Origin of the sequence: Streptomyces sp. NPDC059010 (genome assembly GCF_042740355.1) — a bacterium.
GTDB lineage: Bacteria > Actinomycetota > Actinomycetes > Streptomycetales > Streptomycetaceae > Streptomyces.
In genome coordinates, this window is the sequence record NZ_JBHYJA010000020.1 from 72,034 (window position 1) to 128,493 (window position 56,460).

The 56,460-nt window shown below is 71.7% G+C and carries 49 protein-coding genes and 1 pseudogene (1 of these 50 only partly in view); 33 read left to right on the forward strand and 17 right to left on the reverse strand.

Features of this window, described 5'->3' with window-relative positions:
• Positions 1-204: 204 nt before the first annotated feature.
• Entirely contained in the window at positions 205-882 is a 678-nt protein-coding gene (locus tag ACFWYS_RS22770) for a ScbR family autoregulator-binding transcription factor (protein ID WP_384771828.1), read from the reverse strand.
• A gap of 202 nt (positions 883-1,084) precedes the next feature.
• Here ACFWYS_RS22770 and ACFWYS_RS22775 point away from each other — a divergent pair, with 202 nt between their 5' ends.
• The 3 genes from ACFWYS_RS22775 to ACFWYS_RS22785 all read left to right on the forward strand — a co-directional run bounded on the left by ACFWYS_RS22775 (position 1,085) and on the right by ACFWYS_RS22785 (position 3,965).
• Positions 1,085-2,020 (forward strand): ScbA/BarX family gamma-butyrolactone biosynthesis protein, encoded by a 936-nt coding sequence (locus tag ACFWYS_RS22775; RefSeq protein ID WP_384771831.1) that lies wholly within the window; start codon positions 1,085-1,087, stop codon positions 2,018-2,020.
• Between the two features lie 72 nt (positions 2,021-2,092).
• Positions 2,093-2,740, forward strand: coding sequence for a ScbR family autoregulator-binding transcription factor (locus ACFWYS_RS22780; RefSeq protein ID WP_384771834.1), 648 nt, complete (start codon positions 2,093-2,095; stop codon positions 2,738-2,740).
• A 22-nt stretch (positions 2,741-2,762) separates the two neighbouring features.
• Positions 2,763-3,965, forward strand: coding sequence for a damage-control phosphatase ARMT1 family protein (locus ACFWYS_RS22785; RefSeq protein WP_384771837.1), 1,203 nt, complete (start codon positions 2,763-2,765; stop codon positions 3,963-3,965).
• A gap of 9 nt (positions 3,966-3,974) precedes the next feature.
• Here ACFWYS_RS22785 and ACFWYS_RS22790 read toward each other — a convergent pair whose 3' ends face one another.
• A complete protein-coding gene (locus tag ACFWYS_RS22790; protein ID WP_384771840.1) occupies positions 3,975-5,237 on the reverse strand; it encodes a cytochrome P450 in 1,263 nt (420 codons plus the stop codon).
• Entirely contained in the window at positions 5,234-6,025 is a 792-nt protein-coding gene (locus tag ACFWYS_RS22795; protein WP_384771844.1) for an alpha/beta fold hydrolase, read from the reverse strand. The genes ACFWYS_RS22790 and ACFWYS_RS22795 overlap by 4 nt, the downstream gene beginning before the upstream one ends.
• Before the next feature lie 184 nt (positions 6,026-6,209).
• Here ACFWYS_RS22795 and ACFWYS_RS22800 point away from each other — a divergent pair, with 184 nt between their 5' ends.
• From ACFWYS_RS22800 to ACFWYS_RS22815, 4 genes are all read left to right on the forward strand, one after another.
• On the forward strand, positions 6,210-7,136 hold the full coding sequence (locus tag ACFWYS_RS22800) for an ABC transporter substrate-binding protein (RefSeq protein ID WP_384771846.1): 927 nt from the start codon (positions 6,210-6,212) through the stop codon (positions 7,134-7,136).
• A gap of 6 nt (positions 7,137-7,142) precedes the next feature.
• Positions 7,143-7,922 (forward strand): ABC transporter permease, encoded by a 780-nt coding sequence (locus ACFWYS_RS22805; protein WP_384771849.1) that lies wholly within the window; start codon positions 7,143-7,145, stop codon positions 7,920-7,922.
• Between the two features lie 210 nt (positions 7,923-8,132).
• Positions 8,133-8,966, forward strand: a complete 834-nt coding sequence (locus ACFWYS_RS22810; protein ID WP_384771852.1) for an ABC transporter permease — start codon at positions 8,133-8,135, stop codon at positions 8,964-8,966.
• Between the two features lie 37 nt (positions 8,967-9,003).
• Complete coding sequence (locus ACFWYS_RS22815) at positions 9,004-9,753, forward strand: ABC transporter ATP-binding protein (protein ID WP_384771855.1); 750 nt, start codon at positions 9,004-9,006, stop codon at positions 9,751-9,753.
• Positions 9,754-9,801: 48 nt separating this feature from the next.
• On the opposite strand, the gene ACFWYS_RS22820 is transcribed toward ACFWYS_RS22815, so the two are convergent.
• Positions 9,802-11,058 carry an endonuclease/exonuclease/phosphatase family protein gene (locus tag ACFWYS_RS22820; RefSeq protein ID WP_384771859.1) on the reverse strand — a complete coding sequence of 419 codons (1,257 nt, stop codon included), beginning with the start codon at positions 11,056-11,058 and terminating at the stop codon, positions 9,802-9,804.
• A gap of 169 nt (positions 11,059-11,227) precedes the next feature.
• Here ACFWYS_RS22820 and cyc2 point away from each other — a divergent pair, with 169 nt between their 5' ends.
• Both cyc2 and phsA read left to right on the forward strand, forming a co-directional pair.
• The gene (gene cyc2, locus ACFWYS_RS22825) at positions 11,228-13,387 is read left to right on the forward strand and encodes a germacradienol/geosmin synthase Cyc2 (RefSeq protein ID WP_384771861.1); all 2,160 of its coding nucleotides are present in this window, start codon (positions 11,228-11,230) and stop codon (positions 13,385-13,387) included.
• Between the two features lie 170 nt (positions 13,388-13,557).
• Positions 13,558-15,468, forward strand: coding sequence for an O-aminophenol oxidase PhsA (phsA, locus tag ACFWYS_RS22830; protein ID WP_384771864.1), 1,911 nt, complete (start codon positions 13,558-13,560; stop codon positions 15,466-15,468).
• A gap of 42 nt (positions 15,469-15,510) precedes the next feature.
• Here the strand turns inward: phsA and ACFWYS_RS22835 are convergent, their stop codons facing one another.
• Positions 15,511-16,317, reverse strand: coding sequence for a hypothetical protein (locus tag ACFWYS_RS22835; protein ID WP_384771867.1), 807 nt, complete (start codon positions 16,315-16,317; stop codon positions 15,511-15,513).
• A gap of 95 nt (positions 16,318-16,412) precedes the next feature.
• On the opposite strand from ACFWYS_RS22835, the gene ACFWYS_RS22840 reads away from it, so the two are divergent.
• From ACFWYS_RS22840 to ACFWYS_RS22860, 5 genes are all read left to right on the forward strand, one after another.
• Positions 16,413-17,279, forward strand: a complete 867-nt coding sequence (locus ACFWYS_RS22840; RefSeq protein ID WP_384771870.1) for a LysR family transcriptional regulator — start codon at positions 16,413-16,415, stop codon at positions 17,277-17,279.
• 163 nt (positions 17,280-17,442) lie between these two features.
• Entirely contained in the window at positions 17,443-18,042 is a 600-nt protein-coding gene (locus ACFWYS_RS22845) for a PDZ domain-containing protein (protein WP_384771873.1), read from the forward strand.
• Positions 18,043-18,112: 70 nt separating this feature from the next.
• The gene (locus tag ACFWYS_RS22850) at positions 18,113-18,733 is read left to right on the forward strand and encodes a LysE family translocator (protein WP_384771876.1); all 621 of its coding nucleotides are present in this window, start codon (positions 18,113-18,115) and stop codon (positions 18,731-18,733) included.
• Positions 18,734-18,923: 190 nt separating this feature from the next.
• Complete coding sequence (locus ACFWYS_RS22855; protein WP_384771879.1) at positions 18,924-20,048, forward strand: aminopeptidase P family protein; 1,125 nt, start codon at positions 18,924-18,926, stop codon at positions 20,046-20,048.
• A 61-nt stretch (positions 20,049-20,109) separates the two neighbouring features.
• A complete protein-coding gene (locus ACFWYS_RS22860; protein ID WP_384771882.1) occupies positions 20,110-21,051 on the forward strand; it encodes an aminoglycoside phosphotransferase family protein in 942 nt (313 codons plus the stop codon).
• 111 nt (positions 21,052-21,162) lie between these two features.
• Here ACFWYS_RS22860 and treZ read toward each other — a convergent pair whose 3' ends face one another.
• Entirely contained in the window at positions 21,163-22,908 is a 1,746-nt protein-coding gene (gene treZ, locus ACFWYS_RS22865; protein WP_384771885.1) for a malto-oligosyltrehalose trehalohydrolase, read from the reverse strand.
• A gap of 185 nt (positions 22,909-23,093) precedes the next feature.
• On the opposite strand from treZ, the gene ACFWYS_RS22870 reads away from it, so the two are divergent.
• From ACFWYS_RS22870 to ACFWYS_RS22880, 3 genes are all read left to right on the forward strand, one after another.
• Positions 23,094-23,645 carry an FHA domain-containing protein gene (locus ACFWYS_RS22870; RefSeq protein WP_384771888.1) on the forward strand — a complete coding sequence of 184 codons (552 nt, stop codon included), beginning with the start codon at positions 23,094-23,096 and terminating at the stop codon, positions 23,643-23,645.
• Positions 23,646-23,752: 107 nt separating this feature from the next.
• On the forward strand, positions 23,753-25,123 hold the full coding sequence (locus ACFWYS_RS22875) for a M14 family zinc carboxypeptidase (protein ID WP_384771891.1): 1,371 nt from the start codon (positions 23,753-23,755) through the stop codon (positions 25,121-25,123).
• Positions 25,120-25,638, forward strand: a complete 519-nt coding sequence (locus ACFWYS_RS22880; RefSeq protein ID WP_384771893.1) for an SSI family serine proteinase inhibitor — start codon at positions 25,120-25,122, stop codon at positions 25,636-25,638. The genes ACFWYS_RS22875 and ACFWYS_RS22880 overlap by 4 nt, the downstream gene beginning before the upstream one ends.
• 110 nt (positions 25,639-25,748) lie before the next feature.
• Here the strand turns inward: ACFWYS_RS22880 and ACFWYS_RS22885 are convergent, their stop codons facing one another.
• Together ACFWYS_RS22885 and treY are read right to left on the reverse strand one after the other, a co-directional pair.
• Entirely contained in the window at positions 25,749-26,999 is a 1,251-nt protein-coding gene (locus ACFWYS_RS22885; RefSeq protein ID WP_384772084.1) for a M14 family zinc carboxypeptidase, read from the reverse strand.
• A 407-nt stretch (positions 27,000-27,406) separates the two neighbouring features.
• Positions 27,407-29,767 carry a malto-oligosyltrehalose synthase gene (gene treY, locus ACFWYS_RS22890; protein ID WP_384771896.1) on the reverse strand — a complete coding sequence of 787 codons (2,361 nt, stop codon included), beginning with the start codon at positions 29,765-29,767 and terminating at the stop codon, positions 27,407-27,409.
• Positions 29,768-29,848: 81 nt separating this feature from the next.
• On the opposite strand from treY, the gene ACFWYS_RS22895 reads away from it, so the two are divergent.
• The gene (locus tag ACFWYS_RS22895) at positions 29,849-31,195 is read left to right on the forward strand and encodes an MFS transporter (protein ID WP_384771899.1); all 1,347 of its coding nucleotides are present in this window, start codon (positions 29,849-29,851) and stop codon (positions 31,193-31,195) included.
• Here the strand turns inward: ACFWYS_RS22895 and glgX are convergent.
• Entirely contained in the window at positions 31,192-33,366 is a 2,175-nt protein-coding gene (gene glgX / locus ACFWYS_RS22900) for a glycogen debranching protein GlgX (protein WP_384771901.1), read from the reverse strand. The genes ACFWYS_RS22895 and glgX overlap by 4 nt on opposite strands.
• 183 nt (positions 33,367-33,549) lie before the next feature.
• Here glgX and ACFWYS_RS22905 point away from each other — a divergent pair, with 183 nt between their 5' ends.
• From ACFWYS_RS22905 to ACFWYS_RS22920, 4 genes are all read left to right on the forward strand, one after another.
• Entirely contained in the window at positions 33,550-34,359 is an 810-nt protein-coding gene (locus ACFWYS_RS22905; protein ID WP_384771904.1) for a Tat pathway signal sequence domain protein, read from the forward strand.
• 64 nt (positions 34,360-34,423) lie between these two features.
• Positions 34,424-35,752, forward strand: coding sequence for a copper amine oxidase (locus tag ACFWYS_RS22910; RefSeq protein ID WP_384771907.1), 1,329 nt, complete (start codon positions 34,424-34,426; stop codon positions 35,750-35,752).
• Between the two features lie 103 nt (positions 35,753-35,855).
• The gene (locus ACFWYS_RS22915; protein ID WP_384772087.1) at positions 35,856-37,094 is read left to right on the forward strand and encodes an SAV2148 family HEPN domain-containing protein; all 1,239 of its coding nucleotides are present in this window, start codon (positions 35,856-35,858) and stop codon (positions 37,092-37,094) included.
• A gap of 101 nt (positions 37,095-37,195) precedes the next feature.
• Positions 37,196-37,933 carry a 3'-5' exonuclease gene (locus ACFWYS_RS22920; protein WP_384771910.1) on the forward strand — a complete coding sequence of 246 codons (738 nt, stop codon included), beginning with the start codon at positions 37,196-37,198 and terminating at the stop codon, positions 37,931-37,933.
• A gap of 205 nt (positions 37,934-38,138) precedes the next feature.
• Here the strand turns inward: ACFWYS_RS22920 and ACFWYS_RS22925 are convergent, their stop codons facing one another.
• Positions 38,139-38,651 (reverse strand): YbaK/EbsC family protein, encoded by a 513-nt coding sequence (locus tag ACFWYS_RS22925; protein WP_384772089.1) that lies wholly within the window; start codon positions 38,649-38,651, stop codon positions 38,139-38,141.
• 77 nt (positions 38,652-38,728) lie between these two features.
• Positions 38,729-39,614: pseudogene (locus ACFWYS_RS22930) on the reverse strand (DMT family transporter); the annotation flags it as partial.
• Between the two features lie 94 nt (positions 39,615-39,708).
• Between ACFWYS_RS22930 and ACFWYS_RS22935 the strand changes: the two are divergent.
• The gene (locus tag ACFWYS_RS22935) at positions 39,709-40,647 is read left to right on the forward strand and encodes a LysR family transcriptional regulator (RefSeq protein WP_384771913.1); all 939 of its coding nucleotides are present in this window, start codon (positions 39,709-39,711) and stop codon (positions 40,645-40,647) included.
• A complete protein-coding gene (locus ACFWYS_RS22940; RefSeq protein ID WP_384771916.1) occupies positions 40,631-40,765 on the forward strand; it encodes a hypothetical protein in 135 nt (44 codons plus the stop codon). Before ACFWYS_RS22935 ends, ACFWYS_RS22940 begins: the two co-directional genes overlap by 17 nt.
• A 25-nt stretch (positions 40,766-40,790) precedes the next feature.
• Here ACFWYS_RS22940 and ACFWYS_RS22945 read toward each other — a convergent pair whose 3' ends face one another.
• On the reverse strand, positions 40,791-41,657 hold the full coding sequence (locus ACFWYS_RS22945; RefSeq protein WP_384771919.1) for a phosphotransferase enzyme family protein: 867 nt from the start codon (positions 41,655-41,657) through the stop codon (positions 40,791-40,793).
• Between the two features lie 111 nt (positions 41,658-41,768).
• On the opposite strand from ACFWYS_RS22945, the gene ACFWYS_RS22950 reads away from it, so the two are divergent.
• The 4 genes from ACFWYS_RS22950 to mgt all read left to right on the forward strand — a co-directional run bounded on the left by ACFWYS_RS22950 (position 41,769) and on the right by mgt (position 46,143).
• Complete coding sequence (locus tag ACFWYS_RS22950) at positions 41,769-42,695, forward strand: carbohydrate ABC transporter permease (protein ID WP_384772092.1); 927 nt, start codon at positions 41,769-41,771, stop codon at positions 42,693-42,695.
• A 32-nt stretch (positions 42,696-42,727) separates the two neighbouring features.
• Complete coding sequence (locus ACFWYS_RS22955) at positions 42,728-43,561, forward strand: carbohydrate ABC transporter permease (RefSeq protein ID WP_384771922.1); 834 nt, start codon at positions 42,728-42,730, stop codon at positions 43,559-43,561.
• Positions 43,561-44,847 (forward strand): ABC transporter substrate-binding protein, encoded by a 1,287-nt coding sequence (locus tag ACFWYS_RS22960; protein ID WP_384771925.1) that lies wholly within the window; start codon positions 43,561-43,563, stop codon positions 44,845-44,847. The genes ACFWYS_RS22955 and ACFWYS_RS22960 overlap by 1 nt, the downstream gene beginning before the upstream one ends.
• 72 nt (positions 44,848-44,919) lie before the next feature.
• Positions 44,920-46,143, forward strand: a complete 1,224-nt coding sequence (gene mgt, locus ACFWYS_RS22965; protein WP_384771928.1) for a macrolide-inactivating glycosyltransferase — start codon at positions 44,920-44,922, stop codon at positions 46,141-46,143.
• Positions 46,144-46,215: 72 nt separating this feature from the next.
• Here mgt and ACFWYS_RS22970 read toward each other — a convergent pair whose 3' ends face one another.
• Positions 46,216-48,483, reverse strand: a complete 2,268-nt coding sequence (locus tag ACFWYS_RS22970; protein ID WP_384771930.1) for an MMPL family transporter — start codon at positions 48,481-48,483, stop codon at positions 46,216-46,218.
• Positions 48,484-48,789: 306 nt separating this feature from the next.
• Between ACFWYS_RS22970 and ACFWYS_RS22975 the strand changes: the two genes are divergently transcribed.
• From ACFWYS_RS22975 to ACFWYS_RS22995, 5 genes are all read left to right on the forward strand, one after another.
• Positions 48,790-49,338, forward strand: a complete 549-nt coding sequence (locus ACFWYS_RS22975; protein WP_384771933.1) for a DUF1697 domain-containing protein — start codon at positions 48,790-48,792, stop codon at positions 49,336-49,338.
• A complete protein-coding gene (locus ACFWYS_RS22980) occupies positions 49,331-49,705 on the forward strand; it encodes a DUF4440 domain-containing protein (protein ID WP_384771936.1) in 375 nt (124 codons plus the stop codon). The genes ACFWYS_RS22975 and ACFWYS_RS22980 overlap by 8 nt, the downstream gene beginning before the upstream one ends.
• Positions 49,706-49,707: 2 nt before the next feature.
• Positions 49,708-50,724, forward strand: a complete 1,017-nt coding sequence (locus tag ACFWYS_RS22985; protein ID WP_384771939.1) for a ketopantoate reductase family protein — start codon at positions 49,708-49,710, stop codon at positions 50,722-50,724.
• Positions 50,725-50,820: 96 nt separating this feature from the next.
• Complete coding sequence (locus ACFWYS_RS22990) at positions 50,821-52,317, forward strand: hypothetical protein (protein WP_384771941.1); 1,497 nt, start codon at positions 50,821-50,823, stop codon at positions 52,315-52,317.
• Positions 52,318-52,343: 26 nt separating this feature from the next.
• Positions 52,344-52,664 (forward strand): hypothetical protein, encoded by a 321-nt coding sequence (locus ACFWYS_RS22995; protein WP_384771944.1) that lies wholly within the window; start codon positions 52,344-52,346, stop codon positions 52,662-52,664.
• A gap of 55 nt (positions 52,665-52,719) precedes the next feature.
• Here the strand turns inward: ACFWYS_RS22995 and ACFWYS_RS23000 are convergent, their stop codons facing one another.
• From ACFWYS_RS23000 to ACFWYS_RS23015, 4 genes are all read right to left on the reverse strand, one after another.
• Positions 52,720-54,057, reverse strand: coding sequence for a protein kinase (locus ACFWYS_RS23000; RefSeq protein ID WP_384771947.1), 1,338 nt, complete (start codon positions 54,055-54,057; stop codon positions 52,720-52,722).
• A gap of 3 nt (positions 54,058-54,060) precedes the next feature.
• The gene (locus ACFWYS_RS23005; protein ID WP_384771950.1) at positions 54,061-54,969 is read right to left on the reverse strand and encodes a protein phosphatase 2C domain-containing protein; all 909 of its coding nucleotides are present in this window, start codon (positions 54,967-54,969) and stop codon (positions 54,061-54,063) included.
• Complete coding sequence (locus ACFWYS_RS23010) at positions 54,963-55,622, reverse strand: tellurium resistance protein (protein ID WP_272122731.1); 660 nt, start codon at positions 55,620-55,622, stop codon at positions 54,963-54,965. Before ACFWYS_RS23010 ends, ACFWYS_RS23005 begins: the two co-directional genes overlap by 7 nt.
• Positions 55,623-55,832: 210 nt before the next feature.
• Positions 55,833-56,460 carry the 3' portion of a hypothetical protein gene (locus ACFWYS_RS23015; protein WP_384771953.1) on the reverse strand. It continues 1,022 nt past the right edge of the window, so 628 of the gene's 1,650 nt are visible here — the last part of the coding sequence; its start codon lies off the right edge, out of view; its stop codon occupies positions 55,833-55,835.

Consider the following 56,460-nt stretch of genomic DNA (forward strand, 5'->3'; position numbering starts at 1 on the left):
CTGTGACTGTGCGACTGTCTGGGAGTGGGGCCGCGCGCGCCTCCGAGGCCGCGCGGGGGGGGGGGCGGGGGTGGGGGGGGGGGCCCCCCCCCCCCCCCCGTCACTCCCACCGATCCACCGATCCACCGACCGGCCGGCCGACGGAAACCGTCGCTCCGGTCGGTCTTCGGCTACTCAAGGTGATGATCCTCGGCGTACGGACCCTCAGTGCGCGGACAGGTCCATGGCGACGTGTTCGTCGTCCGCCTCGTCGAGTTCGGCCAGCACACGGACTCCGCGGTCGGGTTCCCAGTCGAGGCCGGGCAGCAGGCCGGGCACCGCGATGCTGGGCAGAAGGTGCTCCCACAGCACCGAGATGCGCTCCGCGAGATCCTCCCGGTCGGTCAGCGCCCGGGACATCAACTGGATGCCGGCGAACGCCCCGACCAGCAGCTCCACCGTCTTCCTGGGCTGCACGGTGGGCAGCAACTCGCCCTGGGTGCGGGCCTGTTCCAGCACCACCACCAGATGTTCCACCCACTGCCGGAACGGCCCGGAGTGGTCGACACCGGGCGGCGCGCTCTGGTCGACCGCCAGTCGCACGCTGCCCTTGAGCAGGGAGTTGCGGAGCAGCCGCCGCCCGAACACGAAGGTCATGTCGATCAGTTCCTGCAGCTTGCAGGGCTGCGGCGGCACCGCGCCGAGCGACACCTGCTCGTCAAGCACGGCCTGGGCGAGGGATTCCTTGGACGGGAAGTGGAAGTACAGGGCGCCCTTGGTCACCTCTGCCCGCTCCAGGACCATCGAGATGGTGGTCGCGGAGTAGCCGTGCTCGTCGAAGACCGCGCCGGCGGCCTCCAGGATCAGCCTCCGTGTTCTGACGGCGCGCTCCTGCCTCGCCATAACCGCCCCTCCGTATGTCTCAGTATCCTCCGGAGCGCACCGAGTTGACGTGCGCGCCCGGCGTGCGCCGGAGCGGATTCGGGCACGGCGGGCGACCCGAGGCCGCATTGAAAACAAACCGGTCGCCTCGTACTCTAACGCTCGCGGCACGGGCACCTCGCCGTCTGTCATCGCACAAACGGGGGGACCCATTGGAGGGGACATGCCTCATTCGCGGCAGCTCACCACGAACCCGCTCGCCGAGATGTCGGCGGTGCCGGAAGGCCTGACCGCCACCGTACCCCGCCAGCTCGTCCACCGTGCCGCGGTGGCCGAAACGCTGATCACCGGTGGCGCCGGCACCGACGCCGACCGGTTCACCGTCTTCGCCCAGTGGCCGCGCGCCCATCAGTTACACGTGTCGTCGGACCGAACGGCGTACGAGCCGTTGCTCGCCGCGGAAACCGTTCGCCAGGCCGGCACACTCGTCGCCCACACCGCCTACGAGGTCCCGCTGGGCCATCACTTCGTGCTCAAGGAACTGCGGATCACCACACGCCCCGAGCATCTCGCGGTCGGCGCCGTACCCGCCGAACCCGTTCTCCACATGGTCGTCTCCGACGTCGACCTGCGCGGCGGCCGCCCGGCCGGATTCCGCTTCGACACGGAGATACGGCTCGGCGGTGAACGCGTCGCGACCGGGCATGTGGCCGCCACCTGGACCAGCGAGGCCGTCTACCGCCGGCTGCGCGGCGGCCGTACCGCGTCGGGCGTGTCCGCGCTGCCCCTTCCGCCCGGACTGCCGCCCGCCGAGGTGGACCGCGTACTGCCCGCGGACGTGGTCCTCGCCCCGTCCGGCAACCCCGACCGCTGGCAGCTGCGAGTCGATACCGCCCATGCTGTTTTCTTCGACCATCCCCTCGACCATGTGCCCGGAATGCTGCTGCTGGAGGCCGTACGCCAGGCAGTCCGGACCCGCAACGGCCGCAAGGCGCCCGTCTCGTTCCATACCGTCTTCCACCAGTACGCCGAACTCGACCGGCCCACCTGGATAGAGATCCTGGACAAACAGGGCGCACACGACACGGACGTCCAAGTCGTGGGACAGCAGGGGGACTCGACGGTCTTCGAGTGCGCGGTCGCAACGGAGAAAGGGTGAGTTATCTTGTACAGGGAGTAAGAAACAAACGGCATGTCCCGTTCTTTTCAGTGCCAGGAGAGAGTCCAGCCGATGGTGAGGCAGTTACGCGCCGAACAGACCCGCACCACGATCCTCACAGCCGCCGCCGAGCTGTTCGACCGTCACGGTTATGAATCGACCAGCCTCAGCGACATCGTGGAGCACGCCCAGGTCACCAAGGGCGCCCTGTACTTCCACTTCGCGGCGAAGGAGGATCTCGCACAGGCCATCATGGAGCTCCAGTCCAGGGCCTCCCGCCAGGTCGCGAACGAGATGGACGCCCGGGGCCAGTCCTCGCTGGAGGCGCTGATCCGTACGACGTTCGGCATCACACGACTGACCGTCGAGGGCCCGATCCCGCGCGCGGGCCTGCGCCTGGCCACCGGGGGAGTGGTGATACGGCCGCCGCTGCGGCATCCCTTCACCGAGCTGCTGGACATCGCCACCCGCAAACTCCACGCCGCCGCCAAGGAGTCCGACATCCATCCGGACGTCGACGTGGAGGCCGCGGCCCACTCCCTGGTCTGTTTCTTCGTGGGCACCCGGGTGGTCGGCCGCTCCCTCGAACCCGTCGCACGCCAGCCCCGCAGGGTGGCCGAGATGTGGCACCTGATGATCCGGGGCCTGGTCCCGGTACCGCGCAGGGCGCCCTATCTCACGCTCGCGACTCAGTTGGAGCGGGAGATCAGAGTCCTGTGACGCCCGCGATACGGTGAGCCGCATGCCCGACAGGTCCGACACCCCGCTCACGCCCGTGCTGCTCGGGAACGAACCCGGCTCGTTCCCGCACAGCGTGCTCGCCGAGCGGCATCCCGCGATCATCCGGCAGGTACGGGAGTCCTTCCCGTACGGCCCCGAGCAGCACCGCGCGCTGGACGCGCTCCTCGCGAGCTGCACCGAGGGAGTGATCGAACCGCTCCCCGCCGACGCGCACGACCGGGACCGCTGGACGGCCTGGGGCGCCGACGCGTTCGTCGGCCGGTCCTGGTTCGATGTGCCGTGGCTGTGGTCGGAGAGCTACTTCTACCGCCAACTCCTCGAAGCCGTGGGCCACTTCACTCCCGGCCCCTGGCAGGGCATCGATCCCTTCCGCCCCTCCAAGCTGGCCGAACTCGACGCCCCGGAGACGGACGAGGAACTGGCCGCCCTCGACGTACTCGCGGACCTGCCCGCCGACGAACAGGACCGGGCGCTGCTGCACGGCTCCCTGTGGGGCAACCGCGCCGACCTCGGCTTCCGGCTGTCCGCCGCGCACGGCGAGGGCTCCTCGGACACCCCGCCCCTGGTGTCCGACGACAGCGCCACCCTCTGGTCCCTGCTGCCGCCCACGGGGACGGACGGCGCGGGCCCCGCCACGCTGTGCCTGATCGCCGACAACGCGGGCCGCGAACTCGTCCCCGACCTGCTCCTGATCGCCCACCTCCTCGATCAGGGCCGGGTCGGACGGGCCGTCCTCCACGTCAAGCCGTACCCCTACTACGTCTCCGATGCCACCCACACCGACGTACTCGACGCCCTGCGCCGGCTGACGGCGGCACCGGGTGCGGCCGCGACGTACGGACACACCCTCTGGTCGGCCATGACGGACGGCCGCCTCACCGTCCGCGCCCATCCCTTCGCCGCCGCCCCGCTGCCGTTCGCGGAGCTGCCCGGCGATCTGCGCGAGGAGCTGGCCCCGGCCGCCCTCACCGTCGTCAAGGGCGACCTCAACTACCGCCGCCTGGTCGGCGACCGGCTCTGGCCCCCGACCACGCCCTTCACCGACGTCACCGCCCACTTCCCCGGCCCGGTCGCCGCCCTGCGCACCCTGAAGTCCGACGTGATCACCGGCCTGGACGCCCGCACCGAGGCGGCGCTGGTGGCGGCGGAGGGGCAGAAGTGGCGGACCGGTGGCACGCATGCGCTGATCCAGGTGCGGACCTGACCACCCGGTTCAAGTGATGTGCAGGGGAAGCGACTTGAGTCCGTTGATGAAGTTCGACACCAGACGCTCGGGCGGGCCCGCCGTCCGCAGTTCGGGCAGCACCCGTACGACTTCCCGGTAGAGCACGCGCAGCTGGAGCCGGGCGAAGTGCGCGCCCAGGCAGACGTGCGGGCCGTCGCCGAAGGACACGTGCGGGTTCGGGGTGCGGGACAGATCCAGGCGGTCCGGGTCGGTGAAGGCCCGTTCGTCGCGGTTGGCGGAGGCGTGGAAGACGACCACCTTGTCGCCCGCGCGGATGCGACGTCCGGCCAGTTCGGTGTCCTCGGCGGCGGTGCGGCGGAAGGTGAGGACGGGCGGGTGCCAGCGCAGCAACTCATCTACAGCTGAGGGGAGTTCGGCGCTTCCGTCGCGCAGGCGCTCGTACTCCTCAGGGTGCTCGGCGAGGGCGAGCAGTCCGCCGGGTGCCGCGCTGCGGACGGTGTCGTTGCCGGCGACGGTGAGCAGGAAGAAGAACATCTCCAGCTCGGGGCCGGAGAGTTCGGGGTCATGGGCGAGCGTGGTCATCACGTCGTCGTCGGGGTACCGCCGCTTGTGCGCGGCCAGCTGCTGGGCGTACCCGAACATGTCCCGCAGCATGGCGGGCGACCTCGGATTGACCGGCCGGCCCTTCTCGTCCAGTACGGCGGGACCCGCCTCGTCGGGGTCCTGGTAGCCGATCACCCGCTGCGTCCAGTGCAGCAGCAGCCTGCGGTCGGCCTCCGGCACGCCGAGCAGGTCGGCGAGGTTGAGCAGCGCGTAGTCGTCGGTGACGGCGCCGACCAGGTCGGCGGTGCCGTCCGAGGAGCGGGCCTCCGCCAGGGCGCGCGCGAGGAGCGTCCGCGCCCGGTCCTGCGCGACCCTGGTGAAGCGGTCGATACGCCCCGGGGTGAACGCCCGGCTGACCAGCCGCCTCAACCTGCCGTGCCCCGGCGGGTCCTGGTTGAGCATCATGCGCCGGATGAACGGCAGATCGTCCGGATCCGGGTCGCGGATCTGGGTCGCGCCGATGTAGGAGGAGTACGTCGCCGAGTCCTTGAGCACCCGCACCACGTCCGCGTGCCGGGTCACCGCCCAGAACCCGGGCCCGGCCGGCCAGCCCAGTACCTCCGGCTCGTCCTGCCGGACCACGGGGTGGTGGTCGCGCAGGACGCGGTAGGCGTCGTACGGGACGCCGGTGGCGTACCGGCGGGGGTCGAAGACATCGGGGACGGGAGGGGCGTGGTGGACCGTCACGCCTGCTCGCCCTCGTCGGAGGGGTCCGCGCGCAGGAAGTCCTCGATCACCCGGATCAGTTCGAGCGGGGTCTCGTCCATCGCGTAGTGGCCCGCGGAGGGGAGTTCATGCAGCTCGGCGCGGGGGTACCAGGTCATCCACGTGCGGCGCAGGAGGTCGGCGGACAGGGCGGGGTCGAGGGCGCCGGTCACGGCGAGGGCGGGTACCGGGGAGCCTTCGACGCGGGTGTGGAAGTCCTCCCCGGCCCAGGAGTCCAGCCAGGCGCGGAACGCCTTCTGGTCGCTGACCGCGAGCGAACGGGCCACCATACGGTCGAGCCAGGCGTCCGGGCGGCGGCCACCCGTGGTGAAGTCGATGATCGTGCGCCGGTTCTCCGGTTTGTGCGCCGCGTCCGCGAACAGCTCCAACTGCTCCGGCGGCAGCTCCAGCCCCGACGCGGGCACCGGCGACACCCCGACCAGCCTGCGCAGCCGGTGCGGGGCGGCGGCGAGCAGACGCTGGCCGACCGCGCCGCCCATCGAGTGGCCGACCACCGAGAACCGCTCCCAGCCGAGCCGGTCGGCCAGTTCCACCAGGTCGAGGGCCGCCTCGGCCGTCGTACAGGCGCCGACCGCCTGCTTGGCGCCGCCGTAGCCGCGCAGATCGACGAGGGCGTAGGTGAACTCCGTGCGGTCGAGGTCGGGGAGGACGCCCGCGTAGGCGGACCGGTCGGCGAACCAGCCGTGCACGGCGAACACCTTGTGGGCGCCGTCGCCGTGCAGCTCGTGGGGGAGCGTGAAGGAGGTCATGCGACCAAGGTGGCGTATATCGGTGGAGACCGACAGATTGACGGGTCCGGGTCACTGTGCTGAGCGTGTACAGCGGAGACGTGTATGTCGTGCGCGTATGTGGTGATCATGACAAATTCTTGCTAGGCATGTCGACATGCCGTTACGTCAATTGCGCACGGGAACGAGGACGGTTGCCGTCGGAGTGGCCACGCTCATGCTGGTGGCGCTCACGGCCTGCGGCGACGACGGGGACTCCTCGTCCGGGGCCGAGGGGCGCAGGACCGTCCGGGTGGCCGCACTGCCGCTGATCGACTGCGTCGCCCTCTACATCGCGCGCGACCGTGGCCTGTTCGAGAAGGAGGGGCTCGACGTCCGCATCCAGCAGATCCAGCAGAGCCTCCAGGCGCTGCCGGCCCTCGCCAAGGGCCAGCTCGACATGGTCGCGAGCGCGAACTACGTCACCTATCTGCAGGCCCAGGAGCAGGGCACGCTCGACATCCGCATCGTCGCCGAGGCGATCCGGGCGGCGCCGCGGATGATGGAGGTCCTGGTACCCGCGGACTCGGACATCAAGACCGTCGCCGACCTCGAAGGCAAGAAGCTCGCGGTCAACGTCCTCAACAACGTCCAGTCGCTCACCTTCAACGAGATCCTCGCGAAACAGGGCGTCGGCCGCCCCGTCTACCGGGCGATCCCCTTCCCGCAGATGGGCGCCGCCCTGGACAAGGGGCAGGTGGACGCGGTGCACGCCGTCGAGCCCTACGACAGCTCCCTTCAGGACGAGCTGAAGGCCAGGGTCCTCATCGACGGCTCGTCCGCACCCGTGGAGGGCATTCCGCTCAGCGGCTACATCAGCACGAGCAAGTACGCCGACGGGAACGGCAAGACGCTGGCCGCCTTCCAGCGGGCCCTGAAGAAGGCCGTACGGATCGCCGCCGAGGACCCGTCCGTCGTACGCGACACCCTGCCGACGTACACCAAGGTGACCGAGAAGCAGGCCGAGTCGATCGATCTGCCCGTCTTCCCGCCGACCATGGACGTCGCGCAGCTCAAGCGGCTCACCGACCTGATGGAGAAGCAGGGGATGCTGAAGAAGCCCATCGACCCGGCGACGCTGATGGTCGAGTGAGGTGACGTGAGAGGCCGTCAGGAGCGGCTGCTGCTCGGCGCCCTGGGAGTGGTGGTGGCCTTCGGGGTCTGCGAGGCCGTCTCCCGTGCCGGTCTCGTGCGGCGCAGCTATCTGCCGCCCGCCTCCGAAGTCCTCGCCCGCGCGGTGGAGTTGGCGGGTGACTCGGTGTTCCTGGACGGTATCGCCGCCACGTTGCGTGCCTGGGCGCTCGGTCTCGCCCTGGCCGTCGCCATCGCCGTCCCGGTCGGTCTGGTGCTCGGGAGTGTGCCGGTCGTCGACGCCGCCGTGCGCGCGATCGTGGAGTTCCTGCGGCCGCTGCCGTCCGTCGCGCTGATCCCGCTGGTCTCCCTCCTGCTCGGCTCCGGCACCGAGACCAAGGTCGCGCTGGTGACGTATGCGTCGGTCTGGCCGATCCTCTTCAACACCATCTACGGCCTCGGCGAGACCGACCCCCTGGCCAAGGACACCCTCCGCGTCTTCGGCTTCGGCCGCCTCTCCGTCCTCCTCCGCGTCGAACTGCCGGGCACGGCCCCCTTCATCGCCGCCGGCATCCGCATCTCGGCCGCGGTCGCCCTCATCCTGGCCGTCGCCACGGAGATCCTCGCCGGCTTCGGCGAAGGGCTCGGCATCTTCATCGCCCAGGCAGGGCTGGCCACGGACGGGACGCGGGATGTGCTGGCGGGGGTGGTGTGGGCGGGGGTTCTCGGGCTGGTCATCAACGGGGTGCTGGTGTGGGGAGAGCGGCGGCTGTTTCCGTGGACGCCGGAGCGGCGGGGGGTGGGGTGAGTTGACTTGTGCGGGTGCGGGTGCGGGTGCGGGTGCGGGTGCGGGTGCGGGTGCGGGTGCGTGTGGGGGTGCGGGTGCCGGGGCGTGGGCGTGGGGTTCGGTGCTGGGTGGATTGTTTGATGCGGGTGTTCGAGGTGCCGGTGGCGCACGCGACCTCCGGAACTTCCACGGCCTCCCGAACTCCCACGCCAAATCTTGCGAGGGGCCCTGATGAACCAGCCCCGCGCCACCCTGCGCCGTGCCCTCGCCCCAGCCTCCGCCCCCGTACGCCACGCCCTGCTCCGCTGGACCGTCCTCCTCCTCGCTGTCGCCGTCTGGCAGTTGGTGGCCCGAGCCCGCGGCAGCGTCTACTTCCCGCCGCCCGCCGAGATCGCGCGGCACGTCCGGGACCTGTGGTTCTCGGGCCCGGTCCGGCACGGCTTCCTCAGCGACGCCGCCGTCGCCGACGTGCTGCCGAGCCTCGGCCGGATGGCCGCCGGGTTCGCGCTCGCCGCCGTCGCCGGGATCGCCCTCGGTGTCGCGGTCGGCCGCTCGCGGCGCGCGTACGCCCTGTGCAACCCCGTCCTGCAGTTCGCCCGCGCCGTCCCGCCGCCCGCCCTGGTCCCCGTCTTCGTCGTGATCTTCGACTTCGGTACGCCGATGCAGATCGCGTCGATCGTCTTCAGCGCCGTCTGGCCGGTGCTGATCAACACGGCGGAAGGGGCCCGCAACACCGACCCGCTGCGCCTGGAGGTCGCCGCAGTGCTGCGCCTCACCCCGGCCGAACGGCTCCGATTCCTCATCCTGCCCTCCGCGCTGCCCCGCATCTTCGCCGGACTGCGCCTGAGCCTCTCGCTCTCCCTCATCCTCATGGTGTTCTCGGAGCTGCTGCCGGGCACCGCGAACGGCATCGGCTTCACCCTCACCGACGCCCAGTCCCGCTCCGACCTGCTCACCGTCTGGGCGGCACTCGCCCTGCTCGGCGCCCTCGGCCACCTCCTCAACACCGGCCTGCTGGCGGTCGAGAAGCGGCTCGTCGGGAAGGGCAGGACGACGACCGTATGACCCTCACGCCCCCTACCGCCTCCCCTCAGGGACACGCATGCTCCGCCTAGAAGCGGTCGGCCAGCACTACGGCGACCACCAGGTACTGCACGACATCACCCTCACCGTGCCGGACGGCCAACTCCTGTGCGTCGTCGGCCCGTCCGGCTGCGGCAAGTCCACACTGCTGCGCACCGTCGCGGGCCTGCTTCCCGAGTACGACGGAACGATCACGCTGGACGGCACACCCGTGCGGGGCGTCCCCGACAACCTGGCCGTGGTCTTCCAGGACTACGCCCGCTCCCTCTACCCCTGGCTCACGGTCCGCGAGAACGTGGCGCTCCCGCTGCGCCGCAGGGACCTGCCGAGAGCGGAACGCCGGGCCGAGGCCGACCGCATCCTGGCCCGGGTCGGCCTCACCGACACGGCCCGGCGCCACCCCTGGCAGCTCTCGGGCGGCATGCAGCAACGGGTGGCGATCGCCCGCGCCCTGGTCTGCCGCCCCTCCCTGCTCCTCATGGACGAACCGTTCGGCTCCCTCGACGCCCAGACCCGCGAGGACCTGGAGGACCTCCTGCTGGAGGTCCACCGCACGGACGGCGCCACGATCGTCTTCGTCACTCATGACATCGACGAGAGCGTCTACCTGGGCGACCGCGTGGTCGTCCTCTCCTCGGGGCCCGGCGCCAAGGTCGTCCTGGACCTGCCCGTCCGACTCCCCGGCACCCGGGACCAGATCAAGACCCGGGGCCTGGCGGAGTTCGTCGCACTGAGGTCTGAGGTGGGGCGGGCGGTGCGCAACCGGTAAGCCGGCCCGCCCGTGTTCGCCCCTGCCGCGCAGAGCCTTTGAAGGCTCTCAGCCCAGGCGCACGTCCTGCCACACCAGCCGGTGGTCGGACGTCGGCACCGTCTTGCCGTCCCCCACGAGCCGGTACAGCGGGTCGTCGGACGTCGGCCAGAAGACGCCGTTGCTGCCCGGTATCAGGCCCCTGGACGGCAGGACGTAGTCGACGCGCAGATTGCCGGGAGCGGTGTCGCCGAAGTCGGAGGTGTCGTACGCCGGATTGCCGGTGTGCGAGGAGTTGGCGCCGCCCTGGAGCTTCGCGGCCTCCACGCCGCCCGCGCTCGCCGGGGGAGTGGCCGGGAGGTGCACCGCCGGGTGGTCGAGCAGCTGCCGGATGGCGTGGTCGTAGCTGTCGCCGTCGTACGGGTCGGCGTTGTTGTCGCCCGCGATCACGAACCGCGCCCCGGGCCGCAGCCCGCCGCGCACGCCCTTGTCGTCGTAGAGGTAGGAGCTGCGCCGGCGCCCGCCGATGTAGTCGGCCCACAGGCGGATCTCGTCGTGGTTGCGCCGTCCGTTGCGGTCCTCGGTGCCGTCGAAGGTGGGCGGCGTGGGGTGCGAGACCAGGAAGTGCACGGTGGAGTGCCCGATGCACACCGGCACGTCCCAGTGGCTCTTCGACGACAGCCGCAGGATCTCGCGGGCCTCGTCGCCGTAGTAGCCCGGGGGCATGATGTGGCCGGGCATGTCCTTCCACAGGAAACGCTGGAAGGTCCGCACCGCGCGCGTGTCGATCGGGAACTTGGAGAGCACGACCATGCCGTACTGCCCCGGGAACCAGCCGTAGCCGTACGCGTCCTGCCCGTACGCGTCCGAACCGGGCGTCGTGACGGCGCCGTTCTTCCCGTCGAGGTCCACGCCGGTGGCGACGCCCGTGTTGACGGGGCCGGTGTAGTGGTACGGGAAGCGGACCGGCTGCGCCCCGTTGTGGCCCACGGACAGGTAGTCGCGCAGGAACAGACGGACCGCCGTGCCCTGCTCGTCGTAGTCGAACTCGTTGATCAGCAGGACGTCCGGGTCGACCCGCTGGATGGTCTCCGCGGCGTTGCGCGCCTGGGCGTTGTCCGGTGTGGACAGGTCGGTGATCAGCGCGCCCCGGGCGGCGCGGTTCAGGGAGGCGTTGAAGGTGGCGAACCGCACGGACCGGTGGCCGCGCCGCTCGGCCGCCGCGGCCGGGAACGCCGCCGTCGTCGAGGCCAGCGCCGCCCCGGCGAGGGAGGCGAGTGCCGTGCGGCGGGAGAGTCCGGTGGGGAGAGGTCCGGTGTGGGTCATCGCGACTCCGGTGGGGAGGGGGACACTTGAGGTGCGAGAAGTCTGCGCGCGTAGAGATGAACGCCACAAGGCCCGGCGAGAGCTCCCGGATTCACCCTTGATTCACGCGATGGTGTGATCATGTGCCACGCCGTGGATGCCCCTCGGGACCCGGGGGTAGGGCCGGGCCATGACGCAGCAGCCCTTCGAACTCCCGCACTTCTACATGCCGTATCCCGCGCGGCTGAACCCGCACGTCGACGAGGCGCGGGCCCATTCGACCGAGTGGGCGCGCGAGATGGGCATGCTGGAGGGGTCCGGGATCTGGGAGCAGGCCGACCTGGACGCGCACGACTACGGCCTGCTCTGCGCCTACACCCACCCCGAATGCGACGCCGAGGCCCTCTCCCTCATCACCGACTGGTACGTGTGGGTGTTCTTCTTCGACGACCACTTCCTGGAGATCTTCAAGCGCACCCAGGACCGCGTCGGCGGCAAGACGTACCTGGACCGACTCCCGATGTTCATGCCGATGGACCTGTCGACCCCGATGCCCGAGCCGCAGAACCCCGTCGAGGCGGGGCTCGCCGACCTGTGGACCCGCACGGTGCCCTCGATGTCGGCCGACTGGCGCCGCCGGTTCGCGCTCGCCACCGAACACCTGCTGAACGAGTCGCTCTGGGAACTGTCCAACATCAACGAGGGACGCATCGCCAACCCCGTCGAGTACATCGAGATGCGCCGCAAGGTGGGCGGTGCCCCCTGGTCGTCGGGCCTGGTCGAGTACGCGACGGCCGAAGTGCCCGCGTCCGTCGCCGAGTCGAGGCCGCTCAGGGTCCTGATGGAGACCTTCTCGGACGCCGTGCACCTGCGCAACGACCTGTTCTCCTACCAGCGCGAGGTCGAGGACGAGGGCGAACTCAGCAACGGCGTCCTGGTCCTGGAGACCTTCTTCGACTGCACCACCCAGCAGGCCGCCGACGCCGTCAACGACGTCCTCACCTCCCGGCTCCACCAGTTCGAGCACACCGCCCTCACCGAAGTCCCCGCCCTGGCGCTGGACAAGGGCCTCACCCCGCAGGAGGTCGCGGCGGTCGCGGCGTACGCCCAGGGGCTGCAGGACTGGCAGTCCGGCGGCCACGAGTGGCATCTGCGCTCCAGCCGGTACATGAACGAACGTGCCGAATCCACCGCCCCCTGGCGGAACCTGACCGGTCCCGGCACCTCCGCCGCCGACATCGGCGCACTGCTCGCGGCGGCCGGAGCCGAACGCCTGCGCGCCTACACCCACATGCCGTTCCAGAAGGTCGGCCCCTCCCGCCTGCCCGACTTCCACATGCCCTACGCACTGGAACTCAGCCCGCATCTGCCGGGCGCCCGCGTGCGCCTGACCGAGTGGATGCACCGCATGGGCATGCTCCAGGAGGGCGTCTGGGACGAGGACAAGCTCGCCGCCTACGACCTCGCTCTGTGCTCGGCCGGCATCGACCCCGACGCCACACCCGAGGCCCTCGACCTCAGCGCACAGTGGCTCGCCTGGGGCACCTACGCCGACGACTACTACCCGCTGGTCTTCGGCCACCGCCGCGACCTGGCCGCCGCCCGCCTCACCACCCGGCGGCTGTCGGAGTGCATGCCCCTCGACGGCGAGCCGGCCACCGTGCCCGTCAACGGCATGGAGCGCGGCCTGGTCGAGCTGTGGGCCCGTACGACGGCCGACATGACGCCCGACGCGCGGCGCACCCTGAAGCAGTCCGTGGACGTCATGACCGAGAGCTGGGTGTGGGAGCTGTCCAACCAGCTCCAGAACCGCGTCCCCGACCCGGTCGACTACCTGGAGATGCGCCGCGCCACCTTCGGCTCCGACCTCACCCTCAGCCTGTGCCGGAGGGGTCACGGTCCCGCGATCCCGCCGGAGGTGTACCGCAGCGGACCCGTCCGCTCGCTGGAGAACGCCGCTGTCGACTACGCCTGCCTCACCAACGACGTGTTCTCGTACCAGAAGGAGATCGAGTACGAGGGCGAGATCCACAACGCGATCCTCGTCGTGCAGCATTTCTTCGGCATCGACTACCCGACCGCGCTGAACGTCGTCCACGACCTGATGACCCAGCGCATGCGGCAGTTCGAGCACGTCGCCGCGCATGAACTGCCCATCATGTATGAGGACTTCGGGCTCTCGAACGAGGCTCGGGAGATCATGGCGAACTACGTGACCGACCTGCAGAACTGGATGGCGGGCATCCTGCACTGGCACCGGACCGTCGACCGCTACAAGGCCGAGTACCTGTCCCGCCGCGCCCACGGCTTCCTGCCGGACCGCCCTCCGGCCGTACCCGCCCTCGGCTGACCACCCGGCCGGCCGGGTTCTGCCGCCACTGACAAAAGGACTTCTCGCCTCCGGATGCCGTTTCCGAAACTTTTCGTGCGGAACGGGATATTCAGGGAACTTGGGCGATGCGCCGCGAGTCTTCTGGGGTGAGGGGAACAGACAACGAGAACACACGGGGGTGTTCGACCTTGACCGACATCATCGAGAGGCTCACGGACAGCGGCACGGGGACCGCAGCGAAGGGGGCCGACAAGGGGGAGCGGCCGCTCGACGCCGGTGAACTCACGCCGTACGCCGCCCCGCTGCCCGTACCTCCCGTCCTGCGCCCCGCGTCCGACGACGTTCTGCGCGAGACCGAGATCGCCCTGCGCCCGACCTGGGTGCGACTGCATCCGCAGCTGCCGCCGACCCTGATGTGGGGGTACGACGGACAGGTGCCGGGCCCGACCATCGAGGTGCGGCGCGGACAGCGCGTGCGCATCGCCTGGACCAACCGCATCCCCAAGCACGGCGAGTACCCGGTCACTTCGGTGGAGGTACCGCTGCGCACGGACGGCCGTCCGCAGTCCTCCACCGAGCCCGGCCGTGAGGGCGTCGAGCCCGACAAGGACGTCGCCGCCCTGCCCGCCTGGTCGGTGACCCACCTGCACGGCGCCCAGACGGGCGGCGGCAACGACGGCTGGGCGGACAACGCGGTCGGCTTCGGCGACGCCCAGCTGTCGGAGTATCCGAACGACCACCAGGCGGTGCAGTGGTGGTACCACGACCACGCCATGAACATCACCCGGTGGAACGTGATGGCGGGCCTGTACGGCACCTACCTCGTCCGTGACGAGGAGGAGGACGCCCTCCACCTCCCTTGCGGGGAGCGGGAGATCCCGCTGCTGCTGGCCGACCGCAACCTCGACACCGACGAGGACGGCCGGCTCAACGGCCGGCTGCTGCACAAGACGGTGATCGTCCAGGAGAAGAACCCGGAGACGGGCAAGCCGGTCTCCATCCCGTTCACCGGCCCGTACACCACGGTCAACGGCCGCATCTGGCCGTACGCCGACGTGGACGCGGCCTGGCACCGCTTCCGGCTGGTCAACGCGTCCAACGCGCGTATCTACAACCTCGTCCTGGTCGACGAGGACGACAACCCGGTCCCGGGCATCGTGCACCAGATCGGCAGTGACGGCGGGCTGCTGCCGCGGCCGGTGCCGATCGACTTCGACGGCGCCCTGCCCACGCTGAGCGCGGCACCGGCCGAGCGCTTCGACCTGCTCGTCGACTTCCGCGCTCTCGCGGGCAGGACGCTTCGTCTGGTCAACAAGGGCCGCAACCAGCCGCCCGGCGTACCCGACCCGGCGGGCGACGTGCGCTATCCGGCGGTCATGGAGTTCCGGGTCGGGGAGAGCTGTGAGACGGACACCTTCGAACTCCCCGAGGTGCTCTCCGGCTCCTTCCGCCGGCTCACGCACGACATCGAGCACGGCCACCGCCTGATCGTGCTCACCCCGCCCGCCACCAAGGGCGCCGGCGGTCACCCGGAGATCTGGGAGATGACGGAGGTCGAGGACCCGGGTGACATCCAGGTCCCCACCGAGGGCGTCATCCAGGTCACCGGCCCGGACGGCAGGACCAAGACCTACCGGCGCACGGCACGGACGTTCAACGACGGCCTCGGCTTCACCATCGCCGAGGGCAGCCACGAGCAGTGGAGCTTCCTCAACCTGGCACCGATCGTCCACCCCATGCACATCCACCTGGCCGACTTCCAGCTGCTGGGCCGGGACGCCTATGACGTCTCGGGCTTCGACCCGGCGGTGGGCGGCACCCGCGGCCCGATCCGGTACGACGCCGGCACCTCGATCCCGCTGGCGCCCAACGAGCTCGGGTACAAGGACGTCTTCCAGGTGCCGGGCAACCAGATGCTGCGCGTCATGGGCCGGTTCGACGGCGCCTACGGCCGCTTCATGTACCACTGCCACCTCCTTGAGCACGAGGACATGGGCATGATGCGGCCCTTCGTCGTCATGCCCCCGGAGGCGTTGAAGTTCGACCATGGCGCCGGGCACGGAGGACACGGCGGCCACGGGGAGGGGCACACCGGCTGACGCACGCACGCGTGCGTGGCGCCGTCCCTCGCGGGTCGCGCGTCACGCGCGCGTGGGGACCCTCCGCGCCGCGTGCTCGACGGCGGCTCGCGCCAGTGCCCGGACGACCGGGTGCGGGCGTGAGCCGTCGCCGGACAGTTCCGGCTGGAAGAGCGTGGCCAGGAAGAAGGGGTGGCCGGGCAGTTCGGCGATCCGTACGTGACCGTCCTCGTCGTGTCCGGAGAAGCGCAGTCCGTGCGCGCTCAGAGTGTCGAGGTGGCGGGAGGGGCCGTAGGCGCAGAAGTACCGTTCGACGGTCCGCTCCGAGCCGATGACCGACTGGGCGAGCGAGCCCGTCGCGATGCGGACTACGGCCTCGTGGCCGACGAGTGAGCAGGCCAGGGGTTCGATGAGGAAGTCGTCGGCGTCGGGGTCGTTCTCGGCGTGAGCGACACCGGTCAGCCCGCACACGGCACGGGCGTACTCAAGGAGCGCGTGCTGGAAGCCGCCGCATGTGCCGAGGAACGGGATTCCCTCCTCGCGCGCGGTGCGGATCGCCGACAGCACCCCCGCCTCGCTGCGGTACGGGCTGCCCGGCAGCACCCACACCGCGTCGAAGCCGCGCACCGCGTCGTCGGCCACCGCGTCCTGCGACGGGATCCAGTAGGCGTCCAGGACGAGCCGGTCGCGTTCGGCGAGGGCGTCCAGCAGAAGCGGCACGCGCGTGTGCGAGGCGACGTTGGGGGAGCGATCCCCGACCAGGGCGAGCCTTGCCGGTGGCGTCGCCTGTGGCCTCTGCGTCCTCTGTGTCGTCTGCGTCGCCTGTGCCGTCTTGGCCGTCTCGGCCGTCCGAGCTGCGGAGTTCGTCATGGCCTTCATCCTGGGCGCGGCCCTTGCTTCACGTCCAACGATGATTACTGCACCTCCGATAAGCAGTGCTGATGAGGTGCGGGAGGCTGTCCGCCATGGACCCGCACCTGCTGCGCACGTACGTCACCGTCGCCCGCCTCGCCTCGTTCTCCGAGGCCGCGCGGGAGCTGGGCTACACCCAGTCGGCGGTGTCCCAGCACATCGCCGCGCTCGAACAGGACCTGGGCGCCCCGCTGCTCACACGTCGCCCCGTCACGCCCACGCCGGCGGGCGAGCGGCTCCTCGAACACGCGAGCCCGTTGCTGTTGCGCCTGGAGGCGGCCCGCGCGGACGTCGTACGGATGGCTGCCGCGCCCTCTCACGGGCTGACGCTCGCGACCTCGTCGACCGCGCTCGGACCACGCGTCCTCGCCGCGCTCCCGGCCTCCGGGGTGACCTTGCGCGTGCTGCCCCGCGACGAGGTCCCCGCGGCCGTGGCCACGGGCACGGCGGATCTCGGCCTGGTGGACGGCCTGGCCGCCCCCAGCGACCCGTTGCGACTGCCCGACGTGGCGCCGCTGACCACGTACGGCGTGGGGGAGGAGCCGGTCTGCGTCCTCCTGCCCGACACCCACCCGCTCGCCCGGCGCACCGGCCTGCGCCTCGCCGACCTGGCCGACGCCCGCTGGCTGGACGCCCCCGACGCCGGCCTGCCGCTCGCCCACCTGCGCGCCGCGAACGGCGGCCACGGCTTCCGCACCGCCCTGCGCTACGAGGGCACCGACCTCCACGCCCTCATCGCCGTGGCCGCGGCAGGGCACGGCCTGACCCTGCTGCCCCGCCGGACGGCCACCGGGGTGCCCGGCACGGCCGCCGTACCGATCACGGAACCGCGGGTCGTACACCGGACGGAACTGGTGCACGCGGGGGTGCTCGGGGGAACGGCGGCCGGAGTCGCGGACGCGCTGGCCGAACGGGTGTGAGGAGGAGGGGGCGCGTACTCGGTGCACCAGCGTGAGGAGGAGTGGGCGCGCACTTGGCGCACCGGCGCCCATGGCTTCCCGTTCCTGACCACTGGTCAGTCTCACTCGATCGTGGCTCGTTGTGCGCCGGTGCGCAGGGTAGTCACCAGGCGGAGGCGATCCGATGGAACAGACTGTGTTGCGACCCAAGCCCATGCCAGGTCAGCGGCCCGACGACGGCACCAGGTCAGGCCCCGGCGCGAAGCGCCCGCACGCCGCGCCCCGCCCACGTCGGCGGCGACTCGCGACCCTCTTGGTCACCGTTCTCGCCGGGACGGTCCTGCTCCTGTCCGGAGTCGGGCTCGGCACGCTGGGTGCCACGGTGATCGGCATGAGCAGGCTCGCCGAGCTGCAGCGACAGGCGGGGCGGGGCCTTCCGGGCAGCCCGACCGCCTCCGCGCATCCCGGTTCCTCGAAACAGCCGTCCTCGACGCCGACCTCCGCACCGGCTCCCGCCGCCGTCGCGACGCTCGGAGTGGAGGCCGTGGACGCCCGGAAGCCGGGCGCCCTCGTCGTCGGCGTCCATGTGCCCGGCCCGGGATACAGGGCCGGTCTGGTCCGCGGTGACGTGATCCTCGCGCTGGACAAGACCCGTATCGGCTCGGCCGCCGACCTCGCGCGGGCCGTCGCCGGGGCCCGTCCGGGCGACGCGGCCACCCTGACGGTGCGCCACCGCGATGGCGACCACCAGTGGCTGACGGTGGTGCCGGGCGTCGTCACCTGACCACCCCCATCCCCGGGGAATTCCGGGAAAACCACTGGCCGCGCACCGCCGGCAAGGCCACGATGACCCCATGCCGACCACCATCATCGCCTTCCTGGGGGCCTGTACCCTCATCGCCGCCTCGCCCGGGCCCAGCACCGTGCTGATCATCAAGCAGTCGCTGCACAGCAGGCGCTCCGGATTCCTGACGGTGCTCGGCAACGAGACCGGCGTCTTCATCTGGGGTTCGGTCGCCGCCTTCGGCCTGACCGCGCTGCTGACGGCCTCCGAGGTGGCGTACGACGTGATGCGGATCGTCGGCGCGGTCGTGCTCGTCGGCTTCGGCATCCAGGCGCTGCGGCAGGCGCGGCGCGGCAAGGGGGCGGCTCAGAGCGACTGGGAGGGCACACCGAAGAGCGGCTGGGCCTCCTACCGCGGAGGGCTGCTGCTCAACCTCGCCAACCCCAAGGCGGCCGTCTTCGCGATGTCCTTCCTGCCGCAGTTCGTGCCGCGGGGCGCCCCGCATCTGCCGGCCATGGTGGGCCTCGCCGCGCTCTGGGCGGTCTACGAGGTCGGCTACTACGGGCTGTACGTGTGGTTCGTCGGCCGGATGAAGACCGTGCTGTCCCGCGCGGGCGTGCGCCGACGCCTTGAACAGGTGTCCGGAGGAGTGCTGCTGCTCCTCGGCGTCCGCATGGCGCTGGAGGGCTGATGCCATGGCACCGGACGGCTGACGCCATGCCCCGCCGACCTCCCGACGGAAGTCCCGACCGACCTTCCGACGGAACTCCCGACCGACATCCCGACCGGCCGTCCGAAAGGCGCGCCGACCGGCTCGCGTCGCCCCCTCCGTACGGGCAGGATGCTGCCCGTAGTCCTTTCACGCGCCCAGGGAGGCCCGGATGACCGGCACCGCACCCGCTCCCTTCACCGCCGACGACTACCGGACCCGGATGGAACGCGCCGCGCGGACCGCCGCGGACGCCGGCCTGGCCGGGCTCCTGGTGGCACCCGGCCCGGACCTGGTGTGGCTCACCGGCTACGCACCCCCCGCCGAGACCGAGCGGCTCACCCTGCTGGTCCTCGCCTCCGGCCGGGACCCCGCCCTCGTCGTCCCCGCCCTGGAGGCCCCGGACGCCAGGGCATCCGGGGCGCCCGGCCTGACCCTGCACGACTGGACCGACGGCCAGGACCCCTACGCCGCCACCGCCGCCCTCCTCGACCCGAGCGGCCGCTTCGGCGTCAGCGACAACGCCTGGGCGATGCATCTGCTGGCCCTGCAGAAGGCGCTGCCCGGCACCTCCTACGCCTCCCTCACCGACGCCCTGCCGATGCTGCGGGCCGTCAAGGACACCGCCGAGGTGGAGCTGCTGGCGGCCGCGGGTGCGGCCGCGGACGCAACGTTCGAGGAGATCCGGAAGGTTCCCTTCGGCGGCCGCCGCGAGCGCGACGTCGCCGCCGACCTCGCCGGCTTGCTGCGCGACTTCGGCCACGCCCAGGTCGACTTCACGATCGTCGCCTCCGGCCCGAACGGCGCCAACCCGCACCACGAGGCGGGCCACCGTGTGATCGAGCGCGGCGACATGGTCGTCCTCGACTTCGGCGGCCTGCGTGACGGCTACGGCTCCGACACCTCCCGTACGGTCCATGTCGGCGAACCCACAGACGAGGAGCGCCGCGTCCACGACCTCGTGCGCGAGGCCCAGGAGGCCGGTTTCCGCGCCGTACGGCCCGGCGTCGCCTGCCAGGAGGTCGACCGGGCCGCCCGCGCCGTCATCGCGGACGCCGGGTACGGCGAGTACTTCATCCACCGCACCGGGCACGGCATCGGCGTCACCACGCACGAACCGCCGTACATGATCGAGGGCGAGGAGCAGCCCCTCGTGCCCGGCATGTGCTTCTCCGTGGAGCCCGGCGTCTATCTGCCCGGCCGCTTCGGAGTGCGCATCGAGGACATCGTCACGGTCACCGGGGACGGCGGCCGGCGCCTCAACGACACGACCCGCGAGCTGGTCATAGTCGACTGACCCGGCGACCGATCCCGGAGCAAGGAGCCCCCTTAGACCCCCGAGCGACAGCGGCGCGACCATGACCCAGGCACCGACACCCACCGCGGACACCGTCCGCCGGCTGGTCCGTTCCCTGCTCAAGGACGGTGTGGCCGACTCGGCCGGACCCGAGGTGCGCCCCGCCTCCCCGGGCGCCGAGCCCGCCACCTGGTGGGTCGGTACCCGCCATGTGCTGCGCCTCGCCCCCGACCGTGCGGCCGCCGTCCGCCAGCGCCGCGAGCTGCGCCTGCGCGACCTCGTGCGCCCGCACGTCCCGGTCGCGGTGCCGACGAGTGTCGCGTACGGGGAGTGGGCGTCCGGGCTGACCTACACCCTGGACACCAAGGTGCCCGGCGGTGCGGGCGCACAGCACGACGTGTCCGCCGTCGGAGAGGCCGACCTGGCCGGGCTGCTCACGGGGCTGCGCGAGATTCCGGTACGGCAGGCGGAGACGCTCGGTGTGCCGCGCGCCGCCCCGCGCTCCCTGGAGGCCCTGCGCCGGTCCGCCGACCATGCCGCCGGGCGCCTCGCCGCCGCCGACGAGTTCGACGCGGCGCGGATGCGCCAGCTGACCCAGCCCGCCGCCGTGCAGCTCGCGGCCCAGCCCGGCACCGCGGTCCTCGTCCACCACGCCCTCACCGCCGACCACCTCGTCGTCAGCGCCGACGGCCGGGTGCGCGGCGTCCTCGGCTGGGCCGACACCGTCGTCGGCGACCCGGCCGAGGACATCGCCGGCCTGGCGCTCGCCGTCGGCTCCCCGGCCGCCGTCCGCGCCGCCACCCTGGCCGGCTACGGCGCCCGCCCCTGTCTGCGCGGCCTCTGGCTCGCCCGCTGCGACGCGGTCGCCCACCTCGCGGACCGCCTCGACGGCAAGGGCGAGGCCCCCCTCTCGCTGCTGAGGGCACAACTGCGACACGCCTGGGAGGCGATCCTGCTGGAGCGCGTGACGGAGCTCAGGGAGGACGACGACGGGGAGCTCTAGACGAGGAGCACTGGACGAGGAGTCCTGGACGAGGAGTCCTGGACGGGGAGCTCTGGACGAGGACGCCGAGCCTTGGTGCCGCGCGCCCGGCCGGGGATGCGACACAGGCTCTCAGCCCTGCAACAGCACCACGCTCGACTCCCCGGGCACCTGCAGCACGCCGTCCGCGCCCGGCGCCTCCACCGGCTCCCACGCCGCCAGTACGGCCGCCTTGCGCGGCCCCAGCGGGATCGCCGCGGGTTCTTTGGCGAGGTTGACGGCCACCCGTACGTCGCCGCGACGGAAGGCGAGCCAGCGCTCCTGCTCGTCGTAGGCCACCTTGGTGTCGGCGAGGTCGGGATCGGTGAGGTCGGGCTGCGCGTGGCGCAGGGCGATGAGGCGGCGGTACCAGTCGAGCACGCGCGCGTGGGGCTCGGCGTCGAGCTCGGACCAGTCGAGGCAGGAGCGCTCCCGGGTCGCCGGGTCCTGCGGGTCGGGCACGTCCTCCTCGGCCCAGCCGTGCGCCGCGAACTCCCGCCGTCTGCCGCGCCGTACCGCCTCGGCGAGCTCCGGGTCGGTGTGGTCGGTGAAGAACTGCCAGGGTGTGCTCGCCGCCCACTCCTCGCCCATGAACAGCATCGGCGTGAAGGGCGCGGTCAGCGTCAGCGTGGCCGCGCAGGCCAGCAGACCGGGGGAGAGCAGACTCGCGAGCCGGTCGCCCTGGGCCCGGTTGCCGACCTGGTCGTGGGTCTGGCTGTAGCCGAGGAGGCGGTGCGCCCCCACGCGCGTGCGGTCCAGGGGGCGGCCGTGGCGCCGGCCCCGGAAGCTGGAGTACGTGTCGTCGTGGAAGTAGCCGCCGGCCAGGGTCTTGGCGAGGCCCGCCATGGGGGCGCGGGCGAAGTCGGCGTAGTAGCCCTGGGACTCGCCGGTCAGCGCGGTGTGCAGGGTGTGGTGGAAGTCGTCGTTCCACTGGGCGTGCAGCCCGAGCCCGCCCTCCGCGCGCGCGGTGATGAGCCGGGGGTCGTTGAGGTCGGACTCGGCGATCAGGTACAGCGGCCGGCCCAGGTCCGTGGCCAGGGCGTCGACGGCCGTCGACAGCTCCTCCAGGAAGTGGCACGCGCGTGTGTCCGCCAGCGCGTGCACGGCGTCCAGGCGCAGCCCGTCGATCCGGTAGTCCCGCAGCCAGGCCAGCGAGCTCTCCACGAGATAAGCGCGCACCTCGTCCGAGCCGGGCGCGTCCAGGTTGACGGCGGCGCCCCAGGGCGTCTGATGGGTGTCCGTGAGGTAGGGGCCGAAGACCGGCAGGTAGTTCCCGGACGGGCCGAAGTGGTTGTGCACGACGTCGAGGACCACGCCCAGGCCCAGCTCGTGCGCCCGGTCGACGAAGCGTTTCAGCGCCTCGGGTCCGCCGTACGGCTCGTGCACGGCCCACAGCGAGACGCCCTCGTAGCCCCAGCCGTGCCGGCCGGGGAAGGGGCTCAGGGGCATCAACTCGACGTGGGTGACGCCCAGTTCAACGAGATGTCCGAGCCGCTCGGCGGCCGCGTCCAGTGTGCCCTCACGCGTGTACGTGCCCACGTGCAGCTCGTACAGCACCGAGCCGGGCAGGGGCAGGCCCGCCCACTCGGTGCGCCACTCGTACGGCGCGTGGTCGACGACCGCGCTCAGCCCGTCCGGGCCGTCCGGCTGCCGGCGGGAGCGCGGGTCGGGCAGCACGGGACCGTCGTCGAGCGCGAAGCCGTACCGTGTCCCGTCCCGCGCGTCCGCCTCCCCGCACCACCATCCCGCGCGATCTGGATCGCGCTCCAACGCGCGCGTGGCGCCCTCGCAATGGAGCGTCACACGGTCGGCCTGCGGTGCCCACACCTCGAACTGCACGGACGGTTCCCCTTCGTCTGCTCACCGTGATGTAGCCCGTCCATGGTGCTTCAAACGTGATCAATCCGCTTTTGAATCATCCCTTTTGCGACGGGTGTCGCGGCCGGTCCCGTCGAGCACGTGCGGGTGGCCGCCGTTTCCGCGTTTTCTGGACACCGCGGGTTCACTGACCGACAATCAGCACCGTGACGTCGTCCTTCGAGTTCAACACGTACCCCGCGCGGCTCTCCGACGCGGAGCGCGACAAGGCGCTGAAGGTGCTGCGTGACGGCGTCGCCATGGGCCGGCTGTCACATGACACGTTCGTGCGACGCATGGAACTCGCTCTGGCCGCCCGCCGCGCCGACGAGCTCGCCGTACTCACCGCCGACCTGCCCGTCGAGAGCCGTGTGTCACGCCTGGTCTTCGGCACCGTCGAGGCGATCTCGGGCTTCACCGTACGGCTGCGCAGGGCCTGGCAGTCCGAGCGGCTGCCCAAGCTGCTGCTGCCCCACCCCGCGACCGGCCATCCGCTGCGCATAGGGCGTGACCCCGCCAACGGGCTGCGGCTGACCCACGAGACGGTGTCCCGGGTGCACGCCGAACTGAGCCACCAGTGCGGCCTGTGGGTCCTGCGCGACCTCGGCTCAACCAACGGCACCACGGTGAACGGCCGCCGCGTCATCGGGGCCGTCGTGGTCCGCGAGGGCGACCAGATCGGCTTCGGCCGGATGTCGTTCCGGCTCGCCGCGCACTGACCCGAACCGCCCCAAATCCCTTTGACCTTCCGTGGTGTTGACGTAGTCGTCAACTCGTGACTGACTGTGCGTACACCATGCACATCAGGTGAATCGACGGCACCACATTGTGGAGGTGTGCCCTGCCGCCACTCCTCCGCTATCCGACCGTCGACGAGCTCGGTGCCCGGGCGGCCGCACTCGTCGCCCGCCGCCCCCGTGACGCGCGACTGCGCCGGGTGGGGACCTCCCGGGCCGGCACGCCCATGTGGCTGCTGTCCGTCGGCCACGGCAGCCGTCAGGCCCTGATCGTGGCCGGCCCGCACGCCAACGAACCGGTGGGCGGCGCGACCGTACTGCGACTGGCCGAGCGGGTGCTCGCCGACCCCCGGCTGCACGAGGGCGCCGACGCCACCTGGAACCTGCTGCTGTGCCTGGACCCCGACGGCCTGCGCCGGAACGAGGGCTGGCTGCACGGCCCGTACGCCCTCGGCGGCTACTTCCGGCACTTCTTCCGGCCCGGCTTCCTGGAACAGCCCGAGTGGCTGCCCGACGGCGCGGCCGCCGTCACCCTGCCCGAGACCCGCACCCTGCTCGAACTCCAGGACGAACTGCGGCCCTTCCTCCAGTGCTCCCTGCACGGCGTCGACGTCGGCGGCGGCTTCGTCGAGCTGACCCACGACCTGCCCGGCCTCGCCCAGCGCGTCGCGCACTGCGCCACCCGCCTCGGCATCCCGCGCGAGCTCGGCCCCTACGACACCCTGTACTGGCCGGAACTGGGACCCGCCGTCTACCGGATCCCCATGCCGCGCCGCGGCGATCTGGCCGCCGCCATCACCGAGGCGGCCGTCGAGTCGACATGGTTCCATCCGCACCGGCACGGCACGGTCACGGCGGTCGTCGAGGCCCCGATGTGGGGTGTGGCCGCGGTGGAGGACGGCGCTCCGCCCGCCGATGAGGAAACGGTCCTGCGCGTGGTGAGCCACACGCTGCGCCACGACACCCGGCTCCTGGAGCGGCTGTTGGAGCGGCTGCGCCCCCACCTTCCGGCCGGACCGGAGACGGCCCGGCTGCTCGCCCCGGTGGACGACTATTTACTGGTCTGCCCCGGGCTCGCCGACACCTGGGACCCCGACATCCCGGTCACCGGCGGCGCCCGCCCCCTCCCGCCGCTCAGCAGCGCCCATCTGGCCGCCCTGCGCATCGCCGGGCGGCGCCTGGCCCTGCGCACGGCCGGGCTGCTGCACCAGCTCGTGACGGGCGCGGGGCGTGACCCGGCCGGAGTGATGCCGGAGCTGGAGGGGCTCCTGGACCAGTGGTGCGACGACTACCGCGACGGCTGCGGGGCGCGCTGGATACCGGTCGCGCGGCAGGTGGAGTACCAGTCGCGGGTGGTGCTCGCCACGTTCGAGCTCGCCGGACGGTACGCGCCCGCGTGCTCCCGTTCGGGTGAGTCGGGGTGGAATGCCGGGGCCGCCGTGCCGATGCATCGGGAATGACGCATTCCCACCCGAGGCGCTCCCTCACTGAACACACTCGCGCGGCGAAAGCGGTCCGGGCCGGTCTGTCGGCCGCCGCAGCCCTCCTGGTCCTCGGCACCGTGCCGGCCCTCGCGGCGGCTCAGGAGCCGCTCCGGGAACCCGGTCCGGCCAACTGGCTCTTCCTCACGATCACCCCCGGCGACGGCGGACGTGGCGACACGCGCGGCGACGGCGGACAGAACGGCACGCGCGGCGAGGGCGGCCACAGCCGCGGCATCCTCCTCACCTGCGACCCGCCCCAGGGCCACGACCGTGCGGTCGAGGCCTGTGCACAGCTCGCCAAGGTGGACGGCGACATCAGCCGGCTCCAGCGGCTCCAGTCCGACAACACCTTCTGCACGATGATCTACGCGCCGGTCACCGCCCACGCGCGCGGGACATGGGGCGGACGGCCGGTCGAGTACCGGGAGACCTTCTCCAACTCCTGCGCGCTGGCCGCGCGGACCGGCTCGGTGTTCACGATGGACAGCTGACCCGGACGGCCCACACGGCCGCCCGAGCCCTCGTACATCCGTCGGTGAGTTCATGCGCGCATGGAGGACGGCGTCGCGCTCACGCGCGCGTGGCGCCGTCCTGCCGCACCTCACGCCGCGCGGTCCCGGGCGTGGAGCGCCGCCGCGACGACCGTGCGGGACTGGTGCTCGACCTGGTGCTCCAGGGGCACCCAGCGGGCGCGGAAGCGTTCGGTGAAGGCGTCGCTCCAGGTCGCCACGAGGTGTTCGAGGCGCGGCGCCGCACGGTCGTCGGCCTCCTGAAGGACGCGCAGCAGCATGGCCGCCGCCCGCAGCGGCAGCCGGCGCCCGAAGGCGTCCACGCTCCCGACGTACGCCATGGTGTCGTCGGCGGGCGCTGTGTGGATCCAGTCGGCGGCCAGTCCCGGCACCAGCTCCAGCGCCCACTTCGCGGCCCGCAACAGGGGTCCGTCGACACCGTCCAGACGGGGGAGCGCCTCGCCGAGCACCCGCTCCACCTCCAGCGCGTCCCGCCGCAGCCGGGTCCCCAGCCGCCGCATCGCCCTGGCCGGGGCCGGATGCGGAGCCGGGTCGTCCACCAGGTCGCTCGCCCACATCGGCACCTCGACGACCGCGGTCAGACCGCCGTAGCGATGCACGTGGTACCAGGTGCTGCTGCGCGCGTCGTCCGGCATGCTCGGATACGCCGCCCCCGCGCCCGGCGACGGCATGACATGCACCCCGGGTCCGGCCGCGGGCCAGCCCGCCGCGTCCGAGGCCCCGGTCTCCACCGGGATGTGCAGCTCGGCGGCGGACTTCGCGAACGGCTCGGCGAGCCCGGGGACGTCCTTCGTCAGTTGCACCCAGCTGCCGCCCAGGTCGGTGCCGTGCAGGGTCACCTGGAGGTAGGGGCGCAGTTCGTCGATGACCCGGGTCAGCGCGCGCGTCTCCGGCGGCAGCCGGTCGGCGGGCAGCGCGGCCGGTGCCCATTCCGGCTGTTCCGAGGCCGCCGGCCGGAAGAAGCCCAGGTGGTACTCGAACAGGCTCCGGGGCGCCGGGGTGGTGTGCAGGCTCGCCCCGTCGGGGTCCGCGCACAGCAGGAAGTGCCAGGAGATGTCGGCCCGTAAGTCCCGGTCGTGCAGGACGCGTTCGGCGACGGCGAGGAGGGTGGCGCTGCCCGTCGGTTCGTTGGCATGGGCGCCCGCCACCACCAGGACCGCGTGTCGGGCGTGACCGATGGAGAGCAGGAGCAGCGGTCTGCCGCCCCGGGAGGTGCCCACCTGTCTCAGCGTGCACAGGCCGGGCCGGTGAGCGGCCAGGGCACGGGCGGACAGGACGAGTTCGGCAAGGGTGGGGTAGCGCAGCTCCGGCAGGAGACTCACCCCCGTCATGTCCGCCCTGCTTCGCAATCCGCAGTACCCCACGGTCTCGTTGACGTGTCAAGGACTTCACGGGGGAGGCGCCAGGGGGCGCCCAGTTGCATTCACCGCCGACGGGCGGGGGCCGTCGGACTCGGCGGCAGCGCGACCCCGCCCTGCCGCTCCACGAGGTTGTCCCACGCACCCCACGAGTCACGGAACGAGGCGCGTTCCCAACCGGTCACCTCCCCGCCGACCACCGGCAGACACCGGAGGCCCGGCCGTGCGGCGCAAATCGGCCCGCGCCACCACACGCCCGCCATCGGACACGAGCCCCCGGAGCGTGCGCGGGTACGAGCCGGTCGCCGGCGGGAGGGTACGGCGCGCGGTGCAGCCCTACACGCCGGGCGAGCGCGCCCCTTCGCCCACGCCTACGGCTGCTCCTCGCCGACCCGCTCCAGCAACGCCACCGGCAGCCGCTCGAAAAGCTCCTCCACGCGCGCGTGCCCGGTGAACTCCCGCTCCGGAGCCAGCACATCGGCCCACCGCCCCGGCGGCAGCAGCAGCAGCGTGTCGCGCCAGCCGCCCGCCCGGGCCAGCCGCAGTGACAGCCGGGTCACGGCGGTCACCACCTCCCCGGAGCGCACGAAGGCGGCGCAGTGCGCGGCAGCCGGGCCATCGGCGGACAAGGGCGTGTACGACGCCGAGTCGCCGAACACGGCGGGGCGCCGCCCGCGCAGCCGCAGTGCCGCCGCGGTCACCGCCCCTTTCTCGCCCGGAGCCTCGTGCGGGAACCGCACGGCCCGCCGGTTGTCCGGGTCCACCAGCGCCCGGTACTCGCCCTCGGTGCCCTGGTAGACGTCCGGGACGCCCGGCATGGTCAGCTGGGCCAGGGCCATGCCCAGCATGTTCGCCCGGATGTGCGGCTCCAGGCCGCCGCGGAAGGCGGCCACACGCTCGCCCGGCGCCCCGCAGGGCCCCGCCGCGACGAACGCCGCCACCGCCTCCTCGTACGGCGGCTCCTGCTCCGTCCAGCTGGTGAAAAGGCCGGCCTCGCGCACATGCTTCAGCAGCGCACCCTGAACGCGCTCCACGTCCGGCTCGCCCAGCGCGAACACCGTCTGCCAGGCGGCCCACGCCACTTGCGCGTCCGGCACGCCTTCGCCGTCGCGCGTCACCTCGGCCAGGACGTCCGCCCAGCGCTCCGGGCACTCGGTGAGCACGGCCAGCGCGGCCCGTACGTCGGCGCTGCGTTTGGTGTCGTGCGTCGACGCGACGGTCCCGGTCAGCGGCCAGTCGCGCTGCACGCGCGCGCAGTAGGCGTGGAACTCGTCCGGCGAGACCGCGGGACTTCCCGGGTTGCCGCCCACCTCGGTCGCCGACAGCAGCGGCACATAGCGGTAGAACGCCGTGTCCTCCACGGACTTGGCCCGCAGCGCCGACGCCGTCTGCGCGAACCGAGTCCGGAACTCCACGTGCTCCGGTCCGTCACCGGCCCGCCCGAGCACCAGGTCGCGCACCACGTCGACCGCACCGGCCTCCTCGGGCACCACGAAGGCGAGCCGGGCCTGCGCGGCGGCCTCCTCGGTGACCACGCGGGCCGCGTCACCGGAGGCGTACGGCCGGTAGACCTCCAGCCGGACGAGGAGCTCCTGCAGCGCGGTGCGCAGCGCCCAGGGCGCCCGGTCGCGCAGCGCGGGCTCCGGGGACGTGGCGCACACCCGGCTCGCCACCCGCGTCAGCCGGTCGATCTCCGCGGCCAGCTCGTGCGTGAGCACCTTGTACGCCGCCCGCCGCACCGTCGCCTCCCAGTCGCCGCCGCGGTCCGTCTGAGGGGCCGCGAACCGCCGGTACTGGCCGAGGAGTTCCCCGAACCCCGCCGGGTCGGTGAAGAGGCCGTCCACGTGCCGCAGGGCGTCGTATCCGGTGGTGCCCGCGACGGGCCAGGAGGCCGGCAGGTGCTCACCGTCCGACAGGATCTTCTCCACGACCGTCCAGCGCCCGCCGGTCGCCTCGTTCAGGCGCCGCAGATACCCGTCGGGGTCGGCGAGCCCGTCGGGATGGTCGATGCGCAGCCCGTCGATCACGCCCTCGTGGACCAGCTGGAGGATCTTCGCGTGCGTGGCCTCGAACACCTCCGGGTCCTCGACCCGCACCCCGATCAGCTCCGAGATGCTGAAGAACCGCCGGTAGTTGAGCTCGGTACGCGCCAGCCGCCACCACACCGGCCGGTACCACTGGGCGTCCAGCAGCTGCGGCAGCGGCAGTTCCCCGGTGCCCTCGCGCAGCGGGAACACCTGGTCGTAGTAGCGCAGGACATCGCCGTCCACCTCCAGACGGCCGAGCTCCTCGCCCACCGGATGCCCCAGCACCGGCAGCAGCACCTGGCCGCCCTGCGCCTCCCAGTCGATGTCGAACCAGCGCGCGTACGGCGACTTGGGCCCCTCGCGCAGCACCTCCCACAGGGCGTGGTTGTGGCGCGGGGCCATGGCCATGTGGTTCGGCACGATGTCCGCCACCAGGCCCAGCCCGTGCTCGCGCGCGGTGCGCGCCAGCGCGCGCAGCCCCTCCTCACCGCCCAGTTCCTCGCGCACGCGCGCGTGATCCACGACGTCATAGCCGTGCCCCGACCCGGGGACGGCCTCCAGGACGGGGGACAGATGCAGATGCGAGACGCCGAGCGAGGCCACGTACGGCACGGCCGCCGCGGCGGCCCCGAACGGGAACGCGGGCTGCAGCTGCAGCCGGTAGGTGGCGGTCGGCACCATCGGGTCAGGTCGCTCAGGTGTCATGGAAACCTACGTACCCGCCCCACCGCGCTTCGTGTCATCGTCCCCTCCACGCGGGCCCGCGTGCGTGCCTAGCTTCGAGGGATGAGGAAGACGGGGGTCACGGGACGACGCGGCGCGCTGCGGACCTACCGCGAGGTGATCGGCCTGACCGGGCCGCTGCTGCCGGTCATGTCCTTCCTGGCGCGGCTGCCGACCGCCACCATCCAGTTCGGCAGTGTGCTGCTGGTCGCCCGGACGAGCGGCTCCCTGGCGGCCGCGGGGCTGACCGGCGGCGCGCTCGCGGTCGGGCAGGTGGCCTGTGGCCCGCTGGTGGGCCGACTGGCCGACCGGCACGGCCAGCGGACGGTCGTGCTCGCCTTCTCCCTCGCCAACGCCCTCGCGATCGTCTGGCTGGTCGCCGGGGCGCTCGCGGGGCTGTCCACGGCTGTCCTGGCGGCACTGGGAGCGGCGGCCGGGGCCACGGTCCCGCAGATCGGGCCCATGGCCCGGGCCCGTCTGGTCGCTCTCGCCCGCCGGTCCGGGGCCCGCGAGACGACCGTGGGCGCCGCGCTCTCCTTCGAGAGCACCCTGGACGAGATCTCCTTCGTCCTGGGGCCCGCCCTGGTCGGCCTGGCGGCGGTGGTGTCCCAACCGGCGTACGCGCTGGGCGGGGCGGCGGTGCTGGTGGCCCTGTGCGGCAGCGGCTTCGCGCTGCATCGGACCGCTGCCGTGCCGATGTCCCGGGAACGACGCACCGGGCCCATGTCCCGGGAACGAGGCACCGGCCCCGCCCCGACACGCATCCCCCGCCCCGTCCACGCCCTCCGCACCGCCCTGGCCCTCCAGGGCGCCATGTTCGGCGCCTGCCAGGCCGGCATCACCGCCCTCACCCAGCGACTCGGCCAACCGGATCAGGCGGGGCTCGTGTACGCCGCCATGGGAGTGATGAGCTCCGTCGCGGGCCTCTCCATGGCCGCGCTGCCGGCCCGCATCGCACTCGTCGCACGCTGGCGGACGGCCACCGCGGCCGCGTGCGCGCTGTCCCTGCCCCTGCTGTGGACCGACAGCCTCCCCGCGCTCTACGCCACGGTCACCGTCCTCGGCATCGCCTACGCCCCGCACCTGATCACGGTGTTCGGCCTGACCGAGCGCGTGGTGCCGCCCGCGCGGCTCGCCGAGGCGATGGCGTTCGCGACGAGTGCCCTCGTCGGCGGGCAGGCACTGGCGGTCGCCGTCACCGGGCGTCTGGCCGAGTCGTACGGCCCGGCGGCCGCGTTCGCGGCGGCGAGCCTGGTGGCCGCACTCGCCTGCGCGATCGCGCTGACGGCGCGCCCGGCGTCGTACACCGCACGCGCCGCCGAAACGGACCTCCACGCGCGTGTGCCCGACGGGGACGGGACCGAGCAGGCGCGCACCCACACCCGGTCCGCGCCCTCCGCACCGTCCTAGACCGGGCGCTGCAACACCGTCAGGCTCCGGTCCACCAGCGTCAACCGGTCCCCGGCCTGCACCTTCGTGCCCGTCCCCGGCGGCACCCCGTCCGTGCGGGCGGTGTCGACGACCACCTGCCACTGGCGGCCGTGGTTGACCGGCACGACGAAGTCGAGCGTCTTGGGCGAGGCGTTGAACATCAGCAGGAACGAGTCGTCCGAGATGCGCTCCCCGCGTGAGCCCGGCTCCGAGATCGCGTTGCCGTTGAGGAACACCGTCAGTGCCGACGCCTGCGCCCGGTCCCAGTCCCGCTGGGCCATCTCGTTGCCCTGCGGAGTGAACCAGGCGATGTCCGACAGGTCGTCGTGGGTGCCCTCCACGGGGCGCCCGTGGAAGAAGCGCCGCCGCCGGAAGACCGGATGGTCCCGCCGCAGCCACACCATCGCGCGCGTGAAGGCGAGCAGCTCGCGGGGCAGCCCGGCCGCGCCCTCGTCGTCCGAGCCGTCCTCCTCGTTCAGCTCGCCCTGCCCGTTCTCCCCGGCCTGCGGCCAGTCGACCCACGCCAGCTCGCTGTCCTGGCAGTACGCGTTGTTGTTGCCGCGCTGTGTGCGCGCGAACTCGTCGCCGTGGCTGATCATCGGCACGCCCTGGGACAGCATCAGCGTGGCGATGAAGTTGCGCATCTGGCGGGCCCGCAGCGCCAGCACGTCCGGGTCGTCGGTGTCGCCCTCCGCGCCGCAGTTCCAGGACCGGTTGTGGCTCTCGCCGTCCCGGTTGTCCTCGCCGTTGGCCTGGTTGTGCTTGTCGTTGTACGAGACGAGGTCGTGCAGGGTGAACCCGTCGTGGCAGGTCACGAAGTTGATGGAGGCCAGCGGGCGCCGCCCGTCGTCCTGGTACAGGTCGGACGAGCCCGTCAGCCGGGACGCGAACTCCGCCAGCGCGCGATGCTCACCCCGCCACAGGTCCCGTACGGTGTCGCGGTACTTGCCGTTCCACTCGGTCCACAGCGGCGGGAAGTTGCCCACCTGGTAGCCGCCCTCGCCCACGTCCCACGGCTCGGCGATCAGCTTCACCTGGGAGACCACCGGGTCCTGCTGCACCAGGTCGAAGAACGACGACAGCCGGTCCACCTCGTGGAACTGGCGCGCCAGGGTGGCCGCGAGGTCGAAGCGGAAGCCGTCGACATGCATCTCGGTGACCCAGTAGCGCAACGAGTCCATGATCAGCTGCAGGACGTGCGGGGACCGCATGAGCAGCGAGTTCCCGGTCCCGGTGGTGTCCATGTAGTAGCGCGGGTCGTCCGTCAGCCGGTAGTACTGCGCGTTGTCCAGGCCCCGGAACGACAGCGTGGGGCCCAGGTGGTTGCCCTCGGCCGTGTGGTTGTAGACCACGTCGAGGATGACCTCGATGCCTGCCTCGTGCAGCGCCCGCACCGCCGACTTGAACTCCAGGACCTGCTGGCCGCGGTCGCCCCAGGAGGCGTACGCGTTGTGCGGGGCGAAGAAGCCGATCGTGTTGTAGCCCCAGTAGTTGTTCAGGCCCATGTCGACCAGCCGGTGGTCGTTCACGAACTGGTGGACCGGCATCAGCTCCAGCGCCGTCACGCCCAGCTCGGTGAGGTGCTCGATGACCGCCGGGTGCGCGAGGGCGGCGTAGGTGCCACGCAGCTCCTCCGGCAGCCCCGGGTGACGCATCGTCAGGCCCTTCACATGGGCCTCGTAGATCACCGTGTGGTGGTACTCGGTGCGCGGGCGGCGGTCGTCGCCCCAGTCGAAGTACGGGTTGACCACGACCGACGACATCATGTGCGGCGCCGAGTCCAGGTCGTTGCGCCGCTCAGGTTTGTCGAAGTGGTAGCCGTACACCTCCTCGCCCCAGCGGATCGAGCCGCTGACCGCCTTGGCGTACGGGTCGAGCAACAGCTTCGCGGAGTTGCAGCGCTGGCCGTGCTCGGGGGCGTACGGGCCGTGCACCCGGAACCCGTACCGCTGCCCGGGCATGACGCCCGGCACGTACGCGTGCCGCACGAACGCGTCGCTCTCCCGCAGTTCCACCGCCGTCTCCGAGCCGTCGTCGTGCAGCAGACACAGCTCTACTCGGTCCGCGGCCTCCGTGAAGACCGCGAAGTTCGTGCCGGCGCCGTCGTAGGTGGCACCGAGTGGATATGCCTCTCCAGGCCAGACCTGCATGGATACGACTCTTTCAGCTGGAGCGCGCCGTCGGGGGCGCCTTGGCGTCGAGTGTCCCCGAAAGTGATGGAACCACCTATGACTTACGTCCCTCTTATCGATCGACCAGTGCATACGCGGTATGCCGAACCAGTGGGGCAATCACGTACTCCCGGGGGCTCAGGGGAGTAGGGGGAGGAAGATGTGCGCAAGATAGTGCACCGCCATCTGGGCAAGGTGGTGGCCGGTGCGGCCATAGCGGTGGCCGGAACCGCCGTGATGGTCGGGATCACACTGCCGGGGACGGCAGGGGCCGACACGACGGGGGGGACCAACGGCAGCGGTCAGTCCGCCCAGCAGGCGGCGCAGGGGCAGGACAGCGCAGCCGTGCAGCCCGGCGTCGTCGAGCAGGCGCCGGCCGAGGGCGAGCGGGGCAAGGGCAATGACCCGCTGACCGACGACGAGATCACGCGGGTCGAGAAGCTCGCGGTGAACCGGCAGCTGATCGACGGCAGCGAGAACGTCAGGGGCGCGCGCGGCCCGCAGCGGATCGACGTCCAGCTCGCCGAGCCGGAGGCCGACGAGGTCGACGACGCGAGCGCTCCCCGGCGCGCCGATGTGACGGTCTACGACTACCGGGACGACACCCTCGTCACCAAGACCGTCAACCTCGACACGGGCAAGGTCGAGCAGACCGCCACCCAGCACGGAGTCCAGCCGCCACTGAGCCTCGCCGAGCAGAACGAGGCCGCCAAGCTGCTGATCGCCGATCCGCTGGGCGCCGACCTCAAGGCGGACTACAAGGACGCCACCGGCAAGGAGCTCACCTCCCCGGACCAGCTGCAGCTGAGCAGCATGGTGTACCGGGCCGCTCCGGGCGGGTCGGCAGCGGTCGAGAAGTGCGGCGAGCACCGCTGCACCCGACTGTTCCCGAAGATCAAGAACGGCTCGTGGATCGACGCCCGGGACTTCGTGATCGATCTGAGCGCCCGCAAGGTGATCCGCCTCGGCTGAGCCAGGCCGGCCGACCTCCGTTCACTTTTCCAACTCGCACCTCCTGTAAGGGAGTCACCTCTTCATGCGCGTCAACAGAATCAGCCGTGCTCGCAGAGGGGCGGCCTTCGGCCTGTCCCTGGCCGCGCTGGCCGCCGGTGCGACGACCGGAGCGGGACCGGCCGCCGCCCAGCCGAAGTCGGCCGCCGCCCCGGCCCCCAACTGCAGCGCGGCCTACCGCATCGAACAGAAGCTCTCCACCGGTACCACCTGGCGCATGTGCTGGCGCTTCAACAGCACGTCCGGGGTCGTCCTGGAGGACATCTCCTACCAGCCGCCCGGCGAGGCCCAGCCGATCAAGGTCCTCAACCAGGCCAAGCTCGCCCAGATCCATGTGCCGTACGACGACGGCGACGCCGAGTACAACGACGTCACCGAGTACAACTTCGGCAACGGCCTGCTGAACCTGAAGCCCGCCGAATGCCCGGGCGGCACCATCAAGACCGTCAAGGTCCGCGAGCCCATGTACTCCGCGTCCCAGGACGTCAAGGGCCTGTGCGCCACGACGCGTTCGCGCGGCCACGCGTACCACCTGCAGACCGAGCCCTTGAACGGCGGCATCGGCAAGACCTACCAGGCCCAGGGCAAGGACCTGCTGCTCTACACCATCAACAAGGTGAGCTGGTACGAGTACATCACCGAGTGGCGGTTCCAGGACGACGGCACCCTCACCATGAACGTCGGCGCGACCGGCAGCCTCGCCCCCGAGGACTACGACTCCGGTGACGGCCGCGGCTGGCCCATCGGCAAGGGCGCCAAGGACTACGCCGACAGCCACAGCCACAACGTCTTCTGGCGGCTCGACTTCGGCCTCGACGGCTCCTCCAAGACCCGCGTCGAGCAGTACGACTCGAAGGTCAGCCCGGCCGTGGGCGACCGGGGTCCGACCAACAAGACGACGCTCACCAAGGTCACCAAGGAACTCGCCGGCGACGCCAAGAACATGCGCTGGTGGCGGATGGTCAGCCAGTCGGGCAAGAACAAGGACGGGCACGCGCGCTCGTACGAGCTCGTTCCGGGCTCCACCACCAAGTACCCGGGCCGCCCCTTCACCGCGCACGACGTGTACTTCACCGAGTACAACAAGTGCGAGCAGTACGCCAGCGGCAACCTGGGCGCCTGCCCTGCCGGACACCCCAAGGACGTTGACAAGTGGGTCAACGGACAGTCCCTCACTCACCCCGTGGTCTGGATGAACGTGGGCTTCCACCACATCGTGCGGGACGAGGACCAGCAGCCGATGCCGGTCCACTGGCAGGGCTTCTCCATCGTCCCGCGTGACGTCACCGCTATGAATCCGCTCACTCCGGCCGACCTCAAGGGCATCAACGGGCACGTCGGCCGGGATAGTTGAGAAACGACCCTGTCCATCCGGCTGCACCGCCCACCGCTCCCGGAGTACCCTTCCTTGATCGTTGGGACGGGGAGTGCTCGGGGGAGCGGAAGGCGGTGCGCGGGTGGGCTCGGGAGGGCTGGAGTTGCCCCCTGGTGACGAGGGTCACGAGGGGAACTCCACAGAGGTCCCACCCGGCACGGTGTCCCTGGCCAGGCCTATGGAGACCAACTCCATCGGCCCGGAGCTGGACTGGGGCACCGACGCCTGGCGCGAGGTGCGTACGCGCGCCCAGCGGGCGGGCCGGGCCTACATCTGGCTGAACCTCGTCGAACAGCGGCTGCGCGCGGTCGTGGCCGCTGTTCTGCGTCCCATCTACGAGCCCGTCCACGGCGACGAGTGGGTGGTCGCCGCGGCCGGACCGGCGGGCCAGGAATGGGTGCAGCGCGCCGTCGCCGTACGCGAAGTCAGCCGCCGCAAGGGCTACTTGCTGGACCCGGCCGACGACAACGTCCTCAGCTTCCTCACACTGCCGCAGCTGCGCGAGCTGATGGTGCAGCACTGGCCGTGCTTCGAGCCCTACGTCGACGACCGCCGGGACGTCGAACTCGCCCTGGACGAGCTCGAAGTGACGCGCAACGTAGTCTCCCGCAACCGGGCCCTGTCCGAGGCGGTCCTGAACCAGGCCGAGCGGGCCTCGGCGCGGCTGCTGGAGGTCCTCGGTGGCGGCGGCGACGTGCCCTCCGCGCGCCGGCTGCCCATCGACGCCGTCGAGGACCTGGTCGGCGACCGGTACGCCGACGTGGTCGCCGTCCACCCCGACCGGGTACGGCTGCTGCGCCAGTTCCCGGCCGAGGACATCTTCGGCGGTGCCCGCAGGCTCGACGCCATCGGTATCGGCCTCAACCTGCTGGTGCAGAACTTCTCCGGGCGGCGCCTGGTGCGGCTCGCCGAGTCCGGGTGCCGGGTGCGGCTGCTGTTCCTGAACCCGGCCTCCAGCTCGGTCAAGCGGCGCGAGCGTGAACTCGGCATCAAGCGGGGCGAGCTGAGCCGTGCGGTCGAGATGAACATCCTGCACATGCGCCGGGTGCGGTCCCGGCTGCGCGACCCCGGCGCCTTCGAGATCCAGGTCTTCGACGAGACGCCCCGCTTCACGGCCTACCTCGTGGACGGCGACGGCTCCGACGGGATCGCGGTCGTGCAGACCTATCTGCGGCGGACACGAGGGCTGGAGGCACCGGTGCTGGTGCTGCGCAACGGCGCCAGGGTGGTCAAGTCGGACGAGATCGACGAAGGCGGGCTTTTCCCCACGTATCGCGAGGAGTTCGAGTTGATGTGGGCGGATTCGCGACCGGTGTCCTGAAGTGTCCGTCGGGTAAGCGGAATGCGGTCCTCTGATTGTCAGTGGCGCATGGGAAGGTGGAGACCACTGGGGGAACGCACCACCAAGAAGGGGGACCGCCCATGGGCTGGCACCGTGAGCTGCTGATCGGCTTCGACCTGGAGACGACCGGGACCGATCCGCGCGAGGCGCGCATCGTCACCGGCGCCGTGATCGAGGTCAGGGACGGGCAGCCCATAGGGCGCAAGGAGTGGCTGGCGGATCCGGGCGTGGAGATCCCGGCGGACGCGGTCGCGGTGCACGGCATCAGCAACGAACGCGCGGCCGCCGAGGGCCGCCCGGCCGACCAGGTGGCCGACGCCATCGCCGACGTCCTGGTCACCTACTGGAAGACGGGCGTGCCGGTCGTCGCCTACAACGCCGCCTTCGACCTGAGCCTGCTCTCCGCCGAACTGCGGCGGTACGGACTGCCGTCCCTGCGCGACCGCCTGGGCGGCATCGACCCCGCCCCGGTCATCGACCCCTACACCATCGACCGCTGGGCCGACCGCTACCGCCGCGGCAAGCGCAACCTCGAAGCGGTCTGCCGGGAGTACGGCATCGCCCTCGACGCCGCCCACGACGCCTCCGCCGACGCCCTCGCCGCCGCCCGGCTCGCCGGTGCGATAGCCGTCCGCCACCCCAAGATCGCGGCCCTCGGCCCGGCGGAACTGCACCGCCGCCAGATCGAGTGGTACGCCGAGTGGGCGGCGGACTTCCAGAACTTCCTGCGCCGCAAGGGCGACGCGACAGCGGTGATCGACAGCACGTGGCCGCTGCGGGAGCCGACGGGGGAGCCGGTGGGGGGCGAGGCGATCTGAGCCGAGAGCGGGCGGGCGGTGCCGCGTCCCGGCTGACGGGAGGGCAGCGGCCGTCTCGTTCCGGCGCGGGCGCGTCATCACGCTGATGCGGGGTGCCGTCCGTTATGGCCGCCGATGCGGGGCGTCCTCCGTCGCGCCGGTTCCGGGCGTCTCCACTACTCCGTTGCCGGGCGCGCTCTGTCCCGCCGTTGCCGGGCGCTCCCCGCTACGCCGATGCCGACGCCGCGATGTGCTCGATGCGGGGTTTGGCCAGTCGTTCGTAGTCGGCGCCCGAGATGAGGAGTGAGCGGTCGAGGCGGGCGGCGTTGAAGTACAGCTTGGGCTGGGCCAGGACGTCGGGGTCGGCGACGAGTTCGAGGTCGGGATCGAAGCTGAACGGCAGCACGGTGCCGGGCACCGCGTGGGCCAGCCGCTCGGCGGTCTCCGCGTCGCTGAAGCCGACGTAGCGCGCGGCGAACAGCGCCCGGACGGCGTCGAGGTCCACCTGTCGGTCTCCCGGGACGACGGCGAGGACGTGGCGCGTCGTGCGCCGGTCCACCTTGACCCGCAGCACGATGCACTTCGCGGCCTCGGAAGCCGGGTGTCCGCGCAGCGCGCAGACGGCCTCGGTGGCGCCTTCGGGGGCGTGGTCGATGAGGCGGTAGTCGACGGAGGAGGAGTCGAGCAGGGAGATCAGCTGGTCGTAAGTGGCGTGCTGGGTGGTGGGGTGCTCGGGCATGCGGAGTCCTTGTCGAGGTCGCGGTCGAGGTCGGGGCCAAGGGGGTGCTGGGGAGCAGGGAATCGGGGGGTCGGGGGGGCGGCGGTGGGCCCGTTCCACCGCCTGGCCCCAGTACGTGCCGGCGAGCATCAAGGCCGCGCCGACGCCGGTGAGCGGGGTGAGGTGGTCGGCACCGAGGGTCACGCCCACCGCGACCGCCCAGACCGGCTCGGTGCCCAGCAGCAGACTGGCCCTGCTGGCGGAGGTGTGCTGTACGGCCCAGGTCTGGGCGAGGAAGGCGAACACGCTGCAGAGCAGGGCGAGATAGACCAGTTGGGCCCAGGTGGCCGGGGCGGAGTGCCACAGCGTCGCCAGGTCGGGGGCCGCGAACGGCAGGAACAGGGCCGTGCCCACGAGGGTCTGCACGGTCGTCAGATGCAGCGGGCGGATCGCCCGCCCCGCGGTCAGGCGGCCGACGAGCGCGACATGCACCGCCCGGATCAGCGCGGCGCCCAGCATCAGCAGGTCTCCGAGACGGGGCTCGGCGAAGCCGTTGCCGGACATCAGCAGTCCGACGGCCAGGACACAGACAGCGGTCGCGGCGAAGAAGGAGGCGGGCAGTGCGCCGCGGTGGCCGCCGCGGTCGAGGAGCGGGGTGAGGACGATGGTCAGGCTGATGATGAGGCCGGCGTTGGCGGCGCTGGTGTGGGCGACGCCGTATGTCTCCACGAGCAGGACCGCCGCCTGGGTCAACCCCAGGGGCAGCCCCGTCCGGAGCTCGTCCCGCGTCCACCGGCGTGCCCCGCGCCGCCGCCCCGAGGCGACCAGGCCGAGACAGGCAAGCGTGGACAGGGCGTAGCGGGCGAACAGTACGAGCAGGACGGGAAGGGCGGCGGTGGCCGTCTGGGCGGACAGATAGCTGGAACCCCAGACGAGCGCGACAAGGAGGAGTACCGCATCGGTACGGCGGCGGGCGTCGGACACGCGTCCACGGTGCACCCGAGGGGACCCTGAAGCCCAGTACCACTTTCTTAAACGATCATTTAGCAGCCCTACATCATCGTCCTACACTGGCGCGATGGACGAACGGCAGCTGCGGATCCTGCGGGAGCTGGGCGAACTGGGCAGTGTCACGGCGGTCGCCGAGGCACTGCTGGTGACGCCGTCGGCGATCTCCCAGCAGCTGCGGCTGCTCCAGCGGTCGATCCCGGTGCCGCTCACCGAGCGGCAGGGGCGCCGGCTCGTGCTCACCGACGCCGGGCAGGCGCTGGCGGGCGCGGCCATCGAGGTGGAGACGGCGCTGGCGCGGGCGCGGCACACCGTCGAGGCGTTCGTGGAGCGGCCGGACGGGGAGGTGACGGTGGCGGCGTTCCACAGCGCGGCCGGCGCGTTCTTCCCGCCGTTGGTCGGTGCGCTGGCCGGTCCGGGCAGACCGGTGCCGATCCTGGCCGACGAGGACGTACCGCAGGAGGACTTCCCCCGGCTCACCCGGGAGTACGACATCGTCCTGGCCCACCGTCTGGAGCACGCCCCGCCGTGGCCGGACACGGTGGCCGCGACGACGTTGCTGCGTGAGCCGCTGGACGTGGCCATGCCCGTCGGTCACCCCCTTGCCGCCAAGCGCCGCGTCACCCCGCGTGACGTGGCCGACGAGCCCTGGATCACCGTGCACGACGGGTTCCCGGTGCTCGCGGTCATCGAGGCCGTCGCCGCCGCGGCCGGGCGGCGTCTCCGACTGGCCCATCGCATCAACGAGTTCACGGTGGCGGCCGAGGTCGTGGCGGCCGGGGGAGGCATTGCCCTGATGCCGCGCTGGACGATGCGTCCTCATCCCGCGCTCGTCCTCAGACCGCTGAGCGGGGTCCGGGCCAGACGCCACATCGACGCCCTCTATCGACCCGAACGCACGGCCAGGGCAGCCGTCCGTACGGTGCTGGCCGAGCTGCGCCGCGCCGCGGGAACCATCCAGGACCCGGGGTCCGTCGCTGCCGTGCCGCCTCGTGGTATGGACGGATGACGGGGGCGGGGGCAATCTGCTGCGCCTCATCCGGGGCGAGGCCGACACCCTCACCGGCCGCTACCTCACCTACGAGGACGACCTCACGGCCCTCGCCGCGGCCACCGGCGGGTCCTGACCCACCGACCGGAAGGACCGGAAACTCAGAACGGATACCACCGCACCTCCTCGTCCCCGTCCCGCAGCGACGCCACCCGCCGCTCGAACTCCGCCAGCGCCTCGGGGTTGCTCGGCGCGTGCTGCGCCACCCACGCACAACTCGCCGTCTCCCGCGCGCCGCGCAGCACCGAGCAGCCCTCCCACTCCCGCACGTCCCAGCCGTACGTCCCGACGAACGACCGGTAATCCGCCGCGGGCAGCCCGTACCGGTCCCGCGACAGCGCCATGACCACCAGGTCGTGCTCCCGCAGATCGAAGGAGAAGGTCTCCAGATCGACCAGCACCGGCCGCCCGTCCGCTCCCACATGCACATTGCGCGGCAGCGCGTCCCCATGGATCGGCCCCGGCTCCAGACGGGGCGTCAATCCCGCCGCTGCCGCCGCGAATCCATCCCGTCGCTCCCGCAGAAACGCCGCGTCCGCCGGATCGATCGCATCGCCCGCCAACCGCAGCCAGCGCTCCACCCCGCCCAGCAACTCCCGCGGCGGCAGCGGGAACGAGGGCGCGGGCAGGGCGTGCACGACCCGTAGCAGTTCGGCCAAATCCCGGGGCTCGGCGGGCCGTACCGGATCCGGCAGCCGGTGCCACACCGTCACCGGGTGCCCCTCCACCAGCAGCGCCCTCGGCTCGGCGGCCCGCACCGCGGACACGTCCGCCGCCTCCAGCCATACGGCGATGTCCAGTTCGCGCTCGGCCCGCTCCAGGAGCTCCGCGTCCCGGCCCACCTTGACGACCAGGTCATCGGCGGCGAACACCGCGTTCTCGCCCAGGGCGAGCAGTCGCGCGTCCCGCGTTGGTCCGGGCAGTACCCCCGCCGCGGCCAGTACGGCCCGTGCCCGTGCCTCGTCCATCGTCCGTCCGCCTCCGTGTCCCGCCCGGCCTGTTCGTTCCCGTCAGTGTTGCATTTCCACAGGTCGGACAGCGTGCGGGCGGCCTTCACGGGGTACGGCGTCTGCATGACCATGACGAGGCCGAGCCGTCCGGTGAGACGCCCGCCGGACGACAGGGAGCGGCGGCGCGGCACGGATCACGGCGCCTGGTTCCTCGTACTCCCCGCCCTGATCCCCATCCTGATCCTGAGCGTCGGACCGCTGCTCTACGGAATCCTGCTGGCCTTCACCGACGCCCAGTCCGGACGCACCGAACCGACCCGGTGGATCGGCGCGCTCAACTTCGGCGACCTGCTGCACGACTCCCTGTTCTGGGAGTCGTTCCGGATCGGCCTGGTCTGGGCGGTCGGTGTCACCGTGCCGCAGTTCCTGCTGGCGCTCGGCCTCGCCCTCCTGCTCAACGAGGACCTGCGGCTGCGCTGGCTGGCCCGCGCCCTGGCGATCATCCCGTGGGCCATGCCCGAGGTCGTCGTCGGCGTCATGTGGCGGCTGGTCTACAACCCCGACGCCGGCATCCTCAACGAGACACTCCGCGACCTGGGCCTCGGCGACGGCCGCGACTGGCTCAGCGGACTGTCCACCGCCCTGCCCGCCGTCATCGTCGTGGGCATCTGGGCCGGCATGCCCGTCACCACGGTCACCCTGCTCGCCGGACTGCAGAACACCCCGCGCGAACTCCACGAGGCCGCGGCCGTCGACGGCGCCGGAGCCTGGCGCCGCTTCCGCACGGTCACCTGGCCCGCGCTCCGGCCGGTCGCCCTCTCCATCACGGCCCTCAACCTGATCTGGAACTTCAACTCCTTCGCCCTGGTCTACGTCCTCACCAACGGCGGCCCCGGCGGCCGCACCCGCCTGCCCATGCTCTTCGCCTACGAAGAGGCCTTCCGCTACGGCCAGTTCGGCTACGCGGCCGCCATGGGATGTGTGATGGTCGCCGTCATCTCCCTCCTCCTCGCCGTCTTCCTGGTCGGACGGCTGCGGGGAGGTGGCGACGCATGAGCGCCGGCCGAGCCACGAGGACCAGCCGAGTCATGAGAACCAGCCGAACCGGCCGTATCGGCCAGTACGCCGCCCTGCTCGCCTACCTCCTCTTCCTCGTCTTCCCCTTCCTCTGGCTGATCTCCACCGCCTTCAAACCGCCCCGCGAGCTCGCCGACCTGCACCCCACCTGGATCCCGAAGGACCCCACCCTCGCCAACTTCCGCCAGGCCTTCGACGAACAGCCCCTCCTGCACGCCGCCCTCAACTCCCTGATCGCCGCGGTCGGCGCCGCCCTCGTCGCCGTACTCCTCGCGACCCCGATGGCGTACGTCATGGCCCGCCACCGCACCCGGCTCGCGCGGGCGGCGACCGGCTGGGTGGTCGTCAGCCAGGCGTTTCCGCTCGTGCTGGTGATCATCCCGCTGTTCCTGGTGCTGAAGAACCTGCGGCTGATCAACTCGATGCCGGGACTGATCATGGTGTACGTGGTGTGGGCGCTGCCGTTCGCGCTGTGGATGCTCGTCGGGTACGTCCGTGCCGTGCCGTCCGAGCTGGAGGAGGCGGCGGCCGTCGACGGGGCCGGACGGCTGCGCACCCTCGTCTCGGTGACCGCGCCGCTGCTGGCGCCGGGGATCGTGGCGACGGCGATGTTCGCGTTCGTCACGGCGTGGAACGAGTTCTTCTTCGCGCTCGTCCTGCTGAAGACCCCGGAGAAGCAGACCCTGCCGGTCGTCCTCACCCACTTCATCGGCGCGGAGGGCGTCGCGGACCTCGGCCCGCTGGCCGCCGCCGCGTTCCTCGCGACACTGCCCTCACTGGTCGTGTTCGCGGTCATCCAGCGACGGATCACGGGCGGCATGCTCACCGGGGCGGTGAAGAACTGATGCGTACGAGAGTGCTGTCGAGCCTGGTGGCCACCCTCACCCTGCTGCTCGCCGGGTGCAGCGGCGACGGCGGTGACACCGCGGGCGGCCCGATCACCCTCCGCTTCCAGTCCCTGGCCTGGCAGGAGGAGTCCGTCGAGGCCAACAAGGAGCTGGTCGAGGAGTGGAACGCGGCCCATCCGGACGTCAGGGTCGAGTACGTACAGGGCAGTTGGGACGGCGTCCACGACCAGCTGCTCACCTCCTTCGAGGGCGGTGAAGCGCCGGACATCATCCACGACGCCTCGGACGACCTCGCCGACTTCGCGTACGGCGGCTACCTCGCCGACCTGACCGACCTGCTGCCCCGGCGGCTCAAGTCCGACATCCCGCAGCGCAGTTGGGAGACGGCGACCTTCGGGGACGGGATCTACGGCGTGCCGTTCCTCCAGGAGCCGCGGGTGCTCATCGCCAACGCGACATGGCTGAAGGAGGCGGGCGTACGCATTCCCACTCCGGAACGCCCGTGGAGCTGGGCCGAGTTCAGGACGATCACCGAAGAGCTCAGCGGGGACGGCAGGTACGGCGTCGCCTGGCCGCTCAAGGAACCGGTCTCCGCCACCCTCAACCTGTCCCTCTCGTCCGGTGGACAGCTCTTCCACCGAGGCGCCGACGACAAGGTCACCGTCCGCTTCGAGACGCCCGACGAGGTCATGCCGCGCACCGTCCACGACCAGGCCAACATCGACCACAGCGCCTCGCCCACGACCCTCGGCAGCGGCGGCTCGGACACCCTGCCCGGCTTCTTCGGCGGCCGGTACGCGATGGTCCCGCTCGGCTTCTCCTACCGCCAGCAGATCGTGCAGCAGGCACCGAAGGGCTTCGACTGGCAGGTGCTGCCCGCCCCCGCGGGCGCCGACGGGCTCACCCAGGGCGTCAGCCCGCAGACCCTCTCCATCGCCGAGGACAGCCCGCACAAACGGGAGGCGGCCGAGTTCATCGACTTCCTGCTCCGCCCCGACAACATGGTGCGGCTCGCGCTGGGCGACTGGATGCTGCCCACCGGCACCGAGGCGCTCAAGGACCCGGCCCTGCACACCACCGAGAACGACTGGGCCACCGGCACCGCCCTCGCCGCACACCTGCGCTCGGCGCCCGCCCAGTCCGTACGCGGCTACCCGGAGTGGAAGGACAAGGTCGCCACGCCCGCCTTCCAGGAGTACTACAGCGGCGCCATCGACCTCGCCGAACTGCGCGAACGCCTGGAGGAGGACGGGAACCTGGTTCTGGCGCGCTACCAGCGCTGAGGGCCCGCACAAGGTGCCGGGCCAGCGAAACCAAGTTGCACGATACGTATCGTCTCGCATAGCCTCCCGGGCATGACCACACCCACGCGCACCGCCCGCCCCGCTCACATCGCCATGTTCTCGATCGCCGCCCACGGCCACGTGAACCCCAGCCTCGAAGTGATCCGCGAGCTCGTGGCGCGTGGGCACCGGGTCACCTACGCCATTCCCCCGGCCTTCGCCGAGAAGGTCGCAAGGACCGGGGCCGAACCCAGACTCTGGCACTCCACCCTGCCCGGACCCGATGCCGACCCGGAGGCCTGGGGGAGCACCCTGCTGGACAACGTCGAGCCGTTCCTGGCCGACGCGATCCAGGCGCTGCCGCAGCTGATCGAGGCGTACGACGGGGACGAGCCGGACCTCGTCCTGCACGACATCACCTCGTACCCGGCCCGCGTCCTCGCCCACCGCTGGGGCGTGCCCGCGGTCTCGCTCTCGCCGAACCTCGTCGCCTGGGAGGGCTACGAGGAGGAGGTCGCCGAGCCGATGTGGGCGGAGCCGAAGCAGACCGAGCGCGGACAGGCCTACTACCGCCGGTTCCGGACCTGGCTGGAGGAGAACGGCCTCACCCCGGACCCCGACGCGTTCGGTGGCCGCCCCGACCGCTCGATCGTCCTCATCCCGAGGGCGCTGCAGCCCAACGCCGACCGTGTCGACGAGTCCGTCCACTCCTTCGTCGGCGCCTGCCAGGGCGACCGGGCCGCAGAGGGCGACTGGCAGCGGCCCGCCGACGCCGAGAAGGTCGCGCTCGTCTCCCTCGGGTCGGCCTTCACCAAGCAGCCCGCCTTCTACCGGGAGTGCGTCAAGGCCTTCGGCGAGCTGCCGGGCTGGCACCTGGTGCTCCAGGTCGGCCGGCACGTCGACCCGGCCGAACTGGGAGACGTGCCTGCCAACGTCGAAGTGCGGTCCTGGGTGCCGCAGTTGGCGATCCTGAAGCAGGCCGACCTGTTCGTCACCCACGCGGGCGCCGGCGGCAGCCAGGAGGGGCTGGCCACGGCCACCCCGATGATCGCCGTACCGCAGGCCGTGGACCAGTTCGGCAACGCCGACATGCTCCAGGCGCTCGGCGTCGCCCGGCACGTCCCGACGGAGGAGGCCACCGCCGAGGCGCTGCGCGAGATCGCCCTCGACGTGGTCGAGGACCCCGAGGTCGCCCGCCGTCTGAAGGACATCCAGGCGGACATGGCCCACGAGGGCGGCACCGAGCGGGCCGCCGACCTGATCGAGGCCGAACTGGCCGCCGTACGCGAAGCGTGAGTGAACACGCCCATGAGCAGGGCCCGTTGACTCCCCTGTGGTCAACGGGCCCTGCTCGTCGGGAGGACGGGGTCAGACAGGCACCCGCTCACCCTCGTCGTCCCGGGCCGACCCACGTGTCACGGCCTCGGGGGCCTCGTCGTGCGTCAGGTCCGGCAGGCGGTGCAGCCACTTCGGCAGGTACCAGTTGCGCTCGCCCAGCAGCGCCATGACCGCCGGGAGCAGCACGCCCCGGATGATCGTCGCGTCGATGAGGACCGCGGCCGCGAGGCCGACACCCATCTGCTTCATGGACTGCATGGACAGCGTGCCGAAGATCGCGAACACGGCGACCATGATGACCGCGGCGCTGGTGACGACACCGGCCGTGGTGACCACACCGTGCTGGATCGCGTCCTTCGTCGTACGGCCCCGCAGCCGCGCCTCGCGGATCCGGGAGACCACGAACACGTGGTAGTCCATCGACAGGCCGAACAGGATCACGAAGAGGAACAGCGGCAGCCAGGTGATGATGGCGCCGACGCCCTCCGCGCCCACCAGGGACGCGCCCCAGCCGTGCTGGAAGACGGCGACGAGGATGCCGTACGCCGCGCCCACCGACAGCAGGTTCAGCACGATCGACGTGACGGCGATCGTCAGCGAGCGGAACGACAGCAGCATCAGCGCGAAGGCGAAGACCACGACGAACGCGAAGACCGGGACGACCGCTCCGGCCAGCTGGTCGTTGAAGTCCTTCGAACCGGCGACCTGCCCGGTGATCGGCGCCTCGACGCCGTCCACCTTGCCGAGCGTGGCCGGGCGCACCTCGTCACGCAGCTTCTCCAGGCTCGCGCCCGCCTTGTCGAGGTCGGAGCCGCCGACCAGCGGGACATAGACGAAGGCGACGTTCTGGTCGTCGTGCAGCTTGATGTCGACCGGGCCGCGCGAGGCACCCGAACTGATCGCCCGCTCACGGAAGTCGGCGAGCGCGGACTTCACCTCGGGAGCGTTGATGTCGTTCGCCCTGACGACCACCTCGGCCGGCTCGGAGCCGCCCGGGAAGGCCGCGTTGAGCCGGTTGTACGTCTGCACGATGGGCAGCGAGTCGCCGAACTCCTTGTCCAGGGTGAGCTGCTGGGTCTTCATGCCGAGCGCGGGGGCCGCGATGGCGAGCAGCGCACCGGCCGCGACGACGACCGAGATGACCGGCCGGGCGAGCACGCCCTTCAGTACGGCCGTCCAGAACCGGCTCTCGCGGTTGCCGCGCCCCCGGTTGCGGCGCAGTCGGCTCTCCGGGTGCAGGAAGGGGATCTTGCCCTTCTCGACCCGCTCGCCCAGCAGCGACAGCAGCGCCGGCAGCACGGTCACCGACCCGACCATGGCGACCGCCACGACCATCAGCGACGCGAGGCCCATCGCCTCGAACTCGGCGAGACCGGTGAACAGCATGCCCGCCATCGCCACGCACACCGTGACGCCGGAGACGATGATCGCGCGGCCACTGGTGGCGGCGGCGACCTTCAGCGCGGTCTGCGGGTCCCGTCCGGCCTGGCGCTCCTCGCGCTCACGGCGCAGATAGAACAGGCAGTAGTCGACGCCGACGGCCAGACCGACCAGCAGCATCACGGAGTTGGCGGTGTCGCTCATCGGCATCACATGGCTGACGATGCCCATCAGGCCCATCGTCGCCATGATCGCGGTGACCGCGAGGAGCACCGGCAGCAGGGCCGCCACCAGCGCACCGAAGGCGATGAGCAGAATGCCGAGGGCCACCGGCACCGCGGAGTACTCGGCCTTCTGGAAGTCGTCCCCGAACGCGTCGTCGAACGTCTTCATCATGCTCGCGCCGCCGATCTCCTCGATCCGCAGCGACCCATGGCTCTTCTGGACGTCCTCGACGGCCTTCAGCACCGGCTCCACGCGCTCACCCGCGGTGTCGGAGTCACCGCGCATGTCGAACTGCACCAGCGCGCTGCGGCCGTCCTTGGAGATCGTCTTCGTGTCGTACGGCGAGGTCACGTCCGTGGCCTTGCCGGTGCCCTCGACGGCGTCGACGACCGCGGTGACGGCGGACCGGAACTCGCTGTCGGTGGCCTTGAGCGAACCGTCCTTGGCCTGGATCAGGACGGTCTCACTGGCCGGCTCCTCGATCCCGGCGTCCTCGATGATCTTGGCGGCGGTGTGTGTCTCGCCCTTCAGCTGGTCGCTGTCCTTGACGTCGACCCGGCCCGCCGCCGAGCCGAGCCCCATCGCCAGGACGACGAACAGCACCCAGATGCCGACGGCAGCCCATCGATGCCGGGCGCTCCAGCCGCCGGCGCGAGCGGCGAGTCCCCGCACTCGCATGTCTCCGTTCCCCATGACGGGCTTGCCCCCTTGATTGCGGTGGCGGCCCCCTGCCTCCACCTTTCGTTTCGAAGGTATGAGCCGGATAAAGGCATCTCGTCGTGCTCCCCGGTGAAGTGGGGCGGCCGGAACTCATCCGCTCGGACCCCGAGCCCTCCCCACTGGGTAGGACTGCGGCCCCTTACATCTATCCGGCCGGGTCGGGGGCGTGGATCAGGGGGAAGAGCTTGTGCATCGTGCTGACCGATCAGTAACTTACGGGCCTGGGCAGCCGTCGTGCCCACCCCCACGGGGCACGACGGCCGCCCTTAAGGTGGCCGGATGACGACGACGTATGCGGCGCTGCTGCGCGGGATCAACGTGGGCGGCAGCAGAAAAGTCCCGATGGCCGATCTGCGTACCCTGCTCACCGGCCTCGGCCTCGACGGCGTACGCACCTACCTCCAGAGCGGTCAGGCCGTGTTCTCCGCCGACCGCGGCGACGAGGAGTCCCTGGCCGCCGAGGTCGCGTCGGCGATCGAACAGCACTTCGGCTTCGCCGTGGACGTGATCGTGCGCGACCACGCCTACCTCAGGGCGATCGCCGACAACTGCCCCTTCCCCGCAGCCGAGTTGGAGCCCAAGCAGCTCCATGTCACCTACTTCTCCGCCCCGGTGGACGCCGAACGCTTCGCGGAGATCGACCAGGCGGCCTTCCTCCCGGAGGAGTTCCGGCTCGGCGACCGCGCGCTGTACCTGTACGCCCCGAACGGCCTCGGCCGCTCCAAGCTCGCCGAAATCCTGTCGCGCCCCCGCCTCAACAAGGGTTTGATCGCCACGAGCCGCAACTGGAACACCGTCGTCAAACTCGTGGAGCTGACCAGTGACTGACCGCGATCCCGCCGTGACGGCCGCCATCGAGGGCGAGCTGCGCCTCCTCGACCCCGAGGTCCGCCGCTCGCCCGAACTGCTCGGATCGCTGCTGCACCCCGAGTTCCACGAGTTCGGCGCGTCGGGCCGGCGCTGGGACCGGGCGTCGACCATGGCCCGCCTGCCCGGGGACACCGATCCGGTGGACCGCTACGTCGTGACGTCCGGGATCGAGGGCGTCCGCCTCGCACCGGATGTCGTCCACCTCACCTTCGACACGGAGAACAACGGCAGGCACGCACACCGCAGTTCGCTGTGGCGGCGGACGGGCGACGGGTGGCAGATGTACTTCCACCAGGGGACGCCGTTCAACGCCGAGGGGAAGTGACCGTGCGCTACATCGTCATCGGGGCCGGAGCGGTCGGCGGAGTCGTCGGCGGGCGGCTCGCGGGATCGGGGCACGAGGTCGTGCTGGTCGCGCGGGGCGCGCACTTCGAGGCCCTACGGGAGCACGGCCTGCGGCTCAGGGTTCCGGAGGGTGAGCTCGTCCACCGGCTGCCGGTCGCCGACGGGCCGGGCGCGCTCGGGGAGCTGCGGCCCGACGACGTCCTCGTCCTCGCCGTCAAGACACAGGACAGCGTGGCCGCACTGCAGGCCTGGGCCGCCGTACCGGTCGCGGGCGGCGGCACGGCGGCCGAGCGCCTGCCGCTGTTCTGCGCACAGAACGGCGTCGAGAGCCAGCGCCTCGCCCTGCGGCTCTTCCGGCGGGTGTACGGCGTCTGCGTCTGGCTGCCGTCGACCTACGTCGAACCCGGCGTCGTCTCCGCGGCGGGCCGCCCCCTCACCGGCATCCTGCATCTCGGCCGCCACCCGCACGGCACCGACGAGACCGCCCGCCTGGTCGCCGCCGACCTGGGGAAGTCGCACTTCGAGGCACCGGTCGTGGCGGACGTGGCGCGCTGGCAGTACGCCAAACTGCTGGGCAACCTCGGCAACGCACTGGAGGCGGTGACCGGCCCGGTCGCCGACGAGGAGGCGACGGCGCTGCTGCGGCGCGTGCGGGCCGAGGGTACGGCCGTGCTCGACGCCGCCGGGATCGCCTACGCGAGCGCCGAGGAACAGCAGGCCGTGCGGGGCGACAAGGTCACCCTCGTCCCGCTCGACGGCACCCCGCGCGGCGGCGGCTCCTCCTGGCAGTCCCTCACCCGCGGCACCGGCACCATCGAGGCCGACTACCTCAACGGCGAGATCGCCCTCCTGGGCCGTCTGCACGGCGTACCGACCCCGCTGAACGAACTCCTCCAGCACCTCGCCAACACCTTCGCACGGGAGCGACGGGAGGCGGGATCGATGCCGGTGGGGGAGCTGGTGCGACGGGCCGACGAGGCGCTCGCCGGCACACGCTGACCCTCTTATGGCGACTTGGCCCAACTCCGAGACACATAGCGGGCGTTGTCCCTAGGGTGAAGCGCGCGAGTTCGGCAGGAAGGGCAGGTCACCGTGGTGGGCAGAGCATTACCGTCGCTGCCGCAGTACCGCAAGGACGGGGTGACCCGGCGGCTGTGCGCATCGGCTCATCTGGACGACGACCTCGCCGCCGAGGTCGACCGCGAACTCACCGGCGACCGGCTGGACGCCATCGGACTGACCCTCGGCATCAACTTCGTCGCGCTGGCCCGGCACGCGCGCGTGGCCGTGCGGCGACGGGAGGCGCTCGATCGGCAACTCGCCGGACTCGGCGCCCTGTTGGTGATCTCCCTCTTCGCCCTCCTGTGGGGACAGGTCGGCGGCCACGGCACGGTCGTCCAGGCCGGGTTCTACGGCCTGCTCGGCGTCCTCGCCGCCACCTGGTGGCTGATTCACCACGCCGAGTCCCGGGCGCGTGTCGCGGCGCAGCGGGTGCTCCACGGCCAGGACAAGGCCGAGGAACTCGCCCCGCCCGTGGAACCCGAGGCGGAGGCGTGGCTGAACGATCTCAAACGCGCCAACGTGCTGCCGTACGCCGACCAGGCCGCGCTCGACAAGCCGTTCGTCGGCAGCGGCCACATCCAGCTCGGGAAAGTCGTCGTGTGGCAGCCCATCGACATCAGCAAGCCCGCCGCGGCGTCGGGTGGCGGCACCCATCCGATGCTGCCCTTCGACGCCATCGACCTGCACACCTATGTGGCCCGCGAGATGGAGAAGATCTCCGGTCTGGACGGCCTGCGGGCCAGGAACCGGCTCTACGTCCTCGGCAGCCACGCCTACCTGCTCCCGGACCTCGTGCCCGACCGCACCCGGCGGCCGCGCGCCCAGATCCCCAAGCAGCTCGTCCAGGCGGGCCTGCAACGCCCCGGCGCGGCCATGCGGACCCATCTGTGCCTGGAGCGGGTCGGCGAGGGCGGACGCATGGTGGTGTCCATGTACGTCCGGGCGATCCTCAACCGGCCCAGCCTGAGCTGGGAGGTCGCCGTCTACGCCATACCGCCGCTGCACGGCCGCTTCCATGTGGTGGACCGGCTGCCGGTGGCGCCCTTCGACCGCTGGCGGAGCCTGGTCGCCCACGCGACGCTGCGCCTGTGGCCCGAGCTGAGCGGCGCTCCGCGGCGCATCAACGAACGCGGCCGGAGGCGGCGCCGCTCCGCGAAGTTCCTGCGCAAGCTCCGCCGGGACATCACCAAGCAGCATGTGATCTACGACTACGGCGCCCCCGACAGCCTGCGTGAGCGGTACGGCGACTGGGACCAGGCGGGGCACAACGAGCTCACCGACGCGGCGGACTTCCTCAACCGGCTCCAGCAGGGTGTGCTCACGGCGACCGAGCGGTTCCTGAAGGACCACAACATCGACACCAGCTCGTTCGACAAGGCGCAGCAGATCATCACCCAGACCTACAACATCAACAACGTCAACGGCCCCAGCAACATCGGCACCGGCGGCACCATCAACCACCCGGGCGGACCGCAGGGGAGCGGTCCTGCGGGGCAGCAGGGCGGCGGCCAGCCCCCGGCCAGGCCCTGAACCGCGCACATCACAGGAGGCGGGACATGAGCACGTTCAACATCCGCAACATCAACGGTCCGGCCAACATCGGCGACCACGGACGCATCGAGATCAACAACGGCGCCGACCCGGCCGCGGTCCTGCGCCTCGCGGAGCAGCTCGTCGAGCGGCTGCGCGCCGACAACCCGGCGCTCGTGCCGCAGGCGCAGGTCATCCAGGGCGAGCTGGCCAGCACCGGACAGGACGGCCGGACCGCCGACCGCGGCCGGATCCGCTCCGCCCTGGAGACCATCGGCATCGGCGTGGCGGCCGGCAGCGGCAGCCTGGCCCTGGTCCAGGAGATCGGCCGCGTGCTCGGACTGTGACACCGGGCGCCCCCACCTGTCCTGCGGGGCGCCCGGCCCGGCCGTACCACCGCGGTCATCTCGCCTTGACGACCGCCCGCACCCCGCCCCCGAACTCCAGCTCCAGGCCCGAGCGCAGCGGGACCGTCTGGCCGGGGCCGATCCGCTGGGACGTGCCGTCGGAGCGGGTGCCCGTCCAGGTGTCCTTCGAGTGGTTCTTGATGCCGAAGCGGCCCGGCTTGCTGGGGTGTTCGACCAGTTCCGCGACCAGGCTCGCGTCCGAGCAGTCGTGCCGCGTCGGCTCCGGCAGCAGATGGTGCGCCTGGACGCGGGCCGCCCGGCGCAGCCGGATGTGGTGCTGGGCGCGCGGCGGAGGCGTCGTCACCGTCAGCCGGGGCGGCAGCACCAGCTGCGCCCCGCATCCCCAGCAGGGCCGCGACGGCGGGTTCTCACCCGGCTCCGTCATGTTCTGCCGGCCGCAGGCGGCGCACTCGACCACCGAGTCCAGCACCGCCCGCAGCGCGTTGCGCCACTCGCTCTCCCGCACCCGGGCCGCCGGGTCGTGCAGCCCGGTCGTGAAGCTGCGCCGGAACAGCTCCTGAAGCGTCCCCACCGCCGCGTCCCACGTCGCCAGCACGGTCGCGTGCTCCATCGGATCGGGCGCGTTGGAGCCGTCCGCCGGGTCGAAGACGAACAGCGGGCTCTTGCCGTACAGCCGCTTCTCCGCCGCCTCGTCGAAGCAGTGGATGCCCAACTCCCGGCGGCCCTCCAGCGGGTGATGGTTCATCAGCAGCATGAACAGCAGCACGGCCAGCGAGTGCAGATCGGACTGGGTGCCCGGACGCGCCCCCGGCTCGGCGCGCACCAGCTCCGGCGCCATGAACTTCATCGTCCCCGAGATACCGCTGACGTCGCCCTCCACGACCGCGTTGTCGTTGTCGCAGACCAGCACGTCACCCGTGGCCGGGTCGAAGAAGACGTTCCCCCAGGAGATGTCCCGGTAGGCGATACCGCGCGAGTGCAGCGCCTGGTACGCCTCCACCGTGTACAGACAGGCCGTGAGCAGCGCCCTTGTGCTGGTGCGCAGTTGGCGCCGGAACAGATCCGGCAGCCCCTTGAAGCGGTCCGGGCGCACCGCCATCAGATAGCCGAACGACCCCCGGTGATCGCGCACATACGCCTCGGGCCACAGGAACCGGTCGTCATCGAAGTCCCGGCCCACCAGCTCCCTGACGATCGCCTCCTGCTCGGGTGTGGCGCACGTCGGGTAGTACCACTTGAGCGCCTTCTCACCGCCCGGAGTCCGCACCCGGTACACCTCGCCCTGGCCGCCGGCGCCCAGCATGTCGATGATCTCGACCTCGTCGCCGTTCTCCGCGGTCAGCCGCGTCCCGCTGTCGAGCATGCCGCTCATCTTCTACGTCTCCGTCTTCCGTTCCGTATCCATGGCCCCGGCGTCCGCCACGGGCTCGGTGTCCTCGCCCACCGGACCGACGGGGCGCAGCGCCGCCGCCAGGGTCGTGTCGTCGCCGGAGTACTGCGAGGCCTGCCCCAGCCACTCCGGCAGCGAGGCCCGCACCCCGGCACTGCCCTCGGCCGTCAGCCGCCCGTCCAGCCCCGCCACGAACTCCCGGTACCCGTCCGCCGACGCGAAGCTCTTCGACAGCCCGTCCGTCGACAGCACCACCAGCCGCGGGGTCCGCGCCTCGTCGAACACCGGCGCCCAGTGCATCCGCACCGCACGCCAGGCCTGCCGGCCGCACAGCGACTCCGTCTCGTCCCCGAGGTCCTCCTCCGACGGCGCCAGCGGCCGGCGCAGCACCCCGTCGTGCTCGACGACCGCCAGATCGCCGTCGCCGATCTGCCACGCCACGAACAGCCACGGCGTGAGCACCGCGCCGATCAGCGTCGTGCCGTACAGCGCCAGCTTCTGGTCCTGTTCCGGCTCCTTCGCCCCCTCGTCGGCGACCGGACGGTGCCGGTCCCAGTGGCCCAGGGCCGCCTCCCGCCAGTCCTGCACCAGGGCCCGCGGGAAGTCGTCGCGGGCGTACGTCATCAGCCGCGCCAGCCGCCCCGGCTCATGACAGTCCCGGGCGACCCGCCCGAACTCGGCCCCACGGAGCAGGAACCGGTCCACGGCGAACCGCGCCCCTAGCCCGCTGCGCGCGTGCACGGCCGAACCGTGCCCGTCGGCCACCGCCAGGACCAGCGGGTCGTCACCGGCGCCGGTGCCCTCGCAGGCGTACCAGTCCTGGTTGACCCGCTTGTTGACCCCCTGGACGCTGTCGCCGAGCGTCTCCCAGCGCCGCACCCCGAGGGTCACCACACGTCGTCGTCATCGTCGTCGAGGACCGGCGGCGCGTACGGCTGCTTCACGGCCGAGTCCGCCGAGCTCGCCATCTGCTGCGAGGCCGCTTTCACCGCCGCCGTGGACGCCCAGCGGATCGCCGCCGCGAGCTGCTTGGGGCTGTTGGCGTCCAACGGCTGCAGCTCGGGGTTGCCGAGGAACTCCTGCAGCACCGAGCGGTCCGCGTCGGCGCCGATCGCGATGGCGACCCGCACCGCCTTACGGCCCCACGGTGTCGCGTCGATCGCCTTCAGGCCCGCCTTCCAGTCGTCCGTGGGCACCCCGTCCGACACCAGCGCCAGCACCGGCTTCAGCGCCCGCTGCGGCATCGGCGGGCTCTGCAGCTCCCGCGAGACCAGCGTGAACGCCTCGCCGAGGTTGGTCATGCCGTCCACCTCGACGTCCTGCCAGGTGAAGTCGTCCACCGGGACGGGCGTCGGATGGTGCCACTGGGCCGTCGTGGAGAACGTGATGGTGCGCAGCAGCAGTTGGGCGGCCGGGTTGTCGTGGGCCACGGAACGCATCTCGGGGATCGCTTCCCTGATCGCGTAGTTGAGTCTGGCGATCTTCTCGCCCTGCATCGAGTACGAGCAGTCGAGCAGCCAGATGAAGTGGACCGGCCGGTTCGCCATCGGCCCGCCGGGAATGTCGCTCACTTCGCTTGTCCTTTCCGGTGGTTGGGATGTCCGCGCGTCGGGGAGCCGGGAGCTCCCCCCGCTCGGGGGATCAGGGCAGCAGCCACAGCGCGAGCAGCACCGCCCCGGCCGCCGTCAGCACCAGCGAGGCGACGAACAGGCCTGCCGCCATCCACCGTCCCCGCCCGATCGGTCTGGTCACCTGCGTCATGCCGGGCTGTACTTCCTCTCCTTCTCGCCGCCGCGCAGCCGCAGCCTGCGCTCCTTGCCGCCCGCCCCCGCGCCCGGCCCGATCAGGGCCCCGGTCCGCAGCCCCGAGTCCGCGAGCAGCCACAGCACCGGCTCGGCCGCCCTGCGCTGCTCGGGCTCCAGCGGTCCGGTGCCGGTGGCCGCATGGGCGCTGACGGACCAGTAGCGCGCCGCCCGGAAGTCGTGATCGAGGGCGCGCACGAGGCCGCCGAGGCCGACCTCCTCCAGCCAGGTGTCGATCCGCGCACCGGCCACGGGCAGCGAGGACAGCTGGTCCAGCACATCCCGCTTGGTGACGACCGTCGCCGCCGACAGCCGCCCGCGGCGGCCGGCCAGCGCCGTGAGCTCACCGATCAGCCGCTGATACGTCTCCCAGGGCCCCTGCGCCGAGGGACGTGCGGCCCCCGCCCGCCCGGCATCGTCGGCGCTCAGCCTGCCGCGCACCTTGGGGTCGGCGAGGACGTCGGCGACCAGGACGATGCCGTTCGCGTGCGCCAAGTACCCCTGGGCACGCACCCGGTCGGCCTCACTCACCGACTCGCCCATCGGGTCGTACAGATACAGCAGTCTGCGCCGCCGCCCGCGC

Excerpts from the sequence above, each read along its gene's own strand:
- ACFWYS_RS22820 (WP_384771859.1), bottom strand. The coding sequence starts at position 11,058 with ATGACCCACACCGGACCTCTCCCCACCGGACTCTCCCGCCGCACGGCA.
- ACFWYS_RS22920 (WP_384771910.1), top strand. The coding sequence starts at position 37,196 with ATGGGCTGGCACCGTGAGCTGCTGATCGGCTTCGACCTGGAGACGACC.
- ACFWYS_RS22775 (WP_384771831.1), top strand. The coding sequence starts at position 1,085 with ATGCCTCATTCGCGGCAGCTCACCACGAACCCGCTCGCCGAGATGTCG.
- ACFWYS_RS22950 (WP_384772092.1), top strand. The coding sequence starts at position 41,769 with ATGACGAGGCCGAGCCGTCCGGTGAGACGCCCGCCGGACGACAGGGAG.
- ACFWYS_RS22810 (WP_384771852.1), top strand. The coding sequence starts at position 8,133 with ATGAACCAGCCCCGCGCCACCCTGCGCCGTGCCCTCGCCCCAGCCTCC.
- ACFWYS_RS23000 (WP_384771947.1), bottom strand. The coding sequence starts at position 54,057 with ATGAGCGGCATGCTCGACAGCGGGACGCGGCTGACCGCGGAGAACGGC.
- ACFWYS_RS22975 (WP_384771933.1), top strand. The coding sequence starts at position 48,790 with ATGACGACGACGTATGCGGCGCTGCTGCGCGGGATCAACGTGGGCGGC.
- ACFWYS_RS22855 (WP_384771879.1), top strand. The coding sequence starts at position 18,924 with ATGACCGGCACCGCACCCGCTCCCTTCACCGCCGACGACTACCGGACC.
- ACFWYS_RS22880 (WP_384771893.1), top strand. The coding sequence starts at position 25,120 with ATGACGCATTCCCACCCGAGGCGCTCCCTCACTGAACACACTCGCGCG.
- ACFWYS_RS22860 (WP_384771882.1), top strand. The coding sequence starts at position 20,110 with ATGACCCAGGCACCGACACCCACCGCGGACACCGTCCGCCGGCTGGTC.
- ACFWYS_RS22925 (WP_384772089.1), bottom strand. The coding sequence starts at position 38,651 with ATGCCCGAGCACCCCACCACCCAGCACGCCACTTACGACCAGCTGATC.
- ACFWYS_RS22840 (WP_384771870.1), top strand. The coding sequence starts at position 16,413 with ATGGACCCGCACCTGCTGCGCACGTACGTCACCGTCGCCCGCCTCGCC.
- ACFWYS_RS22960 (WP_384771925.1), top strand. The coding sequence starts at position 43,561 with ATGCGTACGAGAGTGCTGTCGAGCCTGGTGGCCACCCTCACCCTGCTG.
- ACFWYS_RS22955 (WP_384771922.1), top strand. The coding sequence starts at position 42,728 with ATGAGAACCAGCCGAACCGGCCGTATCGGCCAGTACGCCGCCCTGCTC.
- ACFWYS_RS23010 (WP_272122731.1), bottom strand. The coding sequence starts at position 55,622 with ATGGCGAACCGGCCGGTCCACTTCATCTGGCTGCTCGACTGCTCGTAC.
- ACFWYS_RS22945 (WP_384771919.1), bottom strand. The coding sequence starts at position 41,657 with ATGGACGAGGCACGGGCACGGGCCGTACTGGCCGCGGCGGGGGTACTG.
- ACFWYS_RS22845 (WP_384771873.1), top strand. The coding sequence starts at position 17,443 with ATGGAACAGACTGTGTTGCGACCCAAGCCCATGCCAGGTCAGCGGCCC.
- ACFWYS_RS22795 (WP_384771844.1), bottom strand. The coding sequence starts at position 6,025 with ATGACCTCCTTCACGCTCCCCCACGAGCTGCACGGCGACGGCGCCCAC.
- ACFWYS_RS22895 (WP_384771899.1), top strand. The coding sequence starts at position 29,849 with ATGAGGAAGACGGGGGTCACGGGACGACGCGGCGCGCTGCGGACCTAC.
- ACFWYS_RS22785 (WP_384771837.1), top strand. The coding sequence starts at position 2,763 with ATGCCCGACAGGTCCGACACCCCGCTCACGCCCGTGCTGCTCGGGAAC.
- ACFWYS_RS22780 (WP_384771834.1), top strand. The coding sequence starts at position 2,093 with ATGGTGAGGCAGTTACGCGCCGAACAGACCCGCACCACGATCCTCACA.
- ACFWYS_RS22995 (WP_384771944.1), top strand. The coding sequence starts at position 52,344 with ATGAGCACGTTCAACATCCGCAACATCAACGGTCCGGCCAACATCGGC.
- ACFWYS_RS22815 (WP_384771855.1), top strand. The coding sequence starts at position 9,004 with ATGCTCCGCCTAGAAGCGGTCGGCCAGCACTACGGCGACCACCAGGTA.
- mgt (WP_384771928.1), top strand. The coding sequence starts at position 44,920 with ATGACCACACCCACGCGCACCGCCCGCCCCGCTCACATCGCCATGTTC.
- ACFWYS_RS22850 (WP_384771876.1), top strand. The coding sequence starts at position 18,113 with ATGCCGACCACCATCATCGCCTTCCTGGGGGCCTGTACCCTCATCGCC.
- cyc2 (WP_384771861.1), top strand. The coding sequence starts at position 11,228 with ATGACGCAGCAGCCCTTCGAACTCCCGCACTTCTACATGCCGTATCCC.
- ACFWYS_RS22910 (WP_384771907.1), top strand. The coding sequence starts at position 34,424 with ATGCGCGTCAACAGAATCAGCCGTGCTCGCAGAGGGGCGGCCTTCGGC.
- ACFWYS_RS22835 (WP_384771867.1), bottom strand. The coding sequence starts at position 16,317 with ATGACGAACTCCGCAGCTCGGACGGCCGAGACGGCCAAGACGGCACAG.
- treY (WP_384771896.1), bottom strand. The coding sequence starts at position 29,767 with ATGACACCTGAGCGACCTGACCCGATGGTGCCGACCGCCACCTACCGG.
- glgX (WP_384771901.1), bottom strand. The coding sequence starts at position 33,366 with ATGCAGGTCTGGCCTGGAGAGGCATATCCACTCGGTGCCACCTACGAC.
- ACFWYS_RS22970 (WP_384771930.1), bottom strand. The coding sequence starts at position 48,483 with ATGGGGAACGGAGACATGCGAGTGCGGGGACTCGCCGCTCGCGCCGGC.
- ACFWYS_RS22770 (WP_384771828.1), bottom strand. The coding sequence starts at position 882 with ATGGCGAGGCAGGAGCGCGCCGTCAGAACACGGAGGCTGATCCTGGAG.
- ACFWYS_RS22935 (WP_384771913.1), top strand. The coding sequence starts at position 39,709 with ATGGACGAACGGCAGCTGCGGATCCTGCGGGAGCTGGGCGAACTGGGC.